General features: G+C 73.5%; 49 protein-coding genes (2 of these 49 running past the window's edge). 17 read left to right on the top strand and 32 right to left on the bottom strand.

The window, feature by feature from the left end; all coding sequences use genetic code 11:
- Window positions 1-34: the 3' end of a dihydrofolate reductase family protein gene (locus AMOR_RS20845; RefSeq protein WP_248353708.1), read on the top strand. It extends 491 nt beyond the left edge of the window; 34 of the gene's 525 nt are visible here — the last part of the coding sequence; the start codon falls outside the window, past its left edge; it ends in the stop codon at window positions 32-34.
- Window positions 35-66: 32 nt separating this feature from the next.
- Here AMOR_RS20845 and AMOR_RS20840 read toward each other — a convergent pair whose 3' ends face one another.
- From AMOR_RS20840 to AMOR_RS20785, 12 genes are all read right to left on the bottom strand, one after another.
- Entirely contained in the window at window positions 67-498 is a 432-nt protein-coding gene (locus AMOR_RS20840; RefSeq protein WP_248353707.1) for an SRPBCC family protein, read from the bottom strand.
- Between the two features lie 18 nt (window positions 499-516).
- Window positions 517-939 (bottom strand): VOC family protein, encoded by a 423-nt coding sequence (locus AMOR_RS20835; RefSeq protein WP_248353706.1) that lies wholly within the window; start codon window positions 937-939, stop codon window positions 517-519.
- A gap of 78 nt (window positions 940-1,017) precedes the next feature.
- A complete protein-coding gene (locus AMOR_RS20830) occupies window positions 1,018-1,968 on the bottom strand; it encodes a sigma-70 family RNA polymerase sigma factor (RefSeq protein ID WP_248353704.1) in 951 nt (316 codons plus the stop codon).
- Between the two features lie 198 nt (window positions 1,969-2,166).
- A complete protein-coding gene (locus AMOR_RS20825; protein ID WP_248353702.1) occupies window positions 2,167-3,246 on the bottom strand; it encodes an HNH endonuclease in 1,080 nt (359 codons plus the stop codon).
- A 598-nt stretch (window positions 3,247-3,844) separates the two neighbouring features.
- On the bottom strand, window positions 3,845-4,957 hold the full coding sequence (locus AMOR_RS20820; protein WP_248353700.1) for an ABC transporter permease: 1,113 nt from the start codon (window positions 4,955-4,957) through the stop codon (window positions 3,845-3,847).
- Window positions 4,954-5,976: an ATP-binding cassette domain-containing protein gene (locus AMOR_RS20815; RefSeq protein ID WP_248353698.1), complete on the bottom strand. Its 1,023-nt coding sequence runs from the start codon at window positions 5,974-5,976 to the stop codon at window positions 4,954-4,956. Before AMOR_RS20815 ends, AMOR_RS20820 begins: the two co-directional genes overlap by 4 nt.
- The gene (locus tag AMOR_RS20810) at window positions 5,973-6,983 is read right to left on the bottom strand and encodes an HlyD family secretion protein (protein ID WP_248353696.1); all 1,011 of its coding nucleotides are present in this window, start codon (window positions 6,981-6,983) and stop codon (window positions 5,973-5,975) included. Before AMOR_RS20810 ends, AMOR_RS20815 begins: the two co-directional genes overlap by 4 nt.
- Before the next feature lie 103 nt (window positions 6,984-7,086).
- Window positions 7,087-10,185, bottom strand: a complete 3,099-nt coding sequence (locus tag AMOR_RS20805) for a multidrug efflux RND transporter permease subunit (protein WP_318653819.1) — start codon at window positions 10,183-10,185, stop codon at window positions 7,087-7,089.
- Between the two features lie 7 nt (window positions 10,186-10,192).
- A complete protein-coding gene (locus tag AMOR_RS20800) occupies window positions 10,193-13,303 on the bottom strand; it encodes a multidrug efflux RND transporter permease subunit (RefSeq protein WP_248353695.1) in 3,111 nt (1,036 codons plus the stop codon).
- Complete coding sequence (locus tag AMOR_RS20795) at window positions 13,300-14,592, bottom strand: efflux RND transporter periplasmic adaptor subunit (protein WP_248353694.1); 1,293 nt, start codon at window positions 14,590-14,592, stop codon at window positions 13,300-13,302. The genes AMOR_RS20800 and AMOR_RS20795 overlap by 4 nt, the downstream gene beginning before the upstream one ends.
- Window positions 14,585-15,955, bottom strand: coding sequence for a TolC family protein (locus AMOR_RS20790; protein ID WP_248362577.1), 1,371 nt, complete (start codon window positions 15,953-15,955; stop codon window positions 14,585-14,587). Before AMOR_RS20790 ends, AMOR_RS20795 begins: the two co-directional genes overlap by 8 nt.
- A gap of 5 nt (window positions 15,956-15,960) precedes the next feature.
- Window positions 15,961-16,407 (bottom strand): MarR family winged helix-turn-helix transcriptional regulator, encoded by a 447-nt coding sequence (locus AMOR_RS20785; protein WP_248362575.1) that lies wholly within the window; start codon window positions 16,405-16,407, stop codon window positions 15,961-15,963.
- Window positions 16,408-16,823: 416 nt separating this feature from the next.
- Here AMOR_RS20785 and AMOR_RS20780 point away from each other — a divergent pair, with 416 nt between their 5' ends.
- Window positions 16,824-17,162, top strand: coding sequence for a P-II family nitrogen regulator (locus AMOR_RS20780; RefSeq protein ID WP_248353693.1), 339 nt, complete (start codon window positions 16,824-16,826; stop codon window positions 17,160-17,162).
- A 99-nt stretch (window positions 17,163-17,261) separates the two neighbouring features.
- Entirely contained in the window at window positions 17,262-18,554 is a 1,293-nt protein-coding gene (locus AMOR_RS20775) for a phospholipase D-like domain-containing protein (protein WP_248353692.1), read from the top strand.
- Window positions 18,555-18,572: 18 nt separating this feature from the next.
- On the opposite strand, the gene AMOR_RS20770 is transcribed toward AMOR_RS20775, so the two are convergent.
- The 5 genes from AMOR_RS20770 to AMOR_RS20750 form a co-directional block, all read right to left on the bottom strand.
- Window positions 18,573-19,241 (bottom strand): hypothetical protein, encoded by a 669-nt coding sequence (locus AMOR_RS20770; protein WP_248353691.1) that lies wholly within the window; start codon window positions 19,239-19,241, stop codon window positions 18,573-18,575.
- A 92-nt stretch (window positions 19,242-19,333) separates the two neighbouring features.
- A complete protein-coding gene (locus tag AMOR_RS20765; protein WP_404800909.1) occupies window positions 19,334-20,041 on the bottom strand; it encodes a molybdopterin-dependent oxidoreductase in 708 nt (235 codons plus the stop codon).
- Window positions 20,038-20,694 (bottom strand): cytochrome b/b6 domain-containing protein, encoded by a 657-nt coding sequence (locus AMOR_RS20760; protein ID WP_248353690.1) that lies wholly within the window; start codon window positions 20,692-20,694, stop codon window positions 20,038-20,040. Before AMOR_RS20760 ends, AMOR_RS20765 begins: the two co-directional genes overlap by 4 nt.
- Before the next feature lie 15 nt (window positions 20,695-20,709).
- Complete coding sequence (locus tag AMOR_RS20755) at window positions 20,710-21,822, bottom strand: PAS domain-containing sensor histidine kinase (RefSeq protein WP_248353688.1); 1,113 nt, start codon at window positions 21,820-21,822, stop codon at window positions 20,710-20,712.
- Between the two features lie 263 nt (window positions 21,823-22,085).
- On the bottom strand, window positions 22,086-22,988 hold the full coding sequence (locus AMOR_RS20750) for a metallophosphoesterase (protein WP_248353686.1): 903 nt from the start codon (window positions 22,986-22,988) through the stop codon (window positions 22,086-22,088).
- Between the two features lie 121 nt (window positions 22,989-23,109).
- Here AMOR_RS20750 and AMOR_RS20745 point away from each other — a divergent pair, with 121 nt between their 5' ends.
- Entirely contained in the window at window positions 23,110-23,916 is an 807-nt protein-coding gene (locus AMOR_RS20745) for a hypothetical protein (protein WP_248353684.1), read from the top strand.
- Window positions 23,917-23,944: 28 nt separating this feature from the next.
- Here the strand turns inward: AMOR_RS20745 and AMOR_RS20740 are convergent, their stop codons facing one another.
- Window positions 23,945-24,724, bottom strand: a complete 780-nt coding sequence (locus tag AMOR_RS20740; protein WP_248353683.1) for an SDR family oxidoreductase — start codon at window positions 24,722-24,724, stop codon at window positions 23,945-23,947.
- A gap of 18 nt (window positions 24,725-24,742) precedes the next feature.
- Window positions 24,743-25,156: a hypothetical protein gene (locus tag AMOR_RS20735; protein ID WP_248353682.1), complete on the bottom strand. Its 414-nt coding sequence runs from the start codon at window positions 25,154-25,156 to the stop codon at window positions 24,743-24,745.
- A 70-nt stretch (window positions 25,157-25,226) separates the two neighbouring features.
- On the opposite strand from AMOR_RS20735, the gene AMOR_RS20730 reads away from it, so the two are divergent.
- The 5 genes from AMOR_RS20730 to AMOR_RS20710 all read left to right on the top strand — a co-directional run bounded on the left by AMOR_RS20730 (window position 25,227) and on the right by AMOR_RS20710 (window position 30,169).
- On the top strand, window positions 25,227-26,435 hold the full coding sequence (locus AMOR_RS20730) for an MFS transporter (protein WP_248353681.1): 1,209 nt from the start codon (window positions 25,227-25,229) through the stop codon (window positions 26,433-26,435).
- 10 nt (window positions 26,436-26,445) lie between these two features.
- A complete protein-coding gene (locus AMOR_RS20725) occupies window positions 26,446-27,687 on the top strand; it encodes an ABC transporter permease (RefSeq protein WP_248353680.1) in 1,242 nt (413 codons plus the stop codon).
- 194 nt (window positions 27,688-27,881) lie between these two features.
- Window positions 27,882-28,310, top strand: coding sequence for a cupredoxin domain-containing protein (locus tag AMOR_RS20720; protein ID WP_248353679.1), 429 nt, complete (start codon window positions 27,882-27,884; stop codon window positions 28,308-28,310).
- A gap of 10 nt (window positions 28,311-28,320) precedes the next feature.
- On the top strand, window positions 28,321-29,457 hold the full coding sequence (locus AMOR_RS20715) for a glycoside hydrolase family protein (RefSeq protein WP_248353678.1): 1,137 nt from the start codon (window positions 28,321-28,323) through the stop codon (window positions 29,455-29,457).
- A gap of 34 nt (window positions 29,458-29,491) precedes the next feature.
- Entirely contained in the window at window positions 29,492-30,169 is a 678-nt protein-coding gene (locus tag AMOR_RS20710; RefSeq protein ID WP_248353677.1) for a YceI family protein, read from the top strand.
- A 12-nt stretch (window positions 30,170-30,181) separates the two neighbouring features.
- On the opposite strand, the gene AMOR_RS20705 is transcribed toward AMOR_RS20710, so the two are convergent.
- The 7 genes from AMOR_RS20705 to tsaA form a co-directional block, all read right to left on the bottom strand.
- Window positions 30,182-31,609, bottom strand: coding sequence for an RCC1 domain-containing protein (locus AMOR_RS20705; protein ID WP_248353675.1), 1,428 nt, complete (start codon window positions 31,607-31,609; stop codon window positions 30,182-30,184).
- 10 nt (window positions 31,610-31,619) lie between these two features.
- Entirely contained in the window at window positions 31,620-33,137 is a 1,518-nt protein-coding gene (locus AMOR_RS20700) for a caspase family protein (protein ID WP_248353673.1), read from the bottom strand.
- The gene (locus tag AMOR_RS20695; protein ID WP_248353671.1) at window positions 33,134-33,862 is read right to left on the bottom strand and encodes a DUF4384 domain-containing protein; all 729 of its coding nucleotides are present in this window, start codon (window positions 33,860-33,862) and stop codon (window positions 33,134-33,136) included. Before AMOR_RS20695 ends, AMOR_RS20700 begins: the two co-directional genes overlap by 4 nt.
- Complete coding sequence (locus AMOR_RS20690) at window positions 33,859-34,362, bottom strand: RNA polymerase sigma factor (protein WP_248353670.1); 504 nt, start codon at window positions 34,360-34,362, stop codon at window positions 33,859-33,861. The genes AMOR_RS20695 and AMOR_RS20690 overlap by 4 nt, the downstream gene beginning before the upstream one ends.
- Window positions 34,363-34,677: 315 nt before the next feature.
- On the bottom strand, window positions 34,678-35,922 hold the full coding sequence (locus AMOR_RS20685) for a BamA/TamA family outer membrane protein (protein WP_248353669.1): 1,245 nt from the start codon (window positions 35,920-35,922) through the stop codon (window positions 34,678-34,680).
- Between the two features lie 100 nt (window positions 35,923-36,022).
- Entirely contained in the window at window positions 36,023-37,384 is a 1,362-nt protein-coding gene (locus tag AMOR_RS20680) for a pyridoxal phosphate-dependent decarboxylase family protein (RefSeq protein WP_248353668.1), read from the bottom strand.
- 12 nt (window positions 37,385-37,396) lie between these two features.
- The gene (tsaA, locus tag AMOR_RS20675; RefSeq protein WP_248353667.1) at window positions 37,397-37,858 is read right to left on the bottom strand and encodes a tRNA (N6-threonylcarbamoyladenosine(37)-N6)-methyltransferase TrmO; all 462 of its coding nucleotides are present in this window, start codon (window positions 37,856-37,858) and stop codon (window positions 37,397-37,399) included.
- 228 nt (window positions 37,859-38,086) lie between these two features.
- Here tsaA and AMOR_RS20670 point away from each other — a divergent pair, with 228 nt between their 5' ends.
- Together AMOR_RS20670 and AMOR_RS20665 are read left to right on the top strand one after the other, a co-directional pair.
- On the top strand, window positions 38,087-38,383 hold the full coding sequence (locus tag AMOR_RS20670; RefSeq protein WP_248353666.1) for a hypothetical protein: 297 nt from the start codon (window positions 38,087-38,089) through the stop codon (window positions 38,381-38,383).
- Between the two features lie 285 nt (window positions 38,384-38,668).
- The gene (locus AMOR_RS20665) at window positions 38,669-39,265 is read left to right on the top strand and encodes an HdeD family acid-resistance protein (RefSeq protein WP_248353665.1); all 597 of its coding nucleotides are present in this window, start codon (window positions 38,669-38,671) and stop codon (window positions 39,263-39,265) included.
- A 147-nt stretch (window positions 39,266-39,412) separates the two neighbouring features.
- Here the strand turns inward: AMOR_RS20665 and tenA are convergent, their stop codons facing one another.
- From tenA to AMOR_RS20650, 3 genes are all read right to left on the bottom strand, one after another.
- Window positions 39,413-40,084 carry a thiaminase II gene (gene tenA, locus AMOR_RS20660; RefSeq protein WP_248353664.1) on the bottom strand — a complete coding sequence of 224 codons (672 nt, stop codon included), beginning with the start codon at window positions 40,082-40,084 and terminating at the stop codon, window positions 39,413-39,415.
- Window positions 40,085-40,248: 164 nt separating this feature from the next.
- Window positions 40,249-40,965, bottom strand: coding sequence for a BON domain-containing protein (locus AMOR_RS20655; RefSeq protein WP_248353661.1), 717 nt, complete (start codon window positions 40,963-40,965; stop codon window positions 40,249-40,251).
- Between the two features lie 34 nt (window positions 40,966-40,999).
- Window positions 41,000-41,236: a hypothetical protein gene (locus AMOR_RS20650; protein WP_248353659.1), complete on the bottom strand. Its 237-nt coding sequence runs from the start codon at window positions 41,234-41,236 to the stop codon at window positions 41,000-41,002.
- 250 nt (window positions 41,237-41,486) lie between these two features.
- Here AMOR_RS20650 and AMOR_RS20645 point away from each other — a divergent pair, with 250 nt between their 5' ends.
- The 4 genes from AMOR_RS20645 (at window position 41,487) to AMOR_RS20630 (ending at window position 45,545) form a co-directional block, all read left to right on the top strand.
- Window positions 41,487-41,903 (top strand): archease, encoded by a 417-nt coding sequence (locus AMOR_RS20645; protein ID WP_248353657.1) that lies wholly within the window; start codon window positions 41,487-41,489, stop codon window positions 41,901-41,903.
- Entirely contained in the window at window positions 41,896-43,380 is a 1,485-nt protein-coding gene (locus tag AMOR_RS20640; RefSeq protein WP_318653818.1) for an RtcB family protein, read from the top strand. Before AMOR_RS20645 ends, AMOR_RS20640 begins: the two co-directional genes overlap by 8 nt.
- Before the next feature lie 97 nt (window positions 43,381-43,477).
- Entirely contained in the window at window positions 43,478-44,764 is a 1,287-nt protein-coding gene (locus AMOR_RS20635) for a carbohydrate porin (RefSeq protein ID WP_248353655.1), read from the top strand.
- A 211-nt stretch (window positions 44,765-44,975) separates the two neighbouring features.
- Window positions 44,976-45,545 carry a hypothetical protein gene (locus AMOR_RS20630; RefSeq protein ID WP_248353654.1) on the top strand — a complete coding sequence of 190 codons (570 nt, stop codon included), beginning with the start codon at window positions 44,976-44,978 and terminating at the stop codon, window positions 45,543-45,545.
- Between the two features lie 24 nt (window positions 45,546-45,569).
- On the opposite strand, the gene AMOR_RS20625 is transcribed toward AMOR_RS20630, so the two are convergent.
- Complete coding sequence (locus tag AMOR_RS20625; RefSeq protein ID WP_248353653.1) at window positions 45,570-53,843, bottom strand: GH36-type glycosyl hydrolase domain-containing protein; 8,274 nt, start codon at window positions 53,841-53,843, stop codon at window positions 45,570-45,572.
- Between the two features lie 218 nt (window positions 53,844-54,061).
- On the opposite strand from AMOR_RS20625, the gene AMOR_RS20620 reads away from it, so the two are divergent.
- Entirely contained in the window at window positions 54,062-54,349 is a 288-nt protein-coding gene (locus tag AMOR_RS20620; RefSeq protein ID WP_248353652.1) for a hypothetical protein, read from the top strand.
- 8 nt (window positions 54,350-54,357) lie between these two features.
- Here AMOR_RS20620 and AMOR_RS20615 read toward each other — a convergent pair whose 3' ends face one another.
- Window positions 54,358-55,305 (bottom strand): LysR family transcriptional regulator, encoded by a 948-nt coding sequence (locus AMOR_RS20615; RefSeq protein ID WP_248353651.1) that lies wholly within the window; start codon window positions 55,303-55,305, stop codon window positions 54,358-54,360.
- A gap of 83 nt (window positions 55,306-55,388) precedes the next feature.
- Between AMOR_RS20615 and AMOR_RS20610 the strand changes: the two genes are divergently transcribed.
- Window positions 55,389-56,396 carry an NAD-dependent epimerase/dehydratase family protein gene (locus AMOR_RS20610; RefSeq protein WP_248353650.1) on the top strand — a complete coding sequence of 336 codons (1,008 nt, stop codon included), beginning with the start codon at window positions 55,389-55,391 and terminating at the stop codon, window positions 56,394-56,396.
- A 10-nt stretch (window positions 56,397-56,406) separates the two neighbouring features.
- On the opposite strand, the gene AMOR_RS20605 is transcribed toward AMOR_RS20610, so the two are convergent.
- Window positions 56,407-57,028: the end of an efflux RND transporter permease subunit gene (locus tag AMOR_RS20605; RefSeq protein WP_248353649.1), read on the bottom strand. The gene runs 2,462 nt beyond the window's last position; the window shows 622 of its 3,084 coding nt (coding positions 2,463-3,084); its start codon lies off the right edge, out of view — the gene reads right to left on this strand; its stop codon occupies window positions 56,407-56,409.

Raw genomic sequence — 57,028 nt, 5'->3', positions numbered from 1 at the left:
CGTGCGGATCACGTACCGGACAGCCGGCAGGTGAGAGGCCGCCGCCGCTCTCGCGACGAGCGGCCGTCAGGCGCCATGAAGCTCCCGCTCGGCGGCCGCCTTGAGCGGCGCGACGACGTACCGGCGCATCCTGCCGAGCACGAGCGGCCTCACGAAGGGAGCGATCAGCCGCCAGGGCCACTTGAGGCGCACCGCAGCGGTGAGCGTGTACCGCATCCCACCGGCCTCCGGGACGAACTCGTTCGTGAAGGTCGCGTCGAAACGTCGCTTCGACTCCGCGAGCTCGATGCGCGTCGGGGAGACGTCACGCAGCACGTTCAGGACCTTCCCCTCGACGTGATCGACCTCGACGACGGTCGCGTCGCCCTCCCGGCGCACGACGCGCGCGCCGTGGATCGTGGCCGGGAAGACGCGCGCCCAGCCCCCCGGGTCCTCGTAGAGGGCGCGAACGCGATCGGCGGGCGCGTTCACGTGCTCGGTGACGACGGCGTAGATCATGCCTAAAGGCGCGCGTGGTCACGCCCCTCCGTGCTGGCCCTGCGCGGCCTTCGGGTCCATCCACAGCACGGCCCAGTGGTGGCCGTCGGGATCGTAGAAGCTCCGCTCGTACATGAAGCCGTGGTCGATCGGCTCCATCGCCTGTTGCCCGCCGGCCTCGAGCGCCGTGCGGACCAGCCCGTCGACCTCGCCGCGGCTCTCGCAGGAGAGCGCGACGAGCCCCTCGTTCTGCCGCGTGGTGTCGCACAGCTCGCGCTTCGTGAACGTCCGGTAGAACCTCTCATGGATCAGCATGACGTACCCGACGTCGCTCACGACCATGCAGGCCGCCTTCTCGTCGGTGAACCTCGGGTTGAACGAGAACCCGAGCTTCCCGAAGAATGCCTTCGAGCGGTCGAGATCGCTGACGGGCAGGTTCACGAACATCATCCGGCTGGCCATGACGGACTCCTCTCGTGTCGGTTCGATCCCAGGACGGCGCGGGACCGCGGAACTCATCGGCGCGGCCCCGCCGGGCCGTCAGGCGAGCTCGGGCGGGAGCCCGAACCGCGGGAAGAGGGTCGCCGTGTCGAGGAAGTGGTTCATGGCCACGATGCGGTCGCCGGACAGCTCCAGGACCACCAGCGACCACGGCCGGTGCGGCTCGCCCGGGGCGCCGGGCCGGTACTGCCCGAACGCGGGCAGGCCGTTCGCCGCGGTGGGCACGAGGCGCGAGCCGCGGCAGCCGATGCCGCGCCCGAGGAACCAGGCCTTGATCGCCGCGGGCCCCCGCAGCCAGAGCGTGTACGGCGGCATCGAGAGCGTCGCGTCCTCGCGCATCAGGGCGGCGAGCGCGTCCACGTCGTAACGCTCGAAGGCGTCGACGTAGCGCGCGAGCAAGGTCGCCTGCGCCGGCGTGAGACCGACGACGGCGCCCTCCGGCGGCGCGCTCTCCGCGAGCGTCGCGCGGGCGCGCTGCAGGGCGCTGTTCACCGCCGCGACGGTGGTCTCGAGCGCGCTCGCGATCTCCGAGGCCGGCCACCCCAGCACCTCGGCGAGCAGGAGCGCCGCCCGCTGGCGGGGCGGCAGGCGCTGGAGCGCCGCGACGAACGCGAGGCGGATGCTCTGGCGGAGCGCGGCGCGCTCGGCGGGATCGCCGTCCGCCGGCAGCGCGTGAACGTCGGGGATGGGCTCGAGCCAGTGGGTGCGCGGCCGCTCGACGAGGTCGTCGTGGATGGTGCCGGCCGGCCCCATCGCGACCGGTCGCTCCCGGCGCGCCCGGTCGGCGAGCGCGTCGAGGCAGACGTGGGTAGCGATCCGGTAGAGCCAGGTGCGGAGCGAGGCGCGGCCGTCGAACCCCTCGAGCGCCCGCCACGCCCGGACCAGCGTCTCCTGCACGGCGTCGTCCGCCTCGGCCGCCGACCCGAGCATCCGGTAGCAGTGGCCGACGAGCGCCTCCCGGTGCACCTCGAGCTGCTCCGCGGTCATCATGGGTACATAGACGGCGCGGCGGCCGGCGCATCATCGGCCCCCGGGAGGGTGAGGTCGCGGCCTCAGGATTCGTCACGTCTCGAACCGCCGCGCGGAGGCCCGGCGCGACGCGAGGCACGCCGGGGGCGCTCGTCCGTCGAGGAGCGGCGGGGGCGCCGTTTCTCGCAGGGCCTCGTCCGCGTCCGGGAGCGACCTACTTCAGCCGGTGTCGGCCGGGAGCGAGGCCTTGCCCGGAGCGTATCTATCCATCCAGTCGTCCCCGAACACCCTCCGCGCCGAGATGATGTTGTGCGACCTGCAGGCGATCCGGACGTTCTCGACGGTCGACGCTCCGCCGAGCGCGACCGGCTCGATGTGATCGAACTCCAGCTGGTGGGTGGAGCCGCAGATCTCGCCGGAGGGCAGCCGAAACTGGCAGCGGCCGCCGTCCCGCTCCCACACGGCCCGCTTCACGTGCGCCGGGATGTGATCGGCCTTCGCCGGCGGCGGGGTCTTCCGCGGCTTCGAGACGAGGCCCTTTCGTTTCGCGGCCTTCTCGAGGAGGAGGTCGAGGCCTGCCTCGAGAAGCTCCTCCTCCATCGCCCCCGGACGCGTGTGGGCGAGCGCATCCTTCGCCGCCTGGAGCTTCCGGAGGAAGCGATCGGAGACGGTGACGTGGAACCGGCGCAGGTCCGCGGTGAGGGGAACGACCTCCGCGGGCCTCCGCGTGTGGGCAGAAGTGTCTACTTCACGGTCAGTGAGTTCGCTTGACGAACCGGGCGTGCATTTCCCCGCCGCCGGCCCGGCGGCCCCGACCTCGAGCGCAAGGGTGGGGCGTGCGAAGGCGGGGCCGGCGGCGACCTCGGAGGGCGCGGACCGCACCGGAGAGACGATGGTCCGGGTCGGCGGCGCGGGTTGCGGCTGGAGCTCCGCCACGACCTCCATCGCCTCTCGCCGGGAGCGGCCGAAGAACCGGGGCAGCACGGTCTCCCAGTTCTGCGCGGTGACCACCCGGGCGGCCTCGACGATGGAGGTCAGGCACAACCGACCCTCGCCGAGCGCCCCGCCCACTGCGGGCACCTCTTGGATCAGCTCCGCGGCGACCTTGCGGTACTGGGCCGCCGCCTTGGAGAGCCGCAGCTCGCGGTGGAGGTACGCGAACAGCGAGGCGTGCCCGAGCGTCATCCACGCCCGGCGCCGATCGAAGTCGGCGAGGGCGACGAGGAACGCGCCGAGGGCGGAGTGCTCGCGGCGGAGGAGGGAGGCGAGGTTCTCGGATAGGGCGCGTGCGGTGTCCATGAAGAACACTCTCTCATGCGTTTTCGAGGCCTCCTGGAACGCGCGGAACGGCCCGCTGACGCGCGAACGCGGAGGGGCGCCGCGCGGAACCCTCGGCCATTTCCAGCGCAGCACGCTGGCGAGCCAGCGCTCCAGCAGCGCCGTTCTCGCGTGAGCCCGAGCGCGAGCGCTGGTTTTCGCCCGCCCTGCGTCAAGCGCAGAGTGAAGTTCCCGTTGGGTGCGGCAGGGATTCATCCGCGCTGCGCCGGCGGCCGTGCGGATTGTAGTTCACTGATAGTGGTTCATCTGGCGAACTGCCGCTCGCCGGCCCACGGCTCGGCACACACGGACCCTCGTCGCATCGTTCGAACATCGAAGCCCGTTCCCGCGGGGACGCTCCCGCGCGCCCCGCGGCTCGGCTCAGCTGAGCTCCGGATCACTGGAGCCGCAACACAGGCTTCTTGCGGGCCGATCCCCACCGCGACGTCCCGTCCACGCAGCTCCGCCCCGGCCGTCCCCGTCTTCTCAGCCCCTTCCCCGCTCACCCATCGGTCACGCATCATCCCCGCGACGACGATCGCCCACGCGCCGACCCTCGCCGAGACGTCAGGGTCGCCGCTCACAGCGTCCGCTTGAGCGTGAGCGTGGACACGAGCAGCATCGCCGCCGCGAACGCGGCGAGGTACGCGACGTGCGCGCCGGCCGCGCCGAGGTCCCCGCCCCGGAACAGGATCGCCTTGAGCGCCGCCACCGCGTGCGTCTCCGGATCGACGCGGGCGAAGGCGCGCAGCCAGGGCGGGAAGCTCGCCAGCGGGTAGAGCGCGCCGCTCGGGAAGAACAGGATGATGTTGAGGAACCCGCTCACCACGCCGCTGATGCGCGGGTGCCCGGCCCGGCCGAGGAGGGTCATCATCATCCCCAGGAGGCCCAGGGCCGTGAGCACCACGACGCCCACGACCGCCAGGTACCCGAGGACGCCGCCGTGCACGACGGACCCGGTGATCAGGAACCCGATCACGAGGACGATGCCGCTCGAGCAGAGCGTCACGACCGTCCCGCTGAGGAGGACGCCGAGGTTGATGTCGAGCCGGCGCAGCGGCGTGGAGAGGTAGCTCTCGTGGACGCCCAGGAACCGGTCCATGACCAGGTTGAAGGCGCCGGTGATCATGCTCCCCATGAAGATCGAGAGGACGACGACGCCCGGGATCAGCGAGGTGTCGTAGTCCACGCGCGGGTAGATCTCCTGCGGCCGCAGCTGCGCCGCGCCGAGGTGCCGCTCGAAGCGCGCGAGCGGCTCGCGGATCGCGCCGATCGCGCCCGCCGTGGCGCCCTCGATCGCGCTGGCGGCGATCGCGTCCACGTTGTCCACGTACAGCCCCGCCGCGGCCGAGACGCCTCGCGACAGGTCGCGCGAGAAGCGGGGCGGGATCATCAGCACGCCGGAGAGCTCGCCCGTGTGCAGCCGGTGGAGGGCGTCCACGGGATCGTGCAGCGGGACGAGCGTCACCGTGCCCGGCCCGTTCTCCACCGCCTGGAGCGCTCCGAGCAGCACGCGGGCCTCCGGTCCGTCGTCGAGGTTCACGACCCCGAGCCTCAGGCCCGTGAGCGGCCCCTGGAGCGTGTTCCCGAGGATCAGGAGGTACAGGAGCGGCATCAGCACCGCCGACGCGAGGGCGACCGGGTTCCGCCAGATGCGAAGGAGATCGCGGACCATCACCGCCCAGATCTTCATGTGAACCTCCGCGGAGGTCCTGCCTTCCCGGGTCCCTCCTCGCGCAGGGAGCGCCCGGTGAAGTGGATGAACACGTCCTCGAGCGTGATCCGGCTCAGGCTCGCCGACGTGACCTCGACGGCGGCCTCGCGCAGCAGCTCGATCGCGCGCGGAATCAGCGCCGCGCCGCCGTCGGCGCGGATCCGGAGCCCTTGGGGCGGGACGTCGACGCTCCGGGCGCCCGGGAGCGCGCGGAGCGCGTCCAGGACGCCGTCCGGCAGCGGTCCGACCACCCCGAGATCGAGCGTGTCGCTGCCGGGGATGAGCGCCTTCAGCTCCTGCGGCGTCCCGAGCGCGACCACCTTCCCGTGGTCGACGATGGCGACCCGGTCGCAGAGCGCCTCGGCCTCGTCGAGGTAGTGGGTCGTGAGCGAGATGGTGATCTCGTCTCCCTTGCGCAGGTCGCCGAGGAGGTCCCAGATGACGCGGCGGCTCTGGGGATCGAGCCCGATGGTCGGCTCGTCGAGGAAGAGCACCCGGGGCTTGTGGACGAGCCCGCGCGCGATCTCGAGCCGCCGCCGCATCCCGCCCGAGTACGTCTTCACGAGGTCCTTGCGACGCTCCCACAGGCCGACGCGCCGGAGCAGCTCCTCGATGCGCGGCTGCCGGCGGGCGCGGGGGACCTCGAAGAAGCGGGCGAAGATGTCGAGGTTCTCGTAGCCGGTCAGGTCGAGGTCGGAGGTGAGCGCCTGCGGCACGACGCCGAGCCTCCGGCGCGCGCCGTCCGGATCGCGCCGGACGTCGATCCCCGCGACGAACGCGTCGCCGGAGGTGGGCGAGACGATCCCGGTGAGGATCCGCACGAGCGTCGTCTTCCCGGCGCCGTTCGGGCCGAGGAGGCCGAACAGCTCCCCGGGCCGGACGGCGAGGTCGACGCCGTCCACGGCCGCGAGCGCGCCGAAGCGCTTCACCAGCCCGCGCGCCTCGATCGCGTACGCGAGGCCGCTCTCCGGCTGACGCGCGGCCGCGTCGGACGTCACCGCTGGCTCGCGGCCGCGACGGGCGCTGCCGTCGCGGCGGACGGGGGGACCGAGACCTCGGCGGTCATCCCGGGGCGCAGCTCGGCGGCCCGCTCGTCCAGCGCGACGCGGACCCGGAACGTGCGGATGTCCGGGCGTCCCCGCTTCACGTCCCGGTTGACCGCGAAGTCGCCCTGGGCGCCGAGCTCCATCACGCGGCCGCGGAAGGTCCGGCCCGGGACGGCGACGACGCTCACCTCCACCTCCTGCCCGAGCCGTAGCCCGCCGAGCCGCGTCTCCTCGACGTCGAGCCGGGCCCACAGGCGGTCGTGGTTCTCGACGGTGACCACCGGCGTCCCGGGCGCCGCCCACTCGCCCTCCTCGAGGTTGCGGTCCACGACGATCCCGTCGAACGGACAGAGGACGCGCGCTTGCGCGAGCTGCACCTCGGCGACGCGCACCGCCGCCTCCGACACCCCCACCGCGGCCCGCGCGTTCGAGACCGCGGCCATGGCCGTGCCCACCCTCCCCCGGACGGCAGCCTTCGTCGCCGAGAGGGACTCGACCGCGGCACGAGCCTCGCGGAGGCGTGCGCGGGCGGACTCGAGCTGCTGCTCCGGCGCCGCGTTCCCCTCCACGAGCTGCTGCGTTCGGTTGAAGTTCAGCTCGGCCTCCTCGAGCGTGGCCTGCGCGCGAGCGATGTCCGCGCCCGCGCCTCCGACGGTCGGCAACACGGCCCTCAGGTTCGCCTCGGACTCCTCGAGCGTCCGGCGCGCCAGCTCCAGGTTGGCCCGGGCCTGCGCCACCTGCGCGTCGCGGTCGCGCGCGTCGAGCTGCGCGAGGACCTGTCCCTTCGTGACGGTGTCGCCCTCGTGGACCGGGATCGCGTCGACCCGCCCCGCCACCTGCGCCGCGACGGCGGCGACGGGGGCGTCGAGGAAGCCGGCGAACTGCGGCGGCTCGCGCGCGGTGCAAGCGGCGAGCGCCGCGAGGCACGCCAGCAGCCGGAGGGGGCGAGCGAACGTCACGGCTCTTCGCACTGGGAGCACGGCCCGATCCTCCTGCGCGGCGTGATCCATGGAGCAGCCTGTGGACGGAAATGCGGGGCGCGGCGACCTGTCCGAGTGCCCCTCACGCGATCGGCCGGGACGGCTGCGCGACGGCAGGCCCGACGCTCCGCTTCTTCGTCCGCGTGAACCTGTCCAGCGTCAGGTAGACGACCGGCGTCGTGAACAGCGTCAGCATCTGCGAGAAGACCAGCCCGCCCACGATCGTGATGCCGAGCGGCTGGCGCAGCTCGCTGCCGGCGCCGCCGCCGAAGGCGAGCGGTAGCGCGCCGAGCAGCGCCGCCATGGTGGTCATCATGATGGGGCGGAACCGAAGCGCGCACGCGCGGTAGATCGCGTCGCGGGTCGAGAGCCCCTCGTCGCGCTCCGCCTCGATCGCGAAGTCGATCATCATGATCGCGTTCTTCTTCACGATGCCGATGAGCAGGATCACCCCGATGAGCGCGATGATGCTGAACTCGGTCCGCATCACGAGGAGCGCGAGGAGCGCGCCCACCCCGGCCGACGGCAGCGTCGACAGGATCGTGATCGGGTGGACGTAGCTCTCGTAGAGCACCCCGAGGACGATGTAGACGGCGACGAGCGCCGCGAGGACGAGCCACGGCTCGCTCCGCAGCGACTCCACGAACGCCTGCGCCGTGCCCTGCGGCGCGGCCCGGATGCTCGCGGGGAGGCCGATCTGCTGCTCCGCGCGGTGGATCGCGGTGAGCGCCTGGCCGAGCGACACTTCGGGCGCGAGGTTGAACGAGAGCGTCACCGCCGGGAACTGACCCTGGTGGTTCACCGAGAGCGAGGTCGGCTGCGGCGACCAGCGCGCGATGCTCGCGAGGGGCACCTGGCTGCCGTCGGGGGTCGGCACGTACACGTTCCGCAGCGCCTCGGGGTGCTGCGCCAGCTCCGGCTTCATCTCCAGGACGACGCGGTACTGGTTCACCTGCGTGTAGGTGGTGGCGACCTGGCGCTGGCCGAACGCGTCGTAGAGGGCGTCGTCGACCGCCTGGGCGGTGATGCCGAGGCGCGAGGCCGTATCGCGGTCCACCTCGACCTTCAGCTGGAGCGCGCTCGTCTGCTGGTCGGTCGCGACGTCGCGCAGCTGGGGGAGCGTCTTGAGCTTCTCGAGCATCCGCGGCGCCCAGGCGTTGAGCTCCTCCAGGTTCGCGTCCTGCAGCGTGTACTGGTACTGCGTCCGAGAGAAGCGGCCCCCGACCCGCACGTCCTGCACCGACTGGAGGAAGAGCTGGATCCCGGGCACCTGCGCCAGCTTCGGGCGGAGCGTCGCGATGACCTGGTCCGCGGTCTCCTTGCGCTGCTCGCGGGGCTTGAGCTGCATGAACACGTTGCCGGTGTTGAGCGTGCCGCCGCCGATGAACGAGACGGCGTGGTCCACCGACGGGTCGGACATCACCGCCCGGTTCACGAGCTCCTGCCGGTCGCGCATGGCGGGGAACGAGACGTCCTGCGGGGCGTCCGAGATCCCGAAGACCTGGCCCGTGTCCTGCTGCGGGAAGAGGCCCTTCGGCACGATGACGTAGAGCCAGATGCTCACCGCGGCCGCGACCACCGTCACCACCAGCATGAGGGCGTGGTGGTCGAGCACCCAGGACAGGGCGCGCTCGTACCCGTGGAGCATCCCGTCGAAGAACCGCTCCGAGACGCGGTAGAAGCGGCCGCGGCGCTCCTCCGAGCGCAGCTTCAGGAGGCGGGAAGCCATCATCGGCGTGAGGGTCAGCGAGATCACCGCCGAGAAGGCGATGGCGATGCTGAGGGTCACCGCGAACTCGCGGAAGAGCCGGCCCACGATGCCGCCCATGAGCAGGATGGGGATGAACACCGCGAGGAGCGATGCCGTGATCGAGACGATCGTGAAGCCGATCTGCTTCGCGCCCTTGAGCGCCGCCGAGAGCGGCGGCTCGCCCGCCTCCACGTACCGGGTGACGTTCTCGGTGACCACGATGGCGTCGTCGACCACGAACCCGGTGGAGATCGTGAGCGCCATGAGGGACAGGTTGTCGAGGCTGTAGCCGAGCAGGAACATCCCGCCGAACGTCGCGACGATCGCGAGCGGCACCGCCACGGTGGGGATGACGGTGGCGCGCGCGCTGCGGAGGAAGAGGAAGACCACCAGCACGACCAGCGCCACGCTCGCGAGGAGGGTCACCTGCACGTCCCTCACCGAGGCGCGGATCGTCTGGCTGCGGTCGAGCGCGACCTGCACGTCGATCGCCGGAGAGATGGCGTGCGTGAGCTCCGGCAGGAGCGCCTGCACGCGGTCGATGACCTCGAGGATGTTCGCGCCGGGCTGGCGGCGGACGATCATCACCACCGCACGCTTCCCGTCCACCCACCCGGCGGCGCGCGTGTTCTCCACGCTGTCCACCACCCGCGCCACGTCGCGCAGCCGGACCGGGCTCCCGTTCGCGTACCCGACCACGATGGGGCTCCACGCGGCGGCGGAGAGCAGCTGATCGTCGACGGCCACGGTGTGCGACTGCTCGGGGCCATCGAGCGACCCCTTCGCCTGGTTCGCGGTGGCGACGCCGATCGTGGTCCGGAGCGCCGAGGTGGAGAGGCCGGCGCCCGCCAGCGCGGCGGGATCCACCTGGATCCGCACCGCGGGCTGCTGGCCTCCGCCGACGAAGACCTGCCCGACGCCGTCGACCTGCGAGATCTTCTGCGCGAGCACCGTGTTGGCGACGTCGAACACCTTCGACAGCGGCAACGTCTCCGAGCGGACGGCGAGGATCAGGATCGGCGCGTCGGCCGGGTTCACCTTCCGGAAGTTGGGCCGCACCGGCAGGTTCGAGGGCAGGTCGCCGAGGGAGGCGTTGATGGCGGCCTGCACGTCCCGCGCGGCGGCGTCGACGTCGCGATCGAGGTCGAACTGCAGCGTGAGGCTCGTGGAGCCGAGGGAGCTCACCGACGTGATCTCGGACAGCCCCGCGATGCGGCCGAACCGCCGCTCGAGCGGGGTCGCCACCGCCGAGGCCATTGTCTCGGGGCTCGCGCCGGGGAGGCCGGCCGAGACGTTGATCGTCGGGAAGTCGACCCGCGGCAACGGCGCCACCGGGAGCTGCGTGTAGGCCGCGGCGCCGCCGAGGAGCAGCGCCATCGCGAGCAGCGTGGTCGCGACCGGCCTGCGGATGAAGGGCTCGGAGATGCTCACCGGGCCCTCACTCCGCCCCGCCCGCGGCCGCGGTCGGCTGCGCCTCGGGCTCGTGGCCGCGCCGCACGAGCCGGCCGAGCCGCGCCATGTAGAGGTAGACGACCGGGGTGGTGTAGAGGGTCAGGAGCTGCGAGATGACGAGCCCGCCCACGATGCTGATCCCGAGCGGCCGGCGCAGCTCGGAGCCGGTCCCGGACCCGAGCGCCAGCGGGAGCCCGCCGAGCAGCGCCGCCATGGTGGTCATCATGATGGGCCGGAAGCGCAGCAGGCACGCCTGGTAGATCGCCTCGCGGGTCCCGAGCTTCTGCTCGCGCTCCGCCTCGAGCGCGAAGTCGATCATCATGATCGCGTTCTTCTTCACGATCCCGATGAGCAGCACGATCCCGATGAGCGCGATGATGTCGAACTCGCCCCGGGTCAGCATGAGCGCGAGGAACGCGCCCACGCCGGCGGACGGGAGCGTCGAGAGGATCGTCACCGGGTGGATGTAGCTCTCGTAGAGCACCCCGAGCACGATGTAGACGGTGACGAGCGCCGCGAGGACGAGGAGGGGCTCGCTCGCGAGCGACTCGCGGAACGCCTGCGCCGTCCCGGTGAACCCGGCCCGCACGCCGGGCGGGAGCCCGATCTCCGCGTCGGCCGCCGCGATGGCGTCCACCGCCTTGCCGAGGCTCGCGCCGGGCGCGAGGTCGAAGGACACCGTCACCGCGGGGAACTGGCCCTGGTGGCTGATGGCGAGCGGCGCGGTGGTGCGCTCCATCCGCACGAACGAGGAGAGCGGGACGGGCTGCCCGGCCGCGGACTTCACGTAGATCCGGTCGAGCGCGCCCGGGTCCTGCTGGAACTCCGGCTTCACCTCGAGGATGACGCGGTACTGGTTCAGCTGCGTGAAGATCGTGGACACCTGGCGCTGCCCGAACGCGTCGTAGAGCGTGTCGTCGATCGCCTGCGCCTGGATCCCGAGCCGGCCGGCGGTGTCGCGGTCGATGGTGAGCTTCACCTGGAGGCCCCCCGACTGCTGGTCGCTCGCGACGTCGCGGAGCTGGGGCAGCTCGCGGAGCCGCTCCACGACGCGGGGCGCCCAGGTCGCGAGCTCCTCCGGGTCCGCGTCCTCGAGCGTGTACTGGTACTGCGTCCGGGAGACGCGCGTCTCGATCTGGAGATCCTGGACGGGCTGCAGGAAGGCCCGGATGCCCTCCACCTGTGCGAGGCGCGGCTGGAGACGGGCGATGATCTCCGACGCGCTCGCCGAGCGCTCGGAGCGAGGCTTCAGCGCGATGGAGAGCCGGCCCGAGTTCACCGTCGGGTTCGTGCCGTCGGGCCCGATGAAGGACGCCACCGTCGCCACGTCGGGATCCTCGCGCACCGCCGCCGCGAGCGCCTCCTGGCGGGAGGCCATCCGCTGGAACGAGACGTCCGGCGCCGCCTCCGTGAGGCCGATGACGAGCCCGGTGTCCTGCACCGGGAAGAAGCCCTTCGGGATGACGAGCGCCAGCACCGCCGTCAGGGCCAGCGTCCCCACGGTCACCGCGAGCGTCAGCGGCTGGTGGTCGAGGACCCACCGCAGGGTGCGGTCGTAGAACGCGAGGAGCCGATCGAAGAGGCGCTCGAACGCCTTCGCGAGCCGCCCTGGCTCCTCGTGCGCCCGCAGCAGGTGGGCGCACATCATGGCCGTGAGCGTCAGGGAGAGCACCGCCGAGACGCCGATGGCGATGCTGAGGGTGACCGCGAACTCCCGGAACAGCCGCCCGATGATGCCGCCCATGAAGAGCAGGGGGATGAGCACCGCCACGAGCGAGACCGTGAGCGAGACGATGGTGAAGCCGATCTGCTTCGCGCCCTTGAGCGCCGCCTCGAAAGGCGGATCGCCCTCCTCCACGTACCGGGCGATGTTCTCGATCATGACGATCGCGTCGTCGACCACGAAGCCGGTCGAGATCGTGAGCGCCATGAGCGACAGGTTGTTCAGGCTGTAGCCGGACAGGTACATGATCCCGAACGTGCCGATGAGCGACAGCGGCACGGCGATGCCCGGGATGAGGGTGGCGCGGAGCGAGCGGAGGAAGACGTAGATGACGGCCACGACGAGCAGCACGGACAGGATGAGCGTGAACTGCACGTCGTCCACCGAGGCGCGCACCGTCTCGGTCCGGTCGGAGAGGATCGAGACCTGGACGCCCTGCGGCAGCGCCGAGGAGAGGCGGGGCAGGAGCGCCTTCACCCGCTCCGCGACCTCGATCACGTTCGCGCCGGGCTGCCGCTGGACGTTGAGGATGATGGCGCGCTTGCCGCCGGCCCAGCCGGCGAGCTGGTCGTTCTCCACGCCGTCCGCGGCGTCCGCCACGTCGTCGAGCCGGATGGGCGCCCCGTTCTTGTAGGCGATGACGAGCGAGCGGAAGCTTGCCGCCGAGTACAGCTGGTCGTTCGTCGCGAGCGTGTAGTCCTGGCGCGGGCCGTCGATGTTGCCCTTCGCCTGGTTTACGTTGGCCGCCACGAGGGCCGCCCGGACGTCCTCGAGCGACAGCCCGTTCCCGGCGAGCGCGGCCGGATCGACCTGCACCCGCACCGCGGGCTTCTGGGCGCCGTTCAGGGTGACGAGGCCGACGCCGGCGACCTGCGAGATCTTCTGCGCCAGGATGGAGTCCGCCTGGTCGTTCACCTGCGGCAGCGGGAGCGTGTCCGAGCTCACCGCGAGCGTCAGGATCGGCGTGTCCGCCGGGTTCGACTTCGAGTACGTGGGCGGGTTCGGCAGGCCGCGCGGCAGGAGCGTCGCGGCGGCGTTGATCGCGGCCTGCACGTCCTGCTCCGCGGAGTCGATGTTCCGGTCGAGCTGGAACTGCAGCGTGATCTGGGAGCTCCCGAAGCTCGAGACCGACGTCATCTGCGCGAGCGCGGGCATCTGCCCGAACTGCCGCTCGAGCGGCGTGGTCACGGCCGACGCCATCGTCTCGGCGCTCGCGCCGGGGAACGCGGTCGAGACGACGATCGTAGGGTAGTCCACCTGCGGCAGCGCCGAGACCGGCAGCTGGCGGTACCCGGCGACCCCGGCCAGCAGCAGGCCGAAGGTGAGGAGCGCGGTCGCGACGGGGCGCCGGATGAACGGCTCGGAGACGCTCATCTGCGGGCAGCCTCCGCGGCTCCTCGCCGGCCCGCAGCTCCGGCCTGGCCCGCCGGTCCGCCCTGGGCGGGCTGACCGCCCTGGGCCGCCGGTCCGACCTGCCCCGCCGGTCCGCCCTGCCCCGCCGGCTTCCCGGGCTCACGCAGCTGGACCTTCGCGCCCGGGCGGAGCTGGTTCTGCCCCTCGACGACGACCCGGTCGCCGTCCGCGATGCCCTTCGCGATCACGGCCTGATCACCGACGGTGGCCTCGACCTCGACGGGGCGCGGCGTGGCGGTGGCGTCCGGTCCGACCACGTAGACGAACGTGCCCTGCGGCCCGCGCTGCACCGCCGGCGCAGGGACGACCAGCGCGTCGCGGCGGGTGCCGAGCCGGAGCCGCGCGTTCACGAACTGGTTCGGCCAGAGGAGCCGCTTCGGGTTCGGCAGCACCGCCTTGAGCCGCACGGTGGAGGTGGCCTGGTTGATCTGGTTGTCGATCACCTCCAGGCGCCCCTGCCCGAGCAGCGTCACGCCGTCCCGCGCGTACACGTCGACCGCGAGCGGGCCGCCGCTCTGCGCAGTCGCGATGGGCGTGAGCTGATCCTGCGGCAGCGTGAAGATGACCGCGATCGGATCGAGCTGCGCCACGACGACGATGCCGTTGGGGTCCGCGGCGTGGACGACGTTCCCTGCGTCCACGACGCGGATGCCCGTCACGCCGTCGATCGGCGAGGCGATGGTCGCGTAGCCGAGGTTGAGCCGCGCCGTCGAGATGGCGGCCTCGTCGATCCGGACCGCCCCCTCGAGCTGGCCCACCGCGGCGATCTGCTGATCGGCCTGCTGCTGCGGGACGAGCCGCTCGGCGGAGAGCGCGCGGTACCGCTCGAGATCGAGGCGGGCGCTCCGGAGCTGGGCCTGGTCCCGGGCGAGCGCGCCCTCCGCCTGCATGAGCTGCGCCTGGAACGGGCGCGGGTCGATCTGCGCCAGCACCTGTCCCTTGCGCACCACTTGCCCCTCGCGGAAGACCACCTGGTCGAGCCGTCCGTCCACCTGCGGCTTCACGGTGACCGTCTGGTAGGCGACGACGCTCCCCAGCCCCTCCAGCCATTCGGCGACGTCCCGGCGCGCGGCGAGAGCGGCCGTCACCGGGACCGGGCGCTGCGCCTGCGCGGCCGCGCCGCCTGCGGGTGCCTTCCCCTTCGCGGCGTCCCCGCCCCGGCCGCGGGCCAGCCAGACGGCGCCCGCGACGACGAGGACGACGACGAGCCCGAGCGCCCAGCGCCCGCGCCGCTTCACGGTCTCAGCCACGCTGCACCTCACGTCCCAGCGCGCGCAGCAGCTGCGCGCGCGAGGTGGACAGGTTGAACTCGGCCTGGACGAGCTGCGCGGCGGCGGCCGTCTCCGCGAGCTGCGCGTCGCCGAGGTCGATGAGGCTTCCGACGCCGAGCTGGTACCGTCGCTCCGCCTGGCGCAGCCGCTCCTTCGAGTTCGTGAGCGCGTCGTTCGCGGCCCCGAGGGAGCTCTTCGCGGCGCGCACCGCGAGCCGCGCCTGGTCGACGTCCACGCGGATCTGCTGGCGGAGGACCTCCGCCTCGGCGCGCACGGCCGAGCCGTTCGCCCGCGCCTCCTGCACCTGGGCGCGGGTGAGGCCGCCCTGGAACAGGTTCCACGTCAGCGTGGCGGTCGCGTTCCAGTTCCACACCGTCGAGCCAATCGTCGGCCCGGCGTCGGTGAAGCCGGTCGAGATTCCCAGCGACGGCCCGTACCCGCCCTGGAGGGCACCGGCGGTGAGGTCCTGCGCGCGCGCCTGCTCCTCGAGCGACACGAGGTCGGGGCGGTTGCGCTCCGCCTCGGGCACGAGCGCGTCGACGATGCCGTCCTCTTCCTCGACGGGCGGCAGCGTGTCGCTCGCGACCTCGTAGTCCGTCGAGCCGGTGACGCCCATCGCCTGGTTCAGCTGCGCGCGCGCGATCGCGTACGCGTTCTCCGCGTTGATGAGCTGCACCTGGGCGTTGGCGCGATCGGTCCGGGCCTGCCAGAGATCCACCTCCGGCCGCGTCCCCGCCCGCACGAAGCCCTCCACCTGGCGGAGGTGGGCCTCCTGGTTCGCGAGCGTGTCCGACGCGACGTGCACGAGGTCGCGCTGGGCCCGCGCGCCGAAGAACGCGGCGCGCACGGTGAGCAGCACCTGGACCTCGGTGGCCCGCTCGCTGTCGCGCTGCGCGGTCGCGAGCGCCTGCGCCGAGCGCCACCGGCCGCTGGTCTGCCCGAAGTCCCACACGAGCTGCGAGGCGGTGAGACCGAAGGCGTAGTAGTCGGTCGTCCCCCAGCTCGCGCGGGACGTCGTGGTTCCGCCGCCGGTGGTGGGGAACGAGCCCGGGCGCGCCACGAAGTTGCCGGTGAGGCGCTGGTACGACGCCGTCCCGCTCACCTGCGGCAGCAGCGGCGCGCGCGCCTGGTCGGCGCGGGCCGAGGCGGCCTCCGTCGTGGAGCGCGCCTGCGCGAGCTGCGGCTGGCGCTCGAGCGCGCTGCGCTCGGCCTCCGCGAGCGAGAGGACCCGGGCGGACGACGGCCCCGGCAGCGCGGGCCGGAGGTCGGGCGGCGGGGGCGGTGCCGGCGGCGGGGAGGCTTGCGGCTGCTGGGCGACCGCGAGCAGGAGCGGAACGAGCATCGAGGTCACGACCTTCTCCCGCGCATGCGCGCCTCGTACCGATCGAGGTTCGCGACGATTCGCTTGAGGCCCCGCCGCACGGCCGCCTCCTCGGCGGGGCTCATCCCTTCGATCACCGCGGCGCGGACCTCGTCCGCGACGGCCGCGACGTCGCTCGCCAGCTTCTCGCCGGCCCGCGTCAGGAGGACGCGCGATCGCCTGCGGTCGTCCGGGTCCGGCTCGGTCTGGACGAGCCCGCGCTCGAGGAGCGCGGTGAGCGTCCGGCTGACGGTCGGGGCGTCCGCCCGCACGCGGTCCGCGAGCTCCGCCTGCGACATCCCGTGCGACTCCCGGAGCGCCACGAGAGTCCAGAACTGCTGCGCGGAGAGCCCGAACTTCGCCACCTCGGCGAGCACCACCTGCTTGATGCGCCTGCGTGCCGCCGCGATCAGGAGCCCGAGATATTCTTGCATAGGCAACCGTTGCCGATGCAATTACTCGCGTCGCGGGCGCGGGTCAAGCCTCACGTCACGAGCCTGCCCCGGGCGGGCGGCGGTACGGCCGGCTGCCGCGGTCGAGCGAGGCAACAGGAACGGGGCACCGGATCGCGAACCACCCGACGGCCTCTCCGCTGCGAAGGCCGCCTCGCATCGTCGACGCAGAAGCGTGCCACGAGCCGGCCTGCCCTGCACGACTGCCTGCTCCGACGGCAGCGGTCGCCGCGAAGGCGTGCAGGCGCGCCGAGGCGCTGGACGGATGGCGCGCCGATCGCGGGCCAGACGCTCACCGCGTCGCCGGCACCCACGATGCAAGGACTCCGCCCCGGGGCGCCGGCGGGTCCGGGACCGGTCTCCACCGCAGCCCGCACGCACCGGATCCCGGAGCACGCATGACGAAGATCGAGGCGATCGTCAGGCCCTCGAAGCTCTACGAGGTCAAGCGGGCCCTCGACCACGAGTGGATCGCGGGGCTCACCGTCTCCGAGGTGAAGGGCCACGGACGGCAGAAGGGCCACACGGAGGTCTTCCGCGGCTCCGAGTACCAGATCGACCTGAACCCGAAGCTGAAGATCGAGATCGTCGTGCCGGATCCCCTCGTCCCCCGGGTCCTCCACGACCTCGAGCGGTCGCTCAGGACCGGAAAGATCGGCGACGGCAAGCTGTTCGTCACGCACATCGACGAGGCGGTTCGCGTCCGCACCGGCGAGCGTGGCGAGAGCGCGCTCTGACGAGCGCGCCTCCGGCCACCCGCTCGCCGTGCCGGTGGAGCGACCCGTCGGGAGGTCGCCCATCCCCTTCGCGCGTGCGCGATGCGCAGCCTTCCATCCGTGATCCGATCATTCGCCTCCGGCATCGCCGTGGGCGCTGCGCTCGGGACGCTCGCGCGGCGCTGGTGGGACCGCCGGACGCGCTCGGGCGCGCTGGGCTCGCTCCGCATGGGCCTCACGGAGGGGCTCGACCAGGTCGGCCTCGCGCTCATGCAGGCCACCGGCGTGTCGCTCGTGGACGCGAACCGTCTCGCGTGGCGGGACAACGGAGAGGTCTTCGATGCGATGGAGGAGGCGATCGGGGCGGCGCGCCACAGCATCCACTTCGACGTCTACATCTGGAAGCCCGGAAAGGCCGGGACCCGGCTGGCCGAGCTCGTGTGCCGCCGGGCGCGCGAAGGGCTCGCGGTCCGCGTCCTGGTGGACCCGATGGGCAGCACCGGCTTCGACGAGGAGCTGTCCCGGCCCCTCCGCGACGCCGGCTGCGAGGTGCGCTACTTCCGCGACCCGAAGAAGCGACCGTTCACCCTCACCGGCCGGAATCACCGCAAGCTCGTCGTCGTCGACGGTCGCGTGGGCTTCACGGGCGGGTTCGGCATCGCGCCCGAGTGGAGCGGCGACGGCCTCTCGCCGGACGGATGGCGGGACGCGAACGCCGAGGTGGAGGGGCCGGTCGTGCGGCAGATGCAGGCCGCGTTCGCCGCGCACTGGCTCGAGACGGGCGGCGCGCTCCTGCCCCGCGCCGAGTTCGAGCGGGCTCGGCCCGCGGGCGGCGCCCGCGCCGCCTACGTCACGAGCATGGACGTGGTGGGGCTGTCGCACGCACGGTGGGTGACGCACATCGCGCTCATGGCGGCCCGGCGGCGCGCCTGGATCGCCAACGCCTACTTCGTCCCGCCGCCGGAGCTGCTCGGCGCGCTCCTCCTGCTCCCGCGGCACGGCGTGGACGTACGGCTGTTGCTGCCGGGCCCTCACCAGGATCACCGCACCATCACGTTCCTCCAGCGCCGGCTGTATCCCCGGCTCGAGCGCGGCGGCATGAGCGTGTACGAGTACCAGCCGTCGATGATGCACGCGAAGACCATGCTCGTGGACGACCGGCTGGTCGTGGTGGGCTCCATCAACCTCGACTACCTCTCGATGGAGTGGCTGGAGGAGGGCTGCCTCGTCGTGGACGATCGGACGTTCGCGGCCGAGCTCGAGCGACGCTGGCACGCGGACCTGGCGCACTCGCGGCAGGTCGCGGGAGGGCGCGCGCGCAGCGAGCCGCGCGCGGTCGGCGCGACGACGCGCCCCTCGCCCCGCGAGCGCGAGGCGCCTCGGCCGCCGGGCTGGGTCGCCGATCGCGGGTGACGGCGCCCGTTCACCGCCTCACATCGGCGGCACCACCCCGTCCTTCCCCACGAAGATCCGGTTCACCAGCACGGTTCCGTCCGGCTGGCGCGCGCCCGCGGCGAACACGTGCTGCCCCGGGGCGAGCGCGGAGCGATCGGCGGGCTCGATCCGCACGACGGGCGTCCCGGGCGGAACGAGGACCTTCTTCTCGCCACCGGCGTACGACAGCGTGAGCGTCTTCCCGCCGGCGGCCCCGGCGACGTCGGACACCGTGGCGTTCGTCATCGTGCTCGGCGGCGCCGTCTTCGATCCCTCGACGCTGGCGACGGTCGCGTTCGTCATGGTGCTCCCCGGCTTCAGGTCCCAGGGCCGGTGCCCCTCGCCCGTGCCTCGCATCGCCTGGGGGAACACGTGCACCTCGACCGCCCGGAGCGAGCCGTCGCTCCCCTCGACCGCGGTGGTGCCGACGAACTCGTCCTTCGCGATCGCGCCGAGATCGGCCCGCGTCGCGAAGCTGACGCGCGTCTCGTCGCCGAGCTTCAGCTTCTGCGCCCGGCCGTCGGCGCCCTTCACCGTCACGGTGTCGTTCGCGACCGCTCCGATCACGCCGCGGACGTGCTCCTCCGGCTGCCCCGCCGCGGACGCCGACGTGGCGAGCGCCGCGAGGCCGATCGCAGCCGCCGCCACCGAACCGAACCGAGCCATGGACATGAACCTCCGCGAGGCCGCCCCGGCGTGCTCCCGGACGGCGTCGCCGTGCGCTGGGTCGACGACGCGACCCTTCCCCGCGAGCGCTCCTAGACGCCCGCGAACCACTCGTAGCCGCGGTCCTCCCAGTACCCGCCCGTCCGGACGGGGAGGAAGCTCACCTCGGCGAGATACTTCACCATCTTGTAGCCGAGCTTCACGGCGGAGTAGAGCCGCAGTGGAGCGCCGTACTCGCGCGCGAGCGGCTGGCCGTTCATCCCGTACGCGAGGATGGTCTGCGGATGAAGCGCGCTCTCGAGATCCCAGGACGAGTAGTAGCCGGGCTCGAACGAGCGGAACTCCACGTAGCGGACGCGCGGATCCGGCCCGACGAGCCGGGCGATCTCCGAGAGCCGCACGCCGTCCCACGCGGCGACCGCCGACCACCCCTCGACGCAGTGATGGCGGACGCGCGTGCGGGTCCGCGGCAGCCGCGCGAGCGCGTCGGCGGAGAGCGTGACCGGCCGCGCGACGAGCCCGCCGACCCGCAGCGCCCAGCCCTCCGGCGGGGCCGGGTAGTCGTCCCCGATCCTGTACATGGGGAAGTCGCCCGGGAGGCTCTCCTCGCGCTCGCTCAGCTCCGGAGCGAGCCGGCCGGGATCGAACAGCGCGCGCTGGAAGCGCTCGTTCACCCGCTCCATCACGCCGAGGAACCCCGTCCGCGGCCGGTTGCTGTCGCACGCGAGGCCACCGACCGCGAGCAGGCCCGCCGTCCGGAGCCCGGCCCCGAGGAACCGACGGCGCGTCGCGCCGCTCACGCCTCGACCTCCCGCCTCGCGCCGCCGGTGGTCATGTCGACGAGCGTCCGCGGGTGGAGCGCCACCTGGACGACGTGGATCACGAGGAAGACCGCGAGCGCGGCCAGCACGAGCAGGTGAATCGCGCGGGCGGCGTCGTAGCCGCCCAGGATCGCGGTGAGCCGCGGCAGCTGCACGGGCTTGTACATCGCGAGCCCCGACGCGACGAGCAGCGGCGCGATCGCGAGCACCCCGGTGTACGTGAGCCGCTGCATCCCGTTGTAGAGGCCGACCGGCGCCGGCGGGACCTTCCGGAGCCGCAGGTCGTGGAGCACGGTCTCCCAGGCGTTGCGGGCGTCGCGCCGCGGCAGGAACAGCCGCTCCCTCCACGTGCCGCTCCAGAAGAAGTAGACGAGGTACACGAGCGCGTTCGCCGTGAAGAACCACGCGAACGCGAAGTGCCAGTGGCGGGCGCCGGCGAGCCACCCGCCGATCGTCAGCGCGGCGGGAGGGCGAGCGCCCTGCAGCGGGTACCACCCGTACGGCTGGCCGCGCGGGCCGAGGAGCGGGAACGCGACGAGGATCTGCAGCCCGCTCCCCGCCATCAGGGCGAAGAGGATCGCGTGGGCCCAGTGGGTCACGCGGATGAGCGGTGGTTGTGCGCTGCGCGCCATGTGCCGCTCGGCTCGCTACTGCGACGGCCGCGCTCCAGCCGGCGATCGAGGCGGAAGCGTCACGGTGAAGGTCGTTCCGTGCTCCGCGTCGGATTGCGCAGACGTTTCGCCCCCATGCGCGCGCACGATCTCACGGACGATGAACAGGCCGAGGCCCATGCTCCCGTCGTCGCTCGTCGCGAGCCGCTCTCCGGACCGGAACGGCTCGAACATGTGCGCGACGAGCTCGGGCGGGATCGGGGGCCCCTCGTTGTGAACGGACAGCACCAGCGCGCCGTTCACGTGGTCGCCCTCTCGAGCCCAGCGGACGCTCACGGTCGAGTCGGGCGGGCTGTACTTCAGCGCGTTCCCGAGGAGGTTCTGCACGACCTGCTCGAGGCGGCCCTCGTCCCAGGTCCCGAGCGGATTCCCTTCCGCTTCGTACAGGATGAGGCGCTGGGGGTGGAGCGTCCGGAACTCCTGGAGGACGCGCTCGCAGACCCCGTGAAAGTCCGCTCCTTCCCGCGGGACGATCGGGACGCCCTCCCGCTGCGCGTAGGTGTAGTCGATGATGCTGTGGATGATGTGGCGCATCCGCTTCGCCGTGCTCACCACCTGGGTGGCACGTCGCCGGATCTTCTCGTTCTCCGCCTGGAGCCGGTTCATCTCGCCTGCGGTCACGATGACGGAGAGACAGTTCCGCAGGTCGTGGCCGAGGATGGCGAGGAGATCGCGCTGGTACCGCTCCGTCTTCTCGGCCATGGAACGGGCGGCCTGCTCCGCCGCCAGGCGGCGGGCGGTCTCCTCCGCCTCGCGGCGCGCGGTGAGGTCGCGCGTGACCTTCCCGAAGCCGCGGAGAACGCCGCCCGGGTCGCGGAGCGCCGTGATGATGACGTTCGCCCAGAAGCGCGAGCCGTCCTTGCGGAGGCGCCACCCCTCGTCCTCGAACCGGCCCAGCCGCTCGGCTTCCGCGAGCTCCCAGTCCGGCTTGCCGGCCGCGTTGTCCTCGGCCGGGTAGAAGACGGAGAAGTGGCTGCCGACGATCTCGCTCTCCGTGTAGCCCTTGATCCGCTCGGCGCCGAGGTTCCAGGTCACGATGTACCCCTTGGGATCGAGCATGAAGATCGCGTAGTCGCGAACGCTCGCCACGAGGAGGCGGAATTGATCGGGGTCGGCGTGGGCAGCGGGTATGAGCGGGTGCGCCAGGGGCACGCGAGTGCACGTACGCCGCCCCCGCGGTCCCTCGCACGAGAAAATCGAGTGGGGTGGCGAGCGGGCACGCGCTCGGGCGAGCGCTGTCCGACCCGTCCGGGCCGGCGAAACCAGGGCGGCGGCGTCCAGCGGAGCTCGAGGGCTGACGGTCGGCCCGTTACACGCGCCGGCAGCCGAGGTCGCTCCGGTACCGAAGCTCCTCACGGAGGCTCGCCGGCGTCCTCCCCGAGGGCGACCCAGTCGATGAGGTCGCCGCGCCGGGTATAGAAGCGAATCAGCAGGGTCCGCGCGTCGGCCTCCACCAGCTGCGCGCCGAACTCGCCGTCGAACCGCGCGCGGCTCCCGACGACCGGGACGCGGTGGAATGGATACGGCTCCTGGCCGCCGAGGCCGTTCACGAAGTAGACGATCCCGTCCCGCTGGATCCGCTCGTAGTCGTGGTCGTGCCCCGCGAACACGGCGTGCGCACCGCAGGCCTGGAACGGCCACTGGACCACCGGGAACGGGCCGTGGTGACCCGAGGACCAGGGCGGGTGGTGGAGGAACACGAGCTTCCACCGCGCTCCGGACGCGCGGAGCGTGTCGCAGAGCCATCGCTCCTGCGTCGAGCCCGCCTCCACGCCGTCGGGCTCCCGCGGATCGCTGTCGGCGGCGACGACGTGGACGACGCCCTTCACGACGTCGTAGTAGCGTCCGTTCCCGGGCAGCGTGAAGTACTCGAGGTACGGGAGCGCCCCCGGCGTCCCCCAGTCGTGGTTGCCGAGCACCGGGAAGAACGCGTTCGTCGCCGCGCCGGTCCCGTACCGACCGTGATACGGCGCGATGAAGCTCGACCAGTCCTTTCCGACGTTGTCGTCGATCGTGTCGGCGGCACCCGCGGGGTAGTTGTTGTCGCCGGTGGTGACGACGAACTCGGGCCGCCACGCCTCGACGAGCTTGGCGACATCGCCCTCCGGCACGCTCCCGTTCCCGTAGTCGCCGATCACGGCGAAGCGGACCGGGTCCTGGAGCCGGCCCGCGATGGCGTCCGGATCCCCGAGATCGCGAGCGCAGCCGGCGAGGACGAGGAGCGCACCGAGCGCGGCGAGGCGGCGGCACCGCACGCGCCGAGCATACGGGGTCCGTCGCGCGCGTGGCGGCCGCCGGCGCGCGACGTCCCGGGGTGCCCCCTTCGCGACGCCCCGCGACCGCACGGGTGCACGCGCGCAAGAGCGAGGAGAATGGATGCGCGTGAGGCGCGCCCCGTCGTCAGCGGAGGACAGGAGCGGCCCGGTCCGCGCCCTGCTGCCGGTCGCGGTCGCGCTCGGCCTCGCGCTCGTGCCCGCGGGCGCGACCGCCACTCCCTCGTCGCTCTTCTGGGCGCCGTCCTCGCAGGTGCAGCCGTTCGCGGTCCCGCACCTCACGTACGACACCTACTTCTTCCCTGGGAGCAGCAAGGCCGCCTCGTACCCCGTCACCCTCGGCGTCACGAGCGGCGTGCTCCCGTTCGAGCGGCTCCAGCTCGAGCTCGGCTTCGACGTGCTCCTGCCCACGCGCTCGCCGCTCTTCCTGAACGCGAAGCTCGGCGCGCCGGAGGGCGCGATGTTCGCCGGCTCGCCGTCGGTCGCGATCGGCGTCTACGACGCCGGCGTGACGGGTGACTCGGCGCTCGACGTCTTCTACGGGGTGGTCGGGAAGCGCACGTTCATCGGCGCGATCGACGTCGGCGGGTACGTCGGCTCCGACCGCCTCCTGCGAACGTCCTCCGGCGCCACCGAGCGCGCGGGGCTGCTCGCGGGCGTCGCGCTGCCCCCCATCGCCGTGAAGCGCCCGTGGCTCCAGCGCGTCGAAGTGCGATGGGACGTCGTGACCGGGAGGAACGTGATCGGCGCGACCGGCGGCGGGCTGGCCTTCGTCTTCCTGCCCTCGCTCTCGATCCTGACCGGGCCGATCTTCTTCTTCGATCCGCCGCAGCAACCGGCCGGCACCGGGTGGCTCTGGAGCGTACAGGTCGACGTCGAAGTCGGCGCCCGGCAGGAGCCCGCGCGGTGACTCCGGGCCGCGGGCGCCCGCCGCCCGGCTAGAACGTCCCGGGGTACGCGCCGCCGTCGACGAGCAGGTTCTGGCCCGTGATGAACCCGGCCTGAGCGCTGCACAGGTACGCGCAGGCGTCGCCGAACTCGGCGATCGTCCCCAGCCGGCCCGCCGGGTTCGCCGCGGCGCGCGCGCTCCGCATCTCCTCGTAGGACTTCCCGGCAGCGCGCGCGCCGTGCTCGAGGAGCGACCGCAGCCGGTCGGTCTCGAACGGACCCGGCAGCAGGTTGTTCACGGTGACCCCGTGGCGGACCGTCTTCCGCGCGAGGCCCGCGACGAAGCCCGTGAGCCCCGTGCGCGCGCCGTTCGAGAGCCCCAGCTCGGCGATGGGCGCCTTCACCGCGCCCGAGGTGACGTTCACGATCCTTCCGAAGCCGCGGGCGATCATGCCGTCGACGACCGCCCGGATCATGAGGATCGGCGCGATCATGTTGGCGTCGAGCGCCTTCACCCACGCGTCCCGATCCCACTCCCGGAAGTCGCCCGGCGGCGGCCCGCCCGCGTTGTTCACCAGGATGTCCGGCGCGGGACACGCGGCGAGGGCCGCGCGGCGGCCTTCCTCCGTCGCGATGTCCCCTGGGACGGCGATCACGGTCACGCCGTACGTCGCGCGAAGCTCCTCCGCCGTACGATCCAGCGCCTCCTTGCCGCGCGCCGTGACGACGAGGTTCACGCCTTCCCGCGCGAGCGACGTCGCGCAGCCCTTGCCGAGCCCCTTGGACGCGGCGCACACGAGCGCCGTCCTGCCGCGGATGCCGAGGTCCATGGCGGTGTGTAGTTCGCGTCAAGCCACGGCGCGCTTCTTCCGGATGATCGGCGGCTTCGCCTTCGGCGCGGCGTCCTCGGGCGCCGTCCGCGTCACGAGCTTCGGCAGGTTCTTCCCCTTCTCGAACGCTGCGCCGCCCCCGTATCTCGCGACGATCTCCTTCTTCGTCCGGAGGCCGGTCAGCTCGATCACGAAGTTCGGGACGCGGCGGGCGCGGCGGTCGGCGACCCACCTCGACAGGTCCTTGCGAGAGCGGGACGCGGCGGCCGCGCGGGCGGGCCTCGCTCCGGGGGCCAGCTTCGGAAGCCGAGCCTCGAGGCGCGCGGCGACGGCGTTGGCGATCAGGGCGGCGATCGCCGCCGAAGCCTGCTGGATCACCGGCCGGAGTGTTTCCTCGAGGAGCCTGTCGACGGAGGAGGAGGAGCGAGCCATGGAACCCTTTCGATGTGTCCATCCAGCATGGCCGCGGAGCGTGGGTCCGGTCCACTGCTATCGTGTGTACGTGCAGCGGCGCACCGGGTTCCTCGGCGGGCTCCGCCCGGAGATCGTGCGGCTCGGGCTCGTCTCGTTCTTCGCCGACGTCTCGTCGGAGATGCTCTATCCGATCATGCCGATCTTCCTCGCGACGGTGCTGCACGCGCCGGTCGCGGCGATCGGGCTCATCGAGGGGATCGCCGAGGCGGTCGCCTCGCTCCTCAAGTCGGTGTTCGGGAGGATCTCCGACCGCACGGGGAGGCGCAGGCCGTTCGTGCTCGCGGGGTACACGATCGCCGCGCTCTCGAAGCCGCTCATCGCCCTGGCACGGTCCTGGCCGCTCGTGCTCGTCGCGCGCGCCTCCGACCGCTTCGGGAAGGGGATGCGCACCTCCCCGCGCGACGCGCTCCTCGCCGACTTCACGCCGCCCGCCGAGCGCGCCCGCGCCTTCGGGTGGCACCGCGCGATGGATACGGCGGGCGCGGTCGTCGGGCCGCTCCTCGCGCTCGCGCTGATCTCCGCGACGCGCGACGACCTGCGGCTCGTGATCGTGCTCTCGGCGATCCCCGGGCTCGTCGGCGCGGCGCTCGTCCTCACCGTCCGCGATTCGAGGGTCGCGGCCGGCGCGGCGAGCGGCCCGCGCGCGCCGCCCGCGATCCCGCTGCGGCGGATGCCGAGGCCTTTCCTGGCGTACCTCGCGGCCTGGGCGCCGTTCGCGGTCGCGAACTCGAGCGACGTCTTCCTCATCCTGCGCGCGAGGCAGCTCGGCTACGGCACGACGGCGACCGTGCTCCTCTACACGACGTACAACGCCGTCTACTCGCTCTCGAGCCCCGTCTTCGGCCAGCTCGCCGATCGCTGGGGACGCCGGCAAGTGCTCGTCGGCGGCCTCGGCGTCTTCGCGCTCGTGTACCTCGGGTTCGCGCTCGTGCGCGCGCCCGCGACGCTGTGGGCGCTCTTCGGGGTATACGGGCTGTACATCGCCGCGACCGACGGCGTGGGCAAGGCGTACGCCGTCGAGCTCGTACCCGAGTCGGTGCGGGCGACTGCGGTCGGGATGCTCGGCACGGTGACGGGGCTCGCGACGCTCGTCGCGTCGACGACGGCGGGCTTGCTCTGGGAGGCGGTGGGGCCGTGGGCCGCGTTCGCGTTCGGGGCGGCCGGCGCGCTGGTCTCGGCCGCCGGGCTGCTCCTGGTGCCCTCGCTCCGCCGGGGGAGCGCCGCGACGAGCCTATAATCGAGCCAACGTGGGCGACCGGCTTCGGTTCTGGGTGAGGGTGTTCTTCGTCGAGGCGCTCCGGGCGCTCGCTCGCAACAAGCTGCGATCCGCGCTCACGACCCTCGGGATCACGATCGGGGTCGCAGCCGTCATCTGGGCCGTGGCGATCGGCGAGGGAGGCGCGGCACGCGCACAGCGGGTCCTGGACGATCTCGGTGACAGCTTCGTGTGGATCGAGGCCGGGGGGCGGACCGTGACCGGCGTCCGCACCGGCTCGCACTCGACCACGACGCTGACCCCGGAGGACGCAGAGGCGATCCGCCGCGAGGTCCCGCTCGTGAAGAGCGTCTCGGAGAACGTCGACGGGAACGTGCAGCTCGTCCGCGCCGAGCGTAACTGGCGCACCCGATACCGGGGCGTCGCGCCCGAGTACGCCGACATCAAGCGGTGGCGGATCGCCTCGGGGGCGTTCTTCGTGGATGATCACGTGCTACACGCGGCGAGCGTCGCCGTCATCGGGGACACCGTCCGCCGTCAGCTCTTCGGCTTCGAGGAGCCCGTGGGCCAGGTCGTCCGGGTGAACGGCTTCCCGTTCCAGGTGATCGGCGTCCTCGCGCCCAAGGGGCAGTCGGCGTCGGGTCAGGACCAGGACGACACGGTGCTGATGCCGTGGACCTCCGCCCTGAGGAAGCTCCGGGGCCGCTCGTTCACCTGGCTGGACGACATCGTCTGCTCCGCGGTCTCGATGAAGGCGGTCGATCCCGCGATCCAGCGGATCACGGCGCTCCTCCGCCAGCGCCACCACATCCAGCCGGGAGAGGAGGACGACTTCAACGTCCGGAGGCCCGACGAGGCCATCAAGGCCCAGATCAAGGCCAGCGAGACGCTCGAGACGCTGCTCGTGACGCTGGCGTCGATCTCCCTGCTCATCGGCGGGATCGGGATCATGAACGTGATGCTCGCCTCGGTCCTCCAGCGCACGAAGGAGATCGGTGTCCGGATCGCCGTGGGCGCGACACCACGGGCCGTCCAGATGCAGTTCCTGGGAGAGGCGGTGATGCTGGCGCTGGTGGGCGGCGTCCTCGGCCTCGCGATGGCCGCGGCGGGGTCCTGGATGTTCACCGACCTGGTCGGCTGGCGGGTCACGATCCCGCCCAGCGCCGCCATCCTCGCCATCGCGTGCTCGGCCGCGGCCGGCATCGCCTCGGGCCTCTACCCGGCCCGGAAGGCATCGCGCCTCGATCCGATCGATGCGCTGCGCTCCGACTGAGGGGCCTCTCTACCCGGCCGCGGGAACCCGACCCTCACGCTCCGTTCACTGCCCGCCGGCGGCTCGCTCCCTCGAGAGCCGGCGCCCCGTCTCCGCGCCTCCCCATGGGGACTGTCCCGCGAACCGGGTGCACGGTGTCGACGTGGCTGGGCCGCCGCCTTCGGTGCGGCCGCGAGAGGCGACGGAGGACCGAGATGAGAGCTGCGATCGAGTGGACGGTGGTGGTGGCGGCGGCGGCGCTGGTGGGCGGATGCGGCGGCTCGAGCGCCAGCACCGGCGGATCGGGTGGCTGCACGCCGACCCAGCCCGCGAGCGTGGCGATCGATGCGTCCGGGTTCACGCCCAAGATCCTCTGCGTCCCCGCGGGCGGCACGGTCACGTTCACGAACGGCGACAGCGCCTCGCACGACATCGAGTCGGGCATGACCTGTCAGGGGCTCAACCTCGGCACCATCGCCGCGGGCCAGAGCAAGACGGTGGCGTTCCCGGGCGCCGCGACGTGCCCCTTCTTCGACGCCGCGCACTCGAGCGATGCGGCGTTCCAGGGCACCGTCACCGTGACCCCCACCCCAAGCACGGGCGGCGGGGGTGGGAGCGGGGGCGGGGGCGGCGGCGGCTACTGAGGAGGCGGCGATGCGCTTCGGGATCCGGCTCGCAGCGACGGCGACCGCGCTCGCGGGCCTGCTCGCGTGCGGTGGCGACGCGTCGAACGTGGCGCCGATCGCGTGGCAGAAGGTGAGCGGCCCGGGCCCCGGGGGCGCCCTGCTCGGTCTCGGTGCGCCGGGGAGCTTCGACGAGCGCGGAAACTTCACCGTCACCGCGGTCGAGGACGGCGGCGTCACCCGCCTCTACTACGGTGGCAGCGACTCCACCGGCGATCCGAGCTGTCCCGGGATCCGGGACTCGCACTGGCGCATCGGGCTCGCGCAGTCCAGCGACGGCGTGAGCTTCACGCGCGTTCCCGGAGCCGAGACCGGCGGGGCCATCCTCGACGTCGGCGCGCCGGGGGCCTTCGACTCCTGGCTCGCGTATCGGCCCTTCGTCCTGAAGGACGGGGCGACGTATCGTATGTGGTACAACGGCAGCACGAAGCCGTTCCACTGCCCGACGGGCACCCTCGCCGACGACCGGCGCGTCGGGTACGCCGAGTCCACCGACGGCGTCCACTGGACGAAGCACTACGACGGCGCCGGCCCTGGCGGCAGCGTCCTGCCGCTCGGCGCGCCCGGCGAGTTCGACGCGCAGCAGGTCGGCTACGTCTGGGTGATCCGGGACGGCGACCAGTACAAGATGTACTACTCGGCGAACGACGCGCTGAACTCCTGGCGCGTCGGCCTCGCCGTCTCGAGCGACGCGCGGACGTGGACGAAGGTTCGAGGCAACGGCGCGAACGGCGCCGTGCTCGACCTGGGCGGCCCCGGCAGCCTCGACGCGGCGTGCGCGTACCAGCCTTCCGTCGTGAAGGAGCGCCAGGGCCTCTACCGCATGTGGTACCGCGGGTGCGAGGCGCCCTCGCCGTTCGGAGGCCCGAGCGGCGGCACGATCGGCTACGCCGAGTCGAGCGACGGGATCACCTGGGTGAAGGTCCCGCAGCCCGGCGCCGGCGGCGCGGCCCTCGGCGCGGGAGCGGCCGGCCAGTTCGATTCCGGCGGCCTCACCACGCCCTCGGTGTCCCAGGGCACCACGTGGACCATGTACTACGCGGGATTCGACACGTCGGGCCAGTTCCTCGCAGGCCTGGCGCGGGGCACGGAAGGGTCCGGCAGGTGAGCGAGGACGTCTCGGATCCGGCACCGGAGGTCTCATGCAGACACGCATCCTGCTCGCGCTGATCACGCTGTCCGCGACGTCGGCCCCGGCCGGCAGCCGCTACGAGCCGCTCCCCACGGGCGACGGGATCCGGATCCACGTCGCGAAGCGCGGGATGCTCTCCGCCTTCGGGCACGATCACGACTTCGAGGTGACCCGGTGGCACGGGGCCGCGGAGCTCCCGGACGGCGACCCGGCACGCGCCGTCGTCGAGGTGGTGCTCGCGGCCGACTCGCTGCGGGATCGCGAGAAGGGGCTGTCCGGCAGCGATCGAAAGAAGGTCGAGGGCCAGACGGCCGGACCGGACGTCCTCGACGCCGCCCGCGACCCCGAGATCACGTACCGCTCCGACCACGTGACCCTCGACGCCGGTTCCCGCCCCGAGGCCGGACCGGTGCGCGGCACCATCCAGGGACGACTGACCCTCCACGGCCAGACGAAGCCCTTGGACGCGACCTTCGAGGCGAAGCGCGCGGCGGAGGCGTGGCAGGTGACCGGGAAGGCGAAGTTCCGCCAGTCCGAGTTCGGGATCAAGCCCTACACCGCGCCCGGCGGGGCCCTCGGCGTGCAGGACGAGGTCGAGGTGACGTTCTCCCTGACGCTGCGGCCGGGCCCGGCCGTCCACGCCGCCGCCCCGGCGGACGCGCGCGAGGGCGCGGCCGTCACCCGGTGAGCGCGCCGGCGCTCATCGGCCGGACACCGGCGAGGGCGTGGCGACCGAAGCGCTGTCGCTGCCGGCGCCGACCTGCCCCCGTCCGTTCGCGCCCCAGCAGTCGATCCCACCGTCGTCGAGGAGCGCGCACGTGTGATCGTAGCCCGCGGCGAGCGCGCGGGCCGTGCTCGGCAGCGGCACCAACACGGCCCCCCTCGCGGTCGCGGGGCCGCTGAGCTGGCTCGCGTCGTCGCCGCCGAAGCAGGCGACCGCGCCCGACGGACCGTCCACGGCGCACGTGTGCGTGTTTCCCGCCGCCACGGCCGACGGCGCGACGACGCCGGACAGCGCCACCGCCGCCGGACGCTGCACCGTGAGGACCGAGTTGTCACCGCCTGCGGCCTGGCCCGCGGAGTTCGAGCCCCAGCAGGTCAGCTCCGCCGCGGGCGCGGCGATCACGGCGCACGTGTGCGCCCCGCCCGCCGCGACGTCCGAAGCGCCGCTCTGGAGCCCCTGCGCCTGCACCGGCCGCGACTGGTTCGCCGTGTTGCCGTTCCCGAGCTGCCACGACCCCGCCGCGCCCCAGCACCAGATCCCGCCCGCGACGACCGCGCAGGTGTGGCGGTCGCCGTTCGCGACCGCCGTCGCCTGGCCGCCCAGGGAGCCGAGCGCGACCGGGACCGGCGCGGTGCGCTGCTGGGTCGTGCCGTCGCCGAGCTGCCCCGACTCGTTGCTGCCCCAGCAGGAGATCGACCCGCCCGCGACCACGCAGCTGTGGCCGTAGAAGGTCGGCGTGGCACCCGCGTTCTCGCCGCCGCCCGCCGAGACCGCCGTCACGCCCGAGACGCCGGACACCTGCACCGGGCTGGACCGCTGCGACGTGGTGCCGTCCCCCAGCGCGCCGGTCGTGTTGTCGCCCCAGCAATACACGGCGCCGGCGGCGACGGCGCACGTGTGCACGTACCCGGCCGCGATCGCGGACGCCGGGGCCGGCAACGCCACGTCGACGGGAACGGCGCTATCCTGGGTCGACCCGTCGCCGAGCTGACCGTGCTCGTTCGCGCCCCAGCACTTCACCTTCGCGCCGGTGGTGATGGCGCACGTGTGCGCGAAGCCGGCGGAGACGGCGACGGCGCGCTCGCACGCGTCCCCGACGCGGAGCCACCCGGGATTGCACTCGAAGGCGCAGGCGTGCGCCTCGGTGCAGATGGGGCCGGCGTTCGGGTCCGGCGGGACCGCGGAGGCGCAGCTCGAGCAGGACGCCCCGCAGTGCTGGCCGTCCTCCGCGAGACACACGTCGCCGCAAAGGACCTGGCCCGGGTCGCACGGCGAGGGGTGCAGCACGGTCGAGCCCGCGGCGTGATCGACGAGCGAGTCGTTGCAGCCCGCGGCGAGGAGGAGCGACGCCACGGCGAGCGCCCCGACCGGCGACACCATCCCGCTCCGCCCGGACCCACGCACGCGCGACCTCCTAGAAGCCCCACAGGACGAGGAACGACAGCGACGCCGCGGGACGGACCGCCGTCCGGAAGTCGAGGCGCAGGAGGTCGGCGCCGAGGGCCGCATCCAGGCCGACGCGGAGCCGTCCGACCGGCGCCGTCGCCATGAGCGCGGCGCCGCCCCAGAAGACGTTCGACCCGAAGCTGCGGCGATCGGCGAGCCGCTGGGTCGCGTAGCCGTAGCCGAGCTCGGGGCCGGCCTCGACGAGGATGCGCGACGTGTTGAGCGGGTACAGCGCGGCGACCGCGCCCCCCACGTACCCGAGGTCGTACCGGACGCCCGCGTCGTTCACCGCCTTGCCGAGGTAGTCGAGCCGGACGCGGAGACCGATCGGGCCGACCTCCTTCCGGACGCCGAGCCGCACCACCGGCGCGGCGCCGAAGCCGGGCAGGCCGAGCGCCATCGCGCCGAACCCCGCGAACAGGAGCCCCGGCTTCGGCCCGCCCTTCGCGCGGGCCAGCTCGTACCGGCTCGGCGCGAGCGGCGGCATCGTCTCGACGGCGCCGTGCCCGAGCTCGAGCTCCGCGGTGGCGCGCCCCTCCCGCGAACGGCGCTCGACGTGGTAGGGCCCCGCCGGCAGCGCGAGCGTGATCGGCTTCTCTCCCGCCGTCACCTCCGCGAGGAGGCTCATCGGGCCGCGGAGCACGTACGTCGTCCCGGGATCGCGCGGGACCGTCAGGCGGGCGTCCGCGCGACGGAGATCCGCCAGCACCACGTCGCCCCGTCCGGACATCCGGAACTCGTAAGTGGCGTGCTGCGCGCCCTCGGCCGTGGCGAGCGTACCGGCGAGCGTCTGGGCCGCGGTGTAGCGGAAGGCCTCGCCGAGCGTGACGAGGCCGTCACCGTCGGCGTCCCCGGCGCCCCGGAGCGCCACCTCGAGGTGGTGGGTGAAGAAGCTGCCGCCGATCGCGGCGGACTCCTGCGCGCTCTCCCCCTCGGCCGTCGAGGCGATGAACGCGGTCCCGCGCACCGTGTCCGAGGTCGGCAGCGCGAACTCGAGCGTGGGGACGGCCGCCGCGCCCTTCACCTGCGTCAGCAACCCCGCCTCGCAGGCGTCCACGATCGCGACCTTCGCGTCCGCGGACGTCCCCGTCACGAGGGATCGCAGCTCGCCGAACGAGACCCGCTCGTCGCCGAGCTCGATCCCGCCCGACGCCGCGTGCCCCGAGAAGTAGAAGACGAACAGCGGGTGCTCCCCGCCGGCGCGCGCGACCTCCATCGCGGCCTCGGCCCTGGCGATCGCCTCGCGCACCCGCTTCGCGCCGACGCCCTCGAGGAGCTGGACGTCGCCGGGCTGGAACTCCCCCAGCTCGACGAGGACGCGGCGGAACCGCTCCGCGTCCTTCTCGGCGAACCAGAGCCTCGGCCGGCCGGTGGCGCCGGCGTTGCTGCCCACCACCACCGCGTAGCGCGCGGCCGCGAGCGCCCGGCCCGGCGCCCCTAGGGCGAGGATGGAGAGGGCGACGGCGATGGCGGCAGGCCGGGTCACGGTCGCTTCTCGACCAGGAGCGTGGCCTGGGTGGCGTCGCGCGGCAGCCCGGCGAGCGCGCTCGTGGATCGGACCGCGGCGTCCCCGCCGGCGGCGGCGGCGCGCGCGGCGCGCTCGACCTCCGGGTACGCGAGCGGCGCCTTCGAGCAGACCGCGAAGATGCGCTCCGGGCCGGGCCGCCCGTCCAGCACGGCGCCGCCGGGGAGCGTGGCCGCGGTCGCGACGTCCGCGGCCGCGTCGCCGCTCGCGGGGAAGAGCCTCGAGACCTGGCCGGCGCCATCCACGGACAGGACGACGAGGCGGCACGCCCGCGCCGGCCGTACCCGGAAGCGGACGGCCGCGTTCGCCTGCACCGGCTCACCGTCGCGCGCGGCCCGGGTTCCCGCTGCGTCCTTCACGAAGACCGTCAGGCCGAGGTCACCGCCCTTGACGCCGACGTACTCCGACCGCGACCGGACGGTGACGAGCAGGATCGCGGCGGCGGCCGCGGCGGAGAGCGACGCGGCGACGAGGCCCCAGCGCGGCAGGCGCGTCCCGCGGCTCCCCGCCACCACCGCGTCCACCGTCCGCGGGAACACGTCGCGCCGGAAGTCCTCCCCGAGCTGGCGCATCGCCCCGACCTCGTCCCGGCACCGGGAGCACGCGGCGAGGTGCGGCTCGAGGTTCGACCGCGACGGCGCGACGAGGTACGTCTCCAGCTCCAGCTCGGTCGGGCAGCGCGTCACGGCTCGCTCCGTCGCAGCAAGGCGCGGGCTCGCTCGAGGAACCGCGTCAGCTTCCGCTGCACGGTGCGCCGCGAGATCCCCAGCGCTCCCGCGAGCTCGTCGTGGTTCATGCCGTCGATGAGCGCGCCGACCGCGATCGCCTGTGTCTTGACGTCGAAGCGGGAGAGGACGTCGCGCGCGAGCTGCCGGTCCGGGAAGGACGGCTCGGCGTCCGGCAACACGTCGAGCGCGTCGCCAGCCACGTGCACGCCGCGGCGCCGCGCCTGGCGAACCACGTTCAGGCAGTGGTTCGTGGCGACGCGGTAGATCCAGGCGACCGCGGCCTCCCGGTTCTCCAGGCGCTCCACGTCGCGCACGAGCTTCACGAAGACCTCCTGGGTCGCGTCGCGCGCCGCGTCGCGATCCTTGAGGAGTCGAACGCACCTCCGGTAGACGACGGGACCGAGGTCCCGGTACAGGGAGGCGATTCGCTCGCGTTCGACGGACGGTGCTTCACCCATTTCCGGGAGACCGCCTCGTGGCTCGGCTCTCCGTGACGTGTAAGGAAACGATTCGACCGCCGCGGCTCCCGATCCGGGGCGCGAGGGCCAGGCAGCGGCGAGACGGCCGGTCACCTTGGAGGCGAGCATGTGGACCTCGCAGGACTCGATCGTTCGATGCGTGACACGCCGAGTCGTGAAGCGAGGAGCACCCCCTCACCGGCTCGGGCCCGTCCCGGTCCGCCGCCTTCTGCTGCCCTCCGGGGGCTGACGGCCTCCAGGAACACGCTCGGCAGGAGGGGAGGTCGCCGCCGCGGAGCACGGGCGCCGCGACGGCTAGAACGTCTCGTTCGCGTTCACGTAGAACGAGGGGCCCTGCCCCGGCGCCCACGCGGCGTCGAGCGCAATGTTCGCGCCCGACGCGCGATCGAGCAGGACGCGCCATCCGCCGGCGATCGCCGGGTGGACGCGGCGGAAGAGCGGACCCGGCACGCCGGTGCCGCGCTCGCTCGGCGCGGCGAGGCTCGCCGCCACCGCCCCGCCCAGCCACTGCCAGAGGTGGATCCGGTACTCCGCCTCGAGGTAGGCGAGGTCCTTCGCGGCGAACCGGCCCTCGACGTAACCGCGGGCGGACCGGTGCTCGGGGTCGGCCCCGACCGCGGGGAGGAGGAGGTAGGGCGTGTTGCCGAAGCTCGACCAGGCGAAGGCCCACAGCCCGAGGACGTCCTCGCCGTGTCGCAGCGGGAAGTAGGTCCGCGCGTCGGCGTAGACGGAGCGCCAGTCGTCGTCGGTCCCGAGGACGCTCGGCTCGAACCGGTAGCGCACGAGCGCGTACTGCCCGCGCCGCGGGGCCACCGGGTTGTCGCGCCCGTCCCAGAGCAGGTGGAGGCTGAGGCCCGACGAGACGGAGCGGCTCCCCGTCCCGAACGGATAGGCGGCGAACCCCGTCGCCTCGCCCGCGGCGGCGCGCCGATCCACGATGCCTTCGAAGAGATCGAGGTCGTAGCCCAGCCCGGCGAAGAGCCGGCTCGCGGTGCGCCGGTAGGCGGTCTCGTGGATCTGGACCTGCCGGCGGTCGACGATCGTCCGGTCCGCGGACGTCGTGAGGCCGCCGAGGCCGTAGGCCGGGTTGGGGAAGCGGCCCGCCCCCCAGTCACCCACGAGGAGCCAGCCCTCGGACGGGAGGCGGATGCCGGTGCGCAGCACGCCCCCGGCCTGGTGGCGCGCGGTCGCGAACGCGCTCGCCTCGAACCGCGAGAACGGCTCGCCCGGCGGGCCGAGCCGAAAACCGCCCAGCGCCGCCGCGCCGCCGCCCGCGCCCACGAGCGGGTTCGCCATGACGAACGGGAGCAGCGCGAGGTGGAACCGGCTCTGCGTGGGGGCGGCCGCGGCGGCCGAGAGGCCGAGGTGGCGGCCGAGGTACTCCGGGAAGTCCTCGTCCGCCCGGTCCGGCGGCTCGGCCGCGGCGGCCGGCGTGACGAGGCCGGTGCCCGGACCCGCCGGCGAGGTGGCGAGCGCGACGGCCGGCGCGAGCAGCGTGGAGGCGAGCGAGAGAAGGAGGACCGACGGGCGGAGGTGCATGGCGGGCGCGGGAAGCCGTCCCGGCGCGCTCCCTAGTACCACGCTCGCCCGTGCCAGGGTATGCGAGCCGGTCGGCCTCCGGAGCGCCGGCGAGCGCCGCTCAAGCCTCTCGCGCGGCGCGGAGCATCGCGTCGAGCGACCGCTCCACGTCCGCGTCGGTCGTCGCCCACGACGACACGCTGATCCGCATCGCGGCGTGGCCCTGCCACGTGGTGCCGCCGCACCAGCACGTGCCGTCCCGCTGGATGGCGGCGACGACGCGACGCGTGCGGTCGGCGTCGCCGAACGAGACGACCACCTGGTTCAGGACGACGTCGTTGAGGACGCGGTGCCCGGCCGCCGCGAGCCCCTCGGCGAAACGCCGCGCCTGGCGGCAGTTCCGCTCGACGAGCTCGGCGAGCCCGCTGCGGCCGAGCGCGCGCAGCGCCGCCCACGCCTCGATGCCCCGGGCGCGGCGGGACAGCTCTGGTGTGTACTCGGCGGGATCCCGCAGGCTCCCCTCCGGCAGGTAGGCCGCGCTCATGCCCATCGCCGCGCGCAGGGCGCGCTCGTCGCGCACGAGGGCGATCCCGCTGTCGTAAGGGACGTTCAGCCACTTGTGCAGGTCGGTCGCCCAGGAGTCCGCGCCCTCCAGGCCGCGCGCGAGCGCCGCGCGGCCGGGCGCGGCCCGCGCCCAGAGCCCGAAGGCGCCGTCCACGTGCACCCACGCCCCGCCGGCCCGGGCGCGGGGAACGAGCGCCTCGGCGGGATCGAACGACCCGCTGTTCACGTTCCCCGCCTGCAGGCAGACGATCGTGCGTGGGCCGACGGGCGGGAATGCGTCGGCGCGTATCCGGCCCTGGCCATCGGTTGGAGCGACGGTCACGCGGTCCTTGCCGAGCCCGAGCAGCGCGAGCGCCTTGAGGACGCTCACGTGCACCTCGGCGCCGACCACGACCTCGAGCTCGGGCGCGCCGAAGAGCCCCCGCGCCTCGACGTGCCAGCCCTCCCGCGCGAGGAGCGCGTGGCGCGCCGCCCCGAGCGCCGTGAAGTTCGCGAGCGTCGCGCCCGTGACGAGGCCGCCCGCGGTCCCCGCGGGCAGCGCGAGCGCCTCCACGATCCAGCGGAGCGCGACGGCCTCGATCCGCGCGGTCCCGGGCGTCACGTCCGACCGGGCGGAGTTCTGGTCCCAGGCGGTGGCGAGGACGTTCGCGGCGACCGTGGCCGGGAGCGCGCCGCCGATGACGAACCCAAAGAAGCGCGGGCCCGCCGTGGCCATCGTCGCGGGGCCGACGATCTCGTCGAGGTCCGCGAGGATCGCCTGCGCGTCGGCCGGTCCGTCCGGCAGGGGCCCGTCGAGCGCGCCGAGCCCCTCCACCGCCGCGGCGGACGGCGCGACGGACCGGTCTCCGATGGTCTCGAGGTAGCGCGATGCGCGGAGCGCCGCATCGCGGAGCAGCGCGGCAGTGCCGGGCGTGGACATCCGGACGTCTTATCAGGGCATGGCAGGCGCGGCACGCCCGCGGGTCTCCCCGAGCACCGGCTTCACGTCGACGACGGGCGTGCCGTCGATGGCCTCCATCGGCCCGATCCGCAACCGGCTCCCGAGCCTTCTTCGCACCGTCACGACATGCAGGCCGAGCGGGTTCGGCCGGTCCGGAGAGCGGGTCGCGAAGACGCCCGCGAGCGGGAGCCGCGAGTCGCCGCGCGGGTGGACCCGGAGGACGTCGCGCCGTCCCTGGTGAAGCCAGGTGATGACGAGGAGCTCGTCGCCGGCAGCGATTCCGCGGAGGCCCTCCCGTGCCCACGGCTGCACGTCGAGCCAGGCATCGGGGGCTCCTTCCGATCCCTGCCGCGGCGCCTCGCTCCGCTCCTTCAGCGCCGAGCGGATGATCCCGATCGGTCGCAGCGAGAAGCGCGTCGCCCGCTCCCCGGATCGTTCCTCGCGCGCCTTCACTCCCGCGAACTACGGTGGACGGCCGAGCGCGGCCACGCCCTGCGGGGGATGCGGTCCAGCGAGCCTGGTGAACTTCAGGCCATGAGCCGATGGTCCCGCGGGAGCGCCCGAGCGAGAGGGCGAAGAAGACGGCGCTGATCGCCCGGGAGCGCGGTCCTCTTGGGTCGGAGGGCCCTCACGCGATCCAAGCCAAGCTCCCGGAGGGCATGCTCGCACCGGGAGCGCGCCGTGGCCGCGGAGGTCCAGCCGAGAGCGCGTACGGTGTCGGTCGAGGGCGTCTTCGACCTCGCGGTGGCCGCGATCATCCGCACGAAGCTCGTTCACGCAGGGTGCGATAGCGTCGTGATCGACTTCCACGGCGCACGGGACGTGTCCGACGTCGCTCTCGCTCACCTCGCGCTCACCATCACGAAGCTGCAGAGCCCTCATGTCGTCCTGCGCGGGCTCGGCCAGCACCAGGAGCGGATGCTCCGCTACCTCCACCTGGACGATCGGGCTCCCGACGCAGCGGCGTCGTTCACGTGACGCGTCATTGCCTGCGCAGCGGAACTTCCATCGGAGCGCCTCGACGGCGACGCTCCGCCCGTGTCCGCCGGGACGACGCCGCGACGCTGTTGCCGCGCGCCGTCACCGGGCGAGGCGGGCACGTCCCGCCAGCCCGGGCGCCCCGCGCTGCTCAGGCCGTTCGGCCGACCCCCTGCTCGGCCGCGTCACTTGCGACGGAGGCAACCCACGATCCCCCCCGCGCCGCCGGCGGGGAGCGCGACCATCGTCGCTGCACACGTACGCTTTCGTGGCAAAGGAGCGATCATGAACTCCGATCTCGCTGGCCCGACCTTGAGCGCGTTCGCTGCACGCTGGCGGTTCCTGGTGGTCCGAGGGGTGGCGGCGCTCCTGTTCGGATTCCTTGCCATCTTCGCGCCCAGAGCGAGCCTGCTGGCCCTGGTCATCCTGTGGGGCGCGTACGCGCTGGTGGACGGGGTGTTCAACGTGATCCTGGCGATCCGGGGAGCTCGGACCGGGATGAACCGCGGATGGCTCCTCTTCCAGGGCCTCGTGAGCGTCGCCGCCGGCGTCATCACGTTCCTCTGGCCTGGCATCACCGCGCTGGCGCTGCTGACCGTGATCGCCGTGTGGGCCGTGCTGACCGGCGTCGCCGAGATCGCCTTCGCGATCCGGCTCCGCCACGTGATTCGCGGCGAATGGCTGCTCGCCGCGAGCGGCGTCGTCTCCATCGTGTTCGGCGTGCTGCTCGCCGCGTTCCCCGGGGCGGGAGCGCTCGCCCTCGCGTGGATGATCGGGGTCTACGCCGTCGTGTTCGGGGCGCTGCTGGTCGGGTTCGGGTTCCGGATCCACCGCTGGGGCGAGGGAACCGCCGCGTCGGGCGGCACGCCGAGCCATGCCTGAGCGGCCGGACCAGCCCGTCCCGAAGCCAGAGACGGGCCGAGCGTCCATGGGGGAGCGCGCTGCCCGCGAGCATCGCGGGCGGCGCGGACGCGCGGGAGGCGTTGCCGAGGCGGAGCGCTCGTAGCCCTGCGCGGCTCCGACGCACGCTCAGACCGGCCACGTCTCGCGGCGCCACGCAGCGTCCCAGAACATCCACTCGTACCGCGAGGTCGTCACCACGCGCTCGCGCATGGCGGCCTGCTCCGCCACCCCGGCGGTCTCGCCGACCCGGTCCACGAGCGCGAGGACGTCGGCGACGATCTTTCCGAACGCCTCGCCGCCATACGTGGCGATCCAGCGCGCGTACAGCGGATCCGGCGACGAGCGAGCGAGCAGCGCGGCGCCGACCTCCGCGTAGATCCAGTAGCAGGGCAGGACCGCCGCGAGCGCCTCGGCGAAGGAGCCCTGGTGGCAGGACCGGAGCAGGTACGACGTGTACGCGAGCGTGGTCGGCATGACGGGCGTCGCTCGCACCTGCTCGGCCGTGACGCCCAACTCCTCGAGCAACCCTGCGTGGAGCGAGCGCTCGACCTCGATCGCGCCTCGCGCGTCGCCGGCGAACATCGCGATCGCCTGCGCGTCCGGCGCCTTCGCGCCGACGAGCGCGAGGGCGCGGGCGTAGTCGAGGAGATAGTGCGCGTCCTGGACGACGTAGTGGGCGAAGGTCTCGCGCTGGAGCGAGCCGTCCGTGAGGCTCGCGATGAAGGGGTGCGCGAGGATCCGCGCGAAGACCTCCTCCATCGCGTTCCACATGCGCGCGCGAAACACCGTCGCTTCCATCGGAGCCCTCTGTCGCTGGTGGCGGGTTCCAGGATGATAGCCTCCGCAGCCACGACGGGGACGGTCGGGCAGGTATCCGCCTGGGCGGGCGTCAGCGCCGTCGACCGAGCTGGCCCTTCCGAAACGCGAGCGCGTCGAGGCCGAACGGCTCTCCGGGGCGTCGATCACTCGCGCACTTCGATGTGGTTCGTCACTCCATCCACGCCGAAGACGCACCACGCGTCCCGCTCGGCTGCGCGGCGCTCCACCCCGCAGCGGACCACTCCGCTCAGCGTCACGACCGCCCGGCGCGTCGAGACCCCGAGCTGGCTCGCGTCGACCAGCGGATCCTTCTCGAGCACGAGGCGGACGGCGTCGCTGATCTCGCCGTCGTCGTCCTCCTCGGGAGGAACGACCTCCAGCCCGTTCACCACGTCGCGGACGCCCGGCACCCACCAGGCGAGCGCTCCGGCGAGCCGCTTGTGGGCGAGGCTCGGGACGATCCCGTCGAGCGTCACGACTCCACGCGCGACCGACAGCCCGATCGTGCCGAGCACGACGTCCGGGCGAAGTGGCACTCCGGGCTCGAGCGACGGCGTGGCCCGCGCGAGCGGCTGCAGCACCGGCTCCTCCAGCAGGAGATCTCGCACGTGATCCCGGATCTCCGCGTCTCCCATCGTGCGCGCCGGCGCGACGCGCAACCGGTCGACGATGTGGTCCACGCCCGGGACCGAGGCGGCGCGCTCGAGCGCGAGCTTCTTCGCGGCCAGATCAGCCAGCTCGCCCTCCATCGTGAGGACGCCGTCCGTGAACGAGAGCGTGATGGGGTGATGCGGGGCATCGACCCGCGGCTCGGCGGCGACCTTGCAGCGCACCGCGTCCGGTATGGAGACCGACCTCATCTGGCCCCTGGGGAGACGAGCGACGCTGGACGATTCAGACGCGGTCCCTGATCTCCTTCGCGCCCGCGAAGTGAGCGCAGTGGGCGCTGCAGTAGAACTTTCCGCCGGCCTCGACTCCGTGCCCGATCACGTTGCAGCCGCAGTGCTCGCAGTGGGGTGCGAGCGCCTTGATCGCGCACTCGAAGCTGTCGAAGACGTGGTGAGCTCCCGCCGCGACGATCTCGAACGCCTTGTCGTACTCGTTGCCGCAGACTTCACACGTTCCGGTCATGACAGATTCCTCCGGCGAGGGCTGCATCGCCGCGTTCCAGCTTCCCGGCGAGCTGGCGGCCCCCGTCTCTCCCGTCGTGGAAGGCCATGCCTCCTCGGTCGCAGTTCGCCTTCCTTCCGGTGCGGATCACCGTACCGCCGCGGTCGGAGCCGCGGGGCGGGGTCTGCCGGGTCGCGCTGATCGGGGGCCCGACCCGGAGGCACCCCACGCCCCGCCACGCGCACGGGCGCCGCAAGCCTAAGCTGTCCACATGGGAGCTGGTGCCCAGCACTCGTTCGAGGAGCACCGCGGTGAGCTCGAGATCCGGATCGAGGCGCCTACGCTCCCCGACCTGTTCGCGGAAGCGGGGCGCGCGCTCGCCGGAGTGATGCACTCGACCCCGCTCGAGGCGCCCGTCCGCTGGAGCGACGAGGTCGCGGTGACCGCCCGGGATCGCGAGGCGCTCCTCGTCGGCTGGCTGAACGAGCTCGTCTTCCGCTCGGAGCTCGCGAAGGTGATCTTCACGGACTTCGACATCACGCAGCTCTCGGAGCGCCAGCTCGTAGCCCGGATCCGCGGCACGCAGATGCGAGAGCTGCGCAACCCGGTGAAGGCGGCGACCTACCACGGCCTCTCGATCACCGAGCACGCCGGGGGCTTCACCGCGAAGGTGATCCTCGATGTCTGAGACGATCAGGGAGAGCGCGGGCGTCGCCAGCGCGGGGCCGCCGGCGGACGTGGAGCTTCGCAGCGTCGGCCCCTGCCAGTACGAGATCGCGTGCCGCGCCGGCACGGGCATGCGGGTCCCGGCCCGCATCTTCGCGGACGAGGAGCTCCTCGGCCAGATCCGCCGCGACCGGAGCATCTCGCAGCTCGTGAACGTGACGACGCTCCCCGGCATCGTGGACGCCGCCCTGGGGATGCCGGACATGCACGAGGGCTACGGGTTCCCGGTCGGCGGCGTGGCCGCGACGCGGCTGCCGGACGGCGCCATCTCTCCCGGCGGCATCGGGTTCGACATCAACTGTGGAGTGCGCCTGCTCGTGTCCGACCTGCGCGGCGAGGACGTCACCCCGTCGCTCGAGGCGCTCGTCCACGAGATGAGCCGCAGCGTCCCGGCCGGCTACGGGCGGCACGGGCGGCTGGCGCTCACGCGGGACGAGATGGATCGCGTCCTCGGGGACGGGTGTCCCTACCTCGTCCGCGAGCACGGCCTCGGGCGCCCCGAGGAGCTCGCGCTCATCGAGTCGGGGGGCGTCATCGCAGGCGCGGACCCGAGCCAGGTCTCGGAGCGCGCGAAGCGTCGCGGCGAGGATCAGCTCGGCACGCTCGGCGGCGGCAACCACTTCATCGAGGTGCAGGTCGTGGACGCGATCTTCGACGAGCGCGCTGCTCGAGCGTTCCGCCTCTTCTCCGGGCAGGTCACGGTCCTCGTCCACACCGGGTCGCGCGGCCTCGGCCACCAGGTCTGCACGGACCACGTGAAGCTCATGGACGAGGCGCTGCACCGCTACGGGATCACCGTGCCCGACCGTCAGCTCGCATGCGTTCCGTTCTCCTCGCCGGAGGGCCGGAGCTACTTCGGCGCCATGTGCGCGGCGATGAACTTCGCCTTCTGCAATCGCCAGGTGATCGCTCAGCGCGCACGGGACGTGTTCCGGCGCGTGCTCCACGACCGGCCCGGAGCCGAGCTCCGGCTCGTCTACGACGTGGCGCACAACACCGCGAAGGTCGAGCGCCACGGAGATCGGACGCTCTGCGTCCATCGCAAGGGCGCGACCCGCGCGTTCGGGCCCTCGAGCGGGGAGATCCCGGCCGCGTACCGGGGCGTGGGCCAGCCCGTTCTCATCCCGGGCAGCATGGGGACGGCCTCGTACGTGCTCGCGGGTACCGACGAGGCCGACGCGCTCTCCTTCAGCAGCACGTGCCACGGCGCCGGGCGGGCCATGAGCCGCGGGGCCGCGAAGCGGCGCGTGCAGGGTCACGTCCTGCGGAAGGAGCTGCTCGCGCGCGGGATCGTGGTCCGCTGTCCGAGCAACCAGGAACTCGCCGAGGAGGCGCCGCTCGCCTACAAGGACGTCGACCGCGTGGTGGACGTGGTGCACCGCGCCGGGATCGCGCGGAAGGTCGCGCGGCTACGGCCGATCGGCGTCGTGAAGGGCTGACGCGCGACGCGACCCGGGACGACCCATCCTGCTTTCACCCCTTCGATCGGCTCGAGCCCGTCGGCGTTCGGACGCGCCCGACCACATCCTGCGAGGCGTGCCGCGAACTCGCCACTTCCCGGGCGCGCTCCTCTTCATCGCGACGCTCGCCGCCCCTCCCGTGGCGTCCGCGGACGAGGCGAGCGCCCCCGGTCCGCTCGTCGCCGCACAGGTCACGTCCATCGCGGGTACGGCGGGACGGCTCGATCCCGAGCGCGCCGTGTCCACCACCGCGACGCTCTGGCTGGGCGCGCGCCTCTTCCCGGATCTCGACGTCTACCTCTCGCCCGAGCTGGCCGCGGGAAACGCCCCGGGCGGCGGATCGGGCCTCGTCAGCCCACCCGACGCCGACCTGCTCGCGACCTCGCCCGCGCCGCAGGTCTACCTGGCACGGGCCTTCGTGCGCTGGGCCATCGGGCTCGGCCCCGAGCGCGTGCCCGGCGTCCCCATCGGGCGCGGCCGGCACCTGGTGCCGCGCACCGCGCCGGCTCGCCGGCTGGTGCTCACGGTCGGCGTGCTCTCGGCCGCAGAGCTGTTCGACCAGAACGCCTACGCGAACGATCCCCGGAGCCAGTTCACGCAGGGCGCCTTCGTGAACGACGCGACCTGGGACTATCCTCAGGACGTCCACGGCTACACCCGCGGAGCCCTGGCCAGCTTCATCACGCCGCGCCTCGCGATCCGGGCCGCGCTGTTCCAGCTGGCGCGGCAGCCCGGCGGTGACCTGGACTGGGACCTCTCACGCTCCAGGGGCGCGGTGGTCGAGGCCGAGCTGGATCCGCAGCTCCGCGGGGCAGCCGCCGCGGTGCGGCTCCGGGCCTGGCGGAACACGGGGCAGATGGGGCCGTACCGCCGAGCGGTGGAGGCGCGGACGCCCCCCGATCTCTCCTCGGTCCGACGGTCGGGCGCGATCGCGTGGGGCGTCGGGCTGAACGCCGAGATCGGAACCGCGGACCGGAGCAGCGGGATCTTCGTGCGCCTGGGCTGGAAGGACGGCGCCACGGAGCCCGTCGCGTCCGGCGAGGCCGACCGGAGCGCGAGCGTGGGAGGCCAGCTGGCCGGAGCGCGCTGGGGCCGGGCGAGCGACGCAGTCGGTGTGGCGCTGGCCTGGAGCGCGCTCTCGCCGGCGCACGCAGCCTACCTCGCGGCAGGAGGATCCGACCTCCACCTGGGCGCCCCGGGGTGGCGGAGCGCCGCGGAGCGCGCGTTGGAGGGCTATTACGCCCTCGCGGCCGCGTCCTGGGCGACCGTCTCCGCGGGCGCGCAGGTGATCGTCGGCCCCGGCGCAGACGGCGGACGCGGGCCCGTCGGCCTCCTCTGGTTGAGGGTGCACCTGGAGCGGTGAGCGGCGATCGGGTCCGGCTCTCACGGTCCGTTCCTGTTATCTCGCCTGGCGTCGAGTCGGTGCTCGCCGCGGCGGTGGTGTCCGGGCTCGGCGCAGGCTCGAGCCACGTGGAGACGTAGCCCCCGCGAGGGGAGGCGCTTAACCAATCGCGCCGCCGGGGGTCTATTACACGCAGCGCCGCTCCCTCCGGCCGGCGCAGCACGAGGCCGCGATGCTCTCCAAGCGCCTGCTCGCCGTGCTGGTCGTCACGCTGTCCGCGTGCGTCGTGGCCGCTCATCCCTCGCCCCCACCCCCGGCTCCGCCTCCGCCCCGGATCCTCGCGGCACCGGAGGCGGTCGCCGTCGCCACGCACTTCGCACGCTCGCGCGGGCTCGTCGTCGACTACACGATCACGGCGCGCGCCGACTCGCGGTCGCGCTGGCACGTCGAGCTGGGCGGAGCCGGCGGCCGCGATCATGCCCTGGTCGTCCTCGACGGCTACACCGGGCGGATCCTCCAGGCCAGGCTGCGCGGTCCTCGTGGCGAGCTCCCTCCGGAGACGCCACAGCCGGGCACGCCCGAGCCGGGCGCGACCCCGCCGCCCGGCGTGTCACCGCCGGCGAACCCGCCGCCGGCGCCGCCGGCGAATCGTCCTGCGCCGCCGACGACCCCTCCTCCGCCGCAGACGAGTCCTCCGCCGTCGACGAGCCCTGCGCCGCCGACGAGCCCTGCACCGCCGACGAGCCCTGCGCCGCCGCCGGAAGGCCAGGGCGGCGCACCCGGAGCGGGCGAGCCGACGTGACGAGCGCGACGCCCGGCGAGCCCCTCAGCCGCCCATGACCGACGGGGCCAGGCGCTGGCCGGCGTCGCCCAGCACGAGGCGCACGTCATGCGTCGCGCCATCGTCCACGAGCGCGATCGCCCGAGGATCGACTGCCGCTCCGTCCAGCCACGCCGCCTCGATCCCGCGGCAGCGACGCTCCGGGTTCGTCACGGAGATCTCGTAGCGCGTCCCGCCGAAGCGCCAGGTGATCGCGTATCCGGGCCAGGAGCTGGGAATGCACGGATCCAGCTCGAACGTCCCGCCCCGGCGCCGGAGCCCGAGGATGCTCTCGAGCCCGGCGCGGTACATCCAGCCGGCGGAGCCGGTGTACCAGGTCCACCCCGCGCGCCCTGCGTGCTCGGGGTGCGCGCAGACGTCGCCGGCGAGAACGTACGGCTCGCCCTGGTAGCGCGTGACGTCCGGGCCGGTGCGCGTGTGGTTGACGGGGTTCAGCATGTGGAAGATCTCGGCCGCCTCGTCTCCGCTCCCGAGCCGGGCGAGCGCCATCACGAGCCACGCCGCGGCGTGCGTGTACTGGCCGCCGTTCTCCCGCACACCGGGCGGGTAGCCCTTGATGTACCCGGGCTCCTGCGCCGAGCGATCGAACGGCGGTGTGAGCAGCAGCACGACCTGGGCCCCCCGCCGCACGAGGTGCGTGCGGACGGAATCCATCGCGCGGTCGGCGCGCCGCGCCGGGGCCACTCCAGACAGGATCGCCCAGGACTGGGCGATCGAGTCGATCGTGCACTCGTCGTTCTGCGCGGACCCGAGCGGCGCGCCGTCGTCGTAGTAGCCGCGCCGATACCACTCGCCGTCCCAGGTTCGCTCCAGCGCGGAGGCGAGGCGGGCCGCCTCGGCGCGGTAGCGACCGGCCCGGACGGCGTCGCCGCGCGCGGCGCACAGCGGTGCGAAGTCGTCGAGGACGGCGTGGAGGAAGAAGCCGAGCCAGACGCTCTCGCCGCGCCCCGCTCTCCCCACGCGGTTCATCCCGTCGTTCCAGTCCCCGCTCCCCATGAGCGGCAGCCCGTGGGCGCCCGAGGTGAGCCCGCGGTCCAGGGCCCGCACGCAGTGCTCGAAGAGCGAGGCCTCCTCCGCAGAGACACGGGGCTCTGCGTAGGCGTCCTGCGCCTCCGGCGCGAGCGCCGGCGCCTCGAGGAACGGGACGCCCTCGTCGAGCACGCCGGCGTCCCCCGTGGTCCGGACGTAATGCGCCACGGCGTACGGCAGCCAGACGAGGTCGTCCGAGCAGCGGGTGCGCGTCCCGCGACCGCCCGGCGGGTGCCACCAGTGCTGGACGTCGCCCTCGCGGAACTGCCGCGCCGCCGCCCGCAGGAGGTGCTCCCGCACGAGCTCCGGCCGCGCCATCGCGAGCGCCATCGCGTCCTGGAGCTGGTCCCGGAAGCCGAACGCGCCGCCGGGCTGGTGGTAGCCGGTGCGAGCCCACATCCGGCACCCCAGGTCCTGCTGGAGGAGCCACCGGTTCATGAGCACGTCGAAGGAGTCGTCGGGCGTCCGGACCTGCACCGCGCCGAGCGTGTCGTCCCAGCCGCGCGTCACGACCTCGAGCGCGGCGTCCGCGGCCTCGGCGGAGCCGTGCCGCCCGATCAGCTCCCGGACGTGGCTCACGTCCCTCCCCTCGCCGAGGAGGAACACGACGCGCCGGGTCTCGCCCGGCTCGAGGGCCACCGCGACGTGCAGCGCCGCGCAGGGATCGAGCCCCGCCCCGAAGTGAGCGGGCAGCGTGTCCTGCTCGAGCGCCGCCGGCCGCGCGAGCGAGCCGTTCCGGCCGAGGAAGGCGGCGCGGTCCCCGCTCGCCGAGCGAAGCCCGTCGCTCGCGTGCGCGAAGGCCACGCGGCCCGCGAACTCGTGGTTCCAGGCGTTCGTGGCGAGGACCGCCCCGGTCGCCGCGTCCTGCGCCGTCACGACGTGCTGGTTCTGGCCGGCCTGCGGCGGTCCGAGGACCCACTCCGTGTACGCGAAGACGGAGAGCCTCCTCGGACGGCCGCTCTCGTTCGTCAGCGTCAGCAGCGAGAGCTTCACGGGGTCCGCTGCGTCCACGAAGACGTCGAGCGAGTGGCGGACGCCGCTCGCCGCGCGCGCGAAGCGGGTGACCCCCGCGCCGTGGCGGATCACGAACCGGCCGCTCGCGCCGTCGCGGGGCAGCGGCCCGGGGGTGGGGGACCACGCCTCGCCGGTCTCGTCGTCGCGGACGAGGACGGCCTCGGAGGTGGGATCGGTGACCGGATCGTTCGCGAACGGCGTGAGGCGGTTCTCGCGGCTGTTCCCGGACCAGGTGAAGGACGACCCCGACGCCGTGACGATGGTCCCGAAGACCGGGCTCGCGATCACGTTCGCCCAGGGCAGCGGCGTCTCCTGATCGCCCTCGAGGACGATGACGTACTCCCGCCCCCCGTCCGCGAAGCCGCCGATCCCGTTCCAGAGCGTGAGCGGCGGCACCTCGGGCGGGGCGGCCGGCGCGAGCGCCGGGCGGGGCCGGGCGAGCTGCGCGCGCTCGAGCGGCGCCGGCTCGGCGGCGAGGGGCGCGGGTCGATCGAGCTGGTGCGCGAGCGATCCTTCGTCGCCGCTCAGGACCGCGCGGGCGACACCGGAGAGGAGGAGGCGCTCGGCCTCGCTCATCCGATCTCCGCGCAGGAGATACGCCCCGCCCGGCCGGTGCTTCCACGTGCGCCAGGGGCCGTCCTCGAGGAGGGCCGCGAGCCGGGCGTGGACCTCGTCGAGGTAGGAGATGGGGTGCTCGTTCAGGATGACCACGTCGGCGCGGAGCCCCTTGAGGCGCCAGTACTCCTGCGCCTGGAGGATCTGCCGGACGAGCGCGAGGTCGGTGTCCGAGACGACGCGCACGAGCAGGACCGGGAGATCGCCGGAGACACCGTGCCCCCAGAGCCCCTCCTGGCCCAGCGTGTTGCGGACGAGGATCTCGGGGCCCGGGCGCAGCGAGGCATCGGCGTACAGCACGCGCGAGGCGAGGCGCTCGAACAGGAGGGCCTCCTCGCTCGAGATGCCGAGGTGGTGCAGCCGGCTCCGCGCGTGCGCGAACGCGAGCGCGAACGTCCGCGCGGTCGCGGTCGGGTCGTGGTAGCGCTGCGCCAGCGCGAGGGCCGTCTCCCGGCTCGACGCCATCCCGGTGGCGAACGAGAGCCTCACCACGCCGCCGGGCGCGAGCCGCACGCGCTGCCGCAGGCTCACGATGGGATCGAGGAGGACGCCGGTCGTGCCCGAGAGCGGGCGGCCGTCGAGCGCCTGCGGATCCTCCGGGCCGCGGCCGCGGCCGAGGAAGCGCCCCCGATCGCTCTCCCACTCCACCGGCCCCTGCGTGCGGCCCTCCTGGCCGATGACGTGCAGCGCGAAGGCCTCGGCGTCGTCCGGGGCGCGCGGCCGCCGGCGGCAGAGCAGCGCGTTGCTCTCCGCGACGTACTCGGACTCGACGAACAGCTTTCCGAACGCGGGGTGGGCGAGGTCGTCGGCGCTGGGCGCGAGGACGATCTCGGCGTAGCTCGTGATCTCGAGCTCGCGGGCGCGATCCCCGTGGTTCGTCACCTCGAGCCGGCGCACCTCGACGTCGTCCTCGGGCGAGACCGCGACGTCGAGCCGCGTTCCGATGTCGTCGTCCCTTCGCTGGAAGGTCGCCTTCTCGATCGTGAACGTGACCACCTCGTCCTTCGCCTCCTTCGCGGTCGGGTGGTGCGTCGCGGACCACACCCGCCCGCTCCGGACGTCGCGGAGGTACAGGTACTGGCCGCCGGGGTCGCGGGTCGCGTCCTGGCGCCACCTCGTGACGGCGCGTCCGCGGCAGAAGCTCGTGCCGCCGCCCGCGTTCGTGACGACGGCGGTGTAGTTGCCGTTCGACAGGAACTGCGCGTGGGGGAACGCGGTGTGCGGCGACCGGAAGCGTCGGACCGCCGCCGGCGGCACCGGCGCCGCGATGCGCTCCGCCTCGTCCGGGCGCGGCCGGATGAGCGCCGCGTGGCGCGGCACGCGCTCCTGGAGGAGCAGCTCCGTCGCCTGCACCCGCGGATCGGCGTGGAAGCGCTCCACCATCCGGTTGCCGCCGAGCGCGCCGGCGAGGGCCGCGAGCGTCATCCCCTGGTGGTGGGCGAGATACGTCCGCACGATCGTGCCACGGGCGTGGACGGGCGAAGGCCGGTCCGTCTCGGGCTCCTCCGCGCGGCGGGGCGTGTAGTCGATCGCGTCGAAGTAGCCGTACGCGCCGAGGAGGCCCTCCCGCTCGAGGCGGCGGAGGTTCGCCGCTGCCGCGGTGGGGTGAACGAGCGCGGCGAGCGCCGTCGCGTAGGGCGCGACCACCAGCTCGTCGGCGAGGCCCCGCTTCATGCCGAGCCCCGGGACGCCGAACGCCTTGTACTGATAGTTCCCGTGGTGGTCGACGAGATCGTAGGCGGACTCCGAGATCCCCCACGGCACGCCGCGCTCTGCCGCGTAGTCCCGCTGCCGGCGAACGGCCATCCGGCAGGTCTCGTCGAGCAGCGTGTCCGGATAGCTCCGCATCACGAGCAGCGGCATGAGGTACTCGAACAGCGTCGCGCTCCACGACAGGAGCGTGGGGGTTCCGTGCACGCTCGTGACGGCCCGGCCGAGGTGGAACCAGTGCTTCTCGGGCAGATCGCCCTTGGCGATCGCGATGAAGCTCGCGAGCCGCGCCTCCGAGGCGAGGAGGTCGTAGTGGGAGGGATCGAGCCGGCCCGGTCCCTCCGCGTCCGCGGCGCGGTAGCCGATCGCGAGCAGGCTCCGCTGCGGGTCGTAGAGGAACCGGAAGCTCATCCCGTCGGCGAACGCGGCCGCGCGCCGCGACAGACTCTCGAGCCGCTCGCACGCATCGCTCGGGCCCGCCTCCCGCGGAGCCGGGTCGCGCCCGAGGCGGCGAAGCCCCTCGGACACCGCGATGAGCGCGCCGGCGAGGTTGCCGCTGTCCACGGTCGAGACGTACCGGGGCGGGAGCGGCGCGAGGCTCACCGTGTCGTACCAGTTGAACAGGTGCCCCTCGAGCCGCTCCAGGCCCTCCATCGTGGTGAGGGTGGAGTCGATCCGCTCGATGAGCTCGCCGGTCTCGACGATGCCGAGATCGTGGGCCGCCAGGGTGGAGAGGAGCCCCATCCCGATGTTGGTGGGCGAGGTCCGGTGCGCGATCCTCGCAGGCTCCTCCTGGACGTTGTCCACGGGCAGGAAGTGGTCGTCCGGGCCCATGAACGTCTCGAAGTACTTCCACGTGGCGCGGGCCACGCCGAGGAGGAAGTGCCGATCCTCCGGACCGAGCACGGCGTCCCTGCCGGCGATGGGCTGGGAGAGCCGGTACGCGAGGAGCGGCGCGACCGCCCACAGCGCGAGCAGGGGGCCCGCCGCGGCGAGCGCGCCTGGGCGCCACGCGGCGGCGAGGAGCGCGCCGCCGAGGGCGATCGCCGGGCTCGCCGCCATCCCGACGAGGAACGATCGCGCGCCGGTTCCCCGCTCGAGCCCGGCACCGCGCGCGGCGCTCGCCGCGGCGGTCTCCCACTCGAGCAGCCGACGCCGCGTGATCGCGACGCGGACGATGGTGACGAGCATCGCGTGCGTCATGGCGTACGCCTGGTTTGCGAGGAACGCGAGCTGCAGCACGACCCGCGCCAGGCTGCCCTTCGCGTCCTCCACGAGCCCGCGCACGAAGGCCCGCGGCGGCTGGTGCGACCTCGGGCCGGCGAGCGCCTCGAGCGCGAGCGGGTAGAGCGGAAACGCGAGGGACGCCACGATGGCGGCGGTCCAGATCGCCGGGCTCCCCGGCAGCACCGTCCAGGCGAGGAGGAGCAGGAGGACCGTCGCGGGCGCGAGCTGGGCGCGCCGCAGGTTGTCGAAGATCTTCCAGCGGGAGATGAGGGGGAGGCGGTTCCGCGCGAACCCCGCGCGCGTCGGGACGAACGGCAGGAGCCAGCCGAGGATCTGCCAGTCGCCACGCGTCCAGCGGTGCTGGCGGCGCGCGTGGGCGAGGACGCTCGAGGGGTAGTCGTCCACGACCTCGACGTCGGTCACGAGTGCGGTGCGGGCGTGGATGCCCTCGAAGAGGTCGTGCGAGAGGAGGGTGTTGTCCGGGACGCGCCCCTCCAGCGCCGCGGTGAACGCGTCGACGTCGTACAGCCCCTTGCCGGTGAAGCTGCCCTCGCCGAAGAGGTCCTGGTAGGTGTCCGAGACTGCGGTGGTGTACGGGTCCACGCCGGTGTGCCCGGCGAAGATCCGCGCGAAGCTCGAGCCGGCGGCGCTCGCCGTCGTGACGCTGACGCGCGGCTGCAGGATCCCGTAGCCCTCGGTGACGCGGCCCGAGCGCGGATCGATGCGGGGGCGGTTCAGGGGGTGCGCGATGACGCCGACGAGCTTCTTCGCGCCGTCGCGCGGGAGGCGGGTGTCCGAATCGAGCGTGATGCAGTAGCGCACCCGCGGGAGGATGCCGAGCTCCCCGACCTGCACGTCGTAGCTCGTGTCCGTCGCGCCGCGCAGGAGCCGGTTCAGCTCCTCCAGCTTCCCGCGCTTCCGCTCCCAGCCCATCCACGCGCGCTCCCCCTCGTTCCACTGCCGCGCGCGGTGGAAGAGGAAGAACCGGTCGGCCCGACCCTCGCCGAGGCGCGCGTTCAGCGCCTCGATCCCGCTCCGGGCGGCCGCGAGGATGGCCCCGTCCTCGGGCAGGTCGCGGGCGACGGCGTCCGCGAAGTCGCCCAGGATCGCGAAGTGGACGTGGGGGTCGAGGTTTCCGAGCGCGAGGACCTCGAGGTGCTCGAGCAGCGCCGCGACCCCGGCGACGCTGGTGAGCAAGGTCGGCACGACGACCAGGGTCCGCGCGTCCTCGGGGACCCCCGAGGAGAGATCGAGGCGCGGCAGCCGCCTCGGCGGCACGAGCCGGGCGGTGAGGCGCTGGACGAGCGCGACCGCCACCTCGCTCGCGGGCAGGACGACGAGCAGCGCCACGCCGATCTGCGCCCACGTCGAGCCGCCCCCGTGACGCGCGTACCCGACCGCGGCCCCGACCAGCGCCGCCGTCGCGAGCGCGATCGTCCCGAGGTACATCGTGGTCGCGTGCGCGAACGCGAACCGTCGCAGCCTCTTCGTCGCGCCGGGTCGCCAGGCGAGGTCGGCCTCCAGCTCGGGGCGCCCCTTGCCGATGAGGTGGTGCCCCACGTGCGCGGCGCGGGCGCCCGGCCCCTCGGCCTCGGCCGCCTGGCGCGCGCTCTCCACCGCGCGGAGGGCGACCCGGACCTGGGCCTCTCCCGTCGGCTCCGCGAGCTCCTCGACCGCCTGCCGGTAGCGGTCGCGGGAGAGGAACTCCATCCGGGCGTGGACGCCGGCGGGATCGCGCTGCAGCACCCGCTCGACCAGGCTGACGGTCTCGACGTACTGGGTCCAGTCGAGGGTCGAGCAGAGCCGCAGGCTCGTGATGACGTTCGAGACGGAGACCTGGGCGGCAGCCTCGCGCTGGTGCTCGCCGCGGATCGCCTCCTCCGCCGTCTGCCGATCGCCGGCGAGGTGGGCGTCGAGGCCGCTCCGGACCGCCGAGAGGCGCGGTCCGTACTCGCGCACGCGCTGGAGGAGCTGCACGACGAGCGCCGGGTGGAGCGCGCGCGGCAGCGGGGGCGGCAGGCCCTTCCCCGCGGCGTCGATCCGCGCCACGTAGGCGTCGGCCGCGCGCCGGGCCCCGCGGGCGGCGAGCGTCTCGTCGGCGAGCCGGCGAAGGTTCTCGACGAGCGCGAGCTTCAGCATGCTCGGCCACGCCCAGAGCTCGCCGATGGTGAGCGGGGCGACCGTCTGGAAGGCGTCCAGCCAGCGCACGAGCTGGGGTCGGTCGAGCCGGCTGTCGCTGTGGCGGATCAGCTCCACCGCGAGCGCGTAGACCCGGGCGTTCCCCGCCTGCTCCCGCGCAGCGAGCTTGGGCAGCTCCCGGTAGTAGCGGCGCGGGAGGTTCTGCCGGACGTCGCGGATCTCGGAGGCGACGAGGTGGTAGTTGTCGAGGAGCCACTCCGCCGCGGCTGTGACGAACTCGCCGCGGTGGACGTCGCCGGCGAGCGTGCGGTACGCCTCCCGGAGCTCGCGGACGTTGTCGTCGAAGCGCGGGAAGACGCTCCGCGCCGCGCGTCGCGACGGGTCGACGGTGAACCGGGCCGCGAGGGAGCGGGCCCGCTCGTCGAGGCGCTCGACGCTGAGCAGCTCGTCGCGGAACGGCCTCTCGGCAGCCGCGGGAGCGCGACGCGCCCTGCCGAAGAACGCCGAGTCCAGCTTCTCAGCCACGAGCACGCAGCCTCCCTGACGGAAGTCAGCGCGTCATCGGGGCGATGCGTGGAGCTGGCTTACCCTCCATTTAACACGCCGGCCCCCGCAGCGCCGGGGCGCAGGCCGGGGCACGCCTCGAATGCGGAGGGCAGCGCGGCCCGACGGGCATTAGGTGAGGAACAAGAGGTCGCCTCGAAGCTTCGGCTTCGGGGCTCGAGCTCCGAGAGGTGGACGTCGTGACTTCCTATGACAGCGCCAGCTTCGCCGCGGGCCAGGACACCGGCGCGCGCATGTCCGCATGCGTCGCGCGGCTCGCGGCGCTCCAGCTGGTCGAGGACTCGCACTGGTGGAACAGGCGCCGCCGGCGGTTGATGGCCCGGGCCCTGGTCTCGTGCGCCGAGGAGCTGGAGAGCGTCGCGGACGCGAGCGGGCCGTTCGGCGCGGTCGAGCCGAGGCGCGAGCCCATCTTCCCGCAGCGCCTCGGCGACCCCGGCGAGGTGGAGCGCACCGCGGGCGCGCGCTGACGCGGAGGTCACCTCCGGGGCTCCGGTGCGGTCTCCGGCGCCCCCCCGTCCGGCGTCTCCTGGACCAGCCCCGCCTGTCGCGCCGCCTCCTCGAGGAACGTCCAGACCGCGGCGATCCGCGGGACGTCGCGCAGCGCGCGGTGCGCCACGAGCCACAGTGCTCCGCCCGTGAGCGGCGGCAGGGAGCGGCGGAGTGCGGGCGCCAGCGGGAGCTCCACGAGCCCGGAGCTCCTCGCCGTGTGGGGGTCGGAGAGGAGGACCCCGACGCCGGCCGCCGCGGCCGCGAATTGCGCACCCATGTGGCTCGTCCGGACCACGATCTGCGCCGCGGGCACCCGCTCCGCCACGAGCCGGGCCGGCGCCAGGTGGGCGAGGTCGTCGCCCCACGTGATCCAGCGCGCCTGGTCCAGGCGGCGCAGCGTCCCGAGCTCGGCGGCGTAGCGCGGGGCACCGTAGACACCGCCCATCACCTCCCCGAGCTTCTTCACCAGCAGGTCGCCGGAGGTGGGGCGGGTGGTGCGGACCGCCAGATCCGCCTCCCGGCGGGTCAGGTCGGCGTAGGCCACGGTCGCGTCCAGCACGACGCGGAGCCGGGGGTGACGCCGGAACAGCCGCGGCAGCGCCGGCGCCACCAGGAACTGCGCGACGCCCGGGGGAACCGTCAGCCGCACCTCGCCCTCGGCGAGCTGCTCGCGGCCCTGCGCCGCGAGGGCCAGGCCCGACGCGGCCCGCTCCATCGCCTCGGCGTGCGGGCCGAGCGCCTCCGCCACGGCGGTCGGAAGCAGGCCGTCCGGCGTCCGATCGAACAGGTGCACGCCCACGGCGGCCTCGAGCGCGTCGAGGCGGCGCGACACGGTGGACGCGTTCACGCGCAGCCGCGCCCCCGCGCGCGACAGGGATCGTGTCTGCAGCAGCGCCAGCAGCACCTTCGCGTCGTCCCAGCGGAGCCCTTGCACGATCGCAAAGGTAGCCCGCGGATCTGCGCGTTGCCATGCGTTCTCGCGCCGCTCATGTTCCGGGGCGAACAGGAGACGAACGCATGACGACCGGAACGCAGATCCCCGATCCCACCCTCCCCACAACCCAGGACGGCCGGCCCGAGCTGCACGTCGTCTTCGGCGCCGGCCAGATCGGCGCCCGGCTCGCGGACGAGCTCCTCGCCCGCGGCCTCACGGTCCGGATCGTCCGCCGCGGCGCGACGGGCCGTCCGCGCCCCGGCCTCGAGTGGCGGCGCGCCGACGTGGCCGACCGCGACGCGGCGGCCGAGGCGGCCCGCGGGGCCGCCGTGGTCTACGACTGCGCCAACCCGGCCGAGTATCACCGGTGGGACGAGGTGCTCCCGCCGCTCAAGCGCGGCGTCCGCGAGGCGGCCGCCCGCGCCGGCGCGCGGCTGGTCGTGCTCGACTGCCTGTACATGTACGGACGGCCCGAGCCCGGCGTGCCCTTCGACGAGGACACGCCCATGCGGCCGTGCAGCCACAAGGGCGAGCTCCGGGCGATGCTCGCGCGGGAGCTGTTCGAGGCGCACGCCCGCGGCGACGTCAGGGCCACCAGCGGTCGCGCCGCGGACTACTTCGGGCCCGAGACGCCCACCGCGCTCCTCGGCACCCGGTTCGCGGCGCGCGTCGTGGCCGGCAAGCCGCTGGAGATGGGCGGCGACCCCGACCAGCCGCACGGTTACAGCTACGCGCCGGACGTGGCGCGCGGCCTCGCCGTGCTGGGCACGAGCCCCGCGGCCGACGGGAAGCCCTGGCACCTGCCCGTCGCGTGGACCGGCACCACGCGCGGGCTCGTCGAGGCCATCGCCGCGGCGCTCGGCCGCCGCGGGACGGTGCGGGCGATCCCGGACTGGGTGCTGCGGGCGCTGGGTCTCGTCGATCCCTTGCTGGGCGCGGCGGCGGAGATGACGTATCAGTGGAAGGTGCGGTACGTGCTCGACGACCGGAGGTTCCGCGCCGTCTTCGGAATGGGCCCGACCGCGCCCGAGCAGGCGGTGGCGGAGACGGCGGCATGGATCCGCTCGCTCGCGGCCTCGCGGGCGGCGTGATCCCGGGGAGTCACGCGCCGTCGGCCGGGGTCGGAGCGCGAGGGCGCCGGCCCGCGAAGACGACGTAGATCGTGGGCAGGACGAGCAGCGTGAGCAGCGTCGAGGTGACGAGGCCGCCCATCACGACGACGGCGAGCGGCCTCTGGATGTCGGCGCCGGACCCCGTCGCGTAGAGCATCGGCAGGTGGCCGATGAAGCTCGTCAGCGCGGTCATGAGCAGCGGCCGGAACCGGAGGTCGCAGCCCCGCTCCACCGTCTCCGCCACCGAGAGGCCGCGCTCGCGGAGCTGCTCGAAGAACGCCACGAGCACGACGCCGTTCTGCACCGCGATCCCGAGCAGCACGATGAAGGCGACGGCCGCCGAAACCGAGAGCGGCATCCGGAAGACGACCACTGCGACGACGCCGCCGACCAGCGCGAAGGGGAGGTTCAGCAGCACGAGCGACGCGTGCGCGACGGACCCGAGCGCGAGGTAGAGGAGCAGGGACACGAGGGCGAGCGCCACGGGGACGACGATCGCCAGCCGTCGCATCGCGCGCTCCTGGTTCTCGAACTGGCCGCCCAGCCGCAGGTAGTAGCCGGGGGGCAGCTCCCTCTCGAGGCCCTGGATGCGCGCGCGGACGTCCTCGACG

The sequence above is a fragment of the Anaeromyxobacter oryzae genome (assembly GCF_023169945.1).
Lineage (GTDB): Bacteria > Myxococcota > Myxococcia > Myxococcales > Anaeromyxobacteraceae > Anaeromyxobacter > Anaeromyxobacter oryzae.
Note: the sequence above shows the minus strand (reverse complement) of the source record. Positions and strands in the feature narration are given on the sequence as shown.

What these genes read in the sequence shown, in the direction of transcription:
- AMOR_RS20650 (WP_248353659.1), bottom strand. Translation starts at nt 41,236, where the DNA reads ATGACCGGAACGTGTGAAGTCTGCGGCAACGAGTACGACAAGGCGTTC.
- AMOR_RS20690 (WP_248353670.1), bottom strand. Translation starts at nt 34,362, where the DNA reads ATGGGTGAAGCACCGTCCGTCGAACGCGAGCGAATCGCCTCCCTGTAC.
- AMOR_RS20610 (WP_248353650.1), top strand. Translation starts at nt 55,389, where the DNA reads ATGACGACCGGAACGCAGATCCCCGATCCCACCCTCCCCACAACCCAG.
- AMOR_RS20785 (WP_248362575.1), bottom strand. Translation starts at nt 16,407, where the DNA reads ATGCAAGAATATCTCGGGCTCCTGATCGCGGCGGCACGCAGGCGCATC.
- AMOR_RS20790 (WP_248362577.1), bottom strand. Translation starts at nt 15,955, where the DNA reads ATGCTCGTTCCGCTCCTGCTCGCGGTCGCCCAGCAGCCGCAAGCCTCC.
- AMOR_RS20685 (WP_248353669.1), bottom strand. Translation starts at nt 35,922, where the DNA reads ATGCACCTCCGCCCGTCGGTCCTCCTTCTCTCGCTCGCCTCCACGCTG.
- AMOR_RS20835 (WP_248353706.1), bottom strand. Translation starts at nt 939, where the DNA reads ATGGCCAGCCGGATGATGTTCGTGAACCTGCCCGTCAGCGATCTCGAC.
- AMOR_RS20680 (WP_248353668.1), bottom strand. Translation starts at nt 37,384, where the DNA reads ATGTCCACGCCCGGCACTGCCGCGCTGCTCCGCGATGCGGCGCTCCGC.
- AMOR_RS20735 (WP_248353682.1), bottom strand. Translation starts at nt 25,156, where the DNA reads ATGGCTCGCTCCTCCTCCTCCGTCGACAGGCTCCTCGAGGAAACACTC.
- AMOR_RS20780 (WP_248353693.1), top strand. Translation starts at nt 16,824, where the DNA reads ATGACGAAGATCGAGGCGATCGTCAGGCCCTCGAAGCTCTACGAGGTC.
- AMOR_RS20840 (WP_248353707.1), bottom strand. Translation starts at nt 498, where the DNA reads ATGATCTACGCCGTCGTCACCGAGCACGTGAACGCGCCCGCCGATCGC.
- AMOR_RS20830 (WP_248353704.1), bottom strand. Translation starts at nt 1,968, where the DNA reads ATGATGACCGCGGAGCAGCTCGAGGTGCACCGGGAGGCGCTCGTCGGC.
- AMOR_RS20825 (WP_248353702.1), bottom strand. Translation starts at nt 3,246, where the DNA reads ATGGACACCGCACGCGCCCTATCCGAGAACCTCGCCTCCCTCCTCCGC.
- AMOR_RS20640 (WP_318653818.1), top strand. Translation starts at nt 41,896, where the DNA reads ATGTCTGAGACGATCAGGGAGAGCGCGGGCGTCGCCAGCGCGGGGCCG.
- AMOR_RS20630 (WP_248353654.1), top strand. Translation starts at nt 44,976, where the DNA reads ATGCTCTCCAAGCGCCTGCTCGCCGTGCTGGTCGTCACGCTGTCCGCG.
- AMOR_RS20710 (WP_248353677.1), top strand. Translation starts at nt 29,492, where the DNA reads ATGCAGACACGCATCCTGCTCGCGCTGATCACGCTGTCCGCGACGTCG.
- AMOR_RS20820 (WP_248353700.1), bottom strand. Translation starts at nt 4,957, where the DNA reads ATGAAGATCTGGGCGGTGATGGTCCGCGATCTCCTTCGCATCTGGCGG.
- tenA (WP_248353664.1), bottom strand. Translation starts at nt 40,084, where the DNA reads ATGGAAGCGACGGTGTTTCGCGCGCGCATGTGGAACGCGATGGAGGAG.
- AMOR_RS20760 (WP_248353690.1), bottom strand. Translation starts at nt 20,694, where the DNA reads ATGGCGCGCAGCGCACAACCACCGCTCATCCGCGTGACCCACTGGGCC.
- AMOR_RS20800 (WP_248353695.1), bottom strand. Translation starts at nt 13,303, where the DNA reads ATGAGCGTCTCCGAGCCGTTCATCCGGCGCCCCGTCGCGACCGCGCTC.
- AMOR_RS20745 (WP_248353684.1), top strand. Translation starts at nt 23,110, where the DNA reads ATGCGCGTGAGGCGCGCCCCGTCGTCAGCGGAGGACAGGAGCGGCCCG.
- AMOR_RS20655 (WP_248353661.1), bottom strand. Translation starts at nt 40,965, where the DNA reads ATGAGGTCGGTCTCCATACCGGACGCGGTGCGCTGCAAGGTCGCCGCC.
- AMOR_RS20740 (WP_248353683.1), bottom strand. Translation starts at nt 24,724, where the DNA reads ATGGACCTCGGCATCCGCGGCAGGACGGCGCTCGTGTGCGCCGCGTCC.
- AMOR_RS20770 (WP_248353691.1), bottom strand. Translation starts at nt 19,241, where the DNA reads ATGGCTCGGTTCGGTTCGGTGGCGGCGGCTGCGATCGGCCTCGCGGCG.
- AMOR_RS20645 (WP_248353657.1), top strand. Translation starts at nt 41,487, where the DNA reads ATGGGAGCTGGTGCCCAGCACTCGTTCGAGGAGCACCGCGGTGAGCTC.
- AMOR_RS20715 (WP_248353678.1), top strand. Translation starts at nt 28,321, where the DNA reads ATGCGCTTCGGGATCCGGCTCGCAGCGACGGCGACCGCGCTCGCGGGC.
- AMOR_RS20720 (WP_248353679.1), top strand. Translation starts at nt 27,882, where the DNA reads ATGAGAGCTGCGATCGAGTGGACGGTGGTGGTGGCGGCGGCGGCGCTG.
- AMOR_RS20665 (WP_248353665.1), top strand. Translation starts at nt 38,669, where the DNA reads ATGAACTCCGATCTCGCTGGCCCGACCTTGAGCGCGTTCGCTGCACGC.